The following is a 56673-nucleotide window of genomic DNA, read 5'->3' as shown; positions in this document are numbered from 1 at the left end:
CGAAATGGAACCTCCGAAATGAGAGACGACGATGTCGAAACGTAAAGCCCTCTCCGGGCTGATAGCGGCGCTGGTAGCGCTACTCGTAGTTGGTTGCGGGGTGACCCGCGGCGATGACGACCAAGGTTTGCATCGGCTCCGGATGATGGTGCCGAACAGTCCTGGCGGTGGTTACGACCTCACCGCCCGTACGGGCGTCAAGATCATGGAAGACCAGGACATCACCGGCCGCGTCGAGGTATTCAACGTGCTCGGCGCCGGTGGCACCGTCGCGATGGCCAGGTTGATGAACGAAGAAGGCAACGACGACCTCATGATGATGATGGGGCTCGGCGTCGTCGGCGCGGTCTACACGAACGGTTCGTCCGCGCGGGTCTCCGATGCGACCGCGCTCGCCAAGGTCGTCGAGGAGCAGGAAGGCATTCTCGTACCGGCAGATTCGCCGTTCGAGACGATCGACGACTTCATCGCTGCGTGGCGGGCGAACCCGGCTGACATCACGATCGGCGGCGGATCCTCCCCAGGTGGACCCGATCATCTCTTCCCGATGGAGACCGCACGCGCCGCCGGAGTCGATCCGAAGGCCGTCAACTACATCTCCTACGACGGCGGCGGCGACCTGCTGACCGCATTGCTCGGTAAGAAGATCGCCGCGGGCACATCGGGCCTCGGTGAATACGTCGACCAGATCGAGGCGGGAACCGTTCGCGTGCTCGCGGTGTCCGGTGACAAGCGTGTCGACGGGATCGACGCGCCGACGCTCACCGAGTCCGGTATCGACCTCGTCTTCACCAACTGGCGTGGAGTGCTCGCACCGCCGGGAATTTCCGACGACGCGCGCGACGCCATGGTCGAGGCGCTGCAGCAATTGCACGACACCCAGGAATGGCGGGACGCGCTGGTGAAGAACGGATGGACGGACGCATTCATGACGGGAGCCGACTTCGAGCAGTTCCTGAAAGACCAGGACGAACGTGTGTCCTCGACACTGACCGAATTGGGGCTGGTATGACTGCCACGACAGATCGACCGGACGGCGGTGACCTCGGCCCGGAAGACGCGACGCCGAAACAGTCGCCGCAGGCGGAGAAGAACGACTGGGCGCAGTTCATCGTGTGTGCGGTACTCGTCGTTGTCGGAGCCTTGCTCATCTTCGACGCACTCACCCTCGCAGGCGGTTTCGCGAAAGTGGACCCCGTCGGTCCCAAGCTGTTTCCGCTCGTCGTCGGTAGCGGGCTTCTCGTCTGCGCGGTGATTCTCGCGATCGCCATCACCCGTGGTTCGAAAGGCGAGGCCGACGAAGGTGAGGACATCGATCCCGAATCGCCGGGGGACTGGAAGACCGTCGGGATGCTGGTCGGACTCTTCGTCGCCACCATCGCACTCGTCGATTTTCTCGGCTGGGCAATCACCGGCGGCATGCTGTTCGCCGGTGCGGCAACGGTGTTGGGAAGCCGACACTACGTCCGCAACATCGTGATCGGCGCCGTGCTGTCGGTCGCCAGTTTCTACGCGTTCTACTCTGGGCTCGGAATCCCGCTGCCCGCAGGCATTTTGGACGGGATCCTCTGACATGAACAACTTCGACTGGCTCCTGCAGGGCTTCGAACAGGCGGCAACGCCGATGAACCTGCTCTATGCGGTGATCGGCGTGCTCCTCGGCACAGCGGTCGGCGTGCTGCCGGGCATCGGTCCGGCAATGACGGTGGCACTCCTGCTGCCGATCACCTACAACGTAAGTCCGAGTGCAGCTTTCATCATGTTCGCCGGCATCTACTACGGCGGCATGTACGGCGGCTCGACGACCTCGATATTGCTGAACACACCCGGCGAATCCTCCTCGGTGATCACGGCGATCGAGGGCAACAAGATGGCGAAAGCAGGGAGGGCCGCGCAAGCCCTTGCGACGGCGGCGATCGGGTCGTTCGTCGCGGGGACGATCGGTACCGTGCTGCTGGTTCTCTTCGCTCCGGTCGTTTCCAAGTTCGCGGTAACCCTCGGCGCACCTTCCTATCTCGCGATCATGCTGCTCGCCCTGGTTGCGGTCACCGCCGTCCTCGGTTCGTCGAAGCTGCGCGGTGCGATCTCGCTGTTCCTCGGTCTCGCGATCGGATTGGTCGGAATCGATTTCCTCACCGGTCAGCCTCGCGCGACGTTCGGCATCCCGCAGCTCTCCGACGGCATCGATATCGTCGTCGTCGCTGTGGCGGTCTTCGCGCTCGGTGAAGCACTGTGGGTCGCAGCGCATTTGCGTCGTCGTCCCGCGGATGTGATTCCGGTCGGTCGGCCGTGGATGGGCAAAGAGGACTGGAAGCGGTCGTGGAAGCCGTGGCTGCGGGGGACTGCGTACGGATTCCCGTTCGGCGCACTGCCTGCAGGCGGTGCCGAACTGCCGACCTTCCTGTCCTACATGACCGAGAAGAAGCTGTCCAAGCACAAGGACGAATTCGGAAAGGGCGCGATCGAAGGTGTCGCCGGTCCCGAAGCCGCGAACAACGCTTCGGCAGCAGGCACTCTGGTGCCGATGCTCTCGCTCGGTCTGCCGACCAACGCAACGGCGGCGGTCATGCTCACGGCGTTCGTCTCCTACGGCATCCAGCCCGGACCGACGCTGTTCGAAAAGGAGCCGCTGCTGATCTGGACGTTGATCGCGAGCTTGTTCATCGGCAACTTCCTGCTGCTCGTCCTCAACCTCCCGTTGGCGCCGCTGTGGGCGAAGTTGCTGCGCACGCCGCGGCCGTACCTCTACGCGGGCATTCTGTTCTTCGCGACGCTCGGTGCCTTCGCTGTGAACCTGCAGTGGCTCGACCTGGCGTTGCTGCTGCTCTTCGGACTGATGGGTCTGATGATGCGACGCTTCGGACTGCCCGTCCTGCCGCTGATCATCGGCGTCATTCTCGGACCGCGCATCGAACGTCAGCTACGCCAGAGTCTGCAGCTGGGCGGCGGCGAGTGGAGTGGCTTGTTCAACGAGCCGGTCGCGATCGGCGTCTACGTCCTCATCGCGATCATGTTGCTTGCACCGCTGATCATGCGTGCACTGCACAAGACCGAACCCGAGCTCGTCCATGTTCCCGACACCCGAAAGAAGGAAAACGCATGATCGTCATCGGATACTCGGCCGACGAATTCGGCGACGCAGCCCTCGAGCACGGAATAGCAGAGGCAAAGGTGCGCGGCGCGAACGTCCTCGTCATCAACTCGACGAAGGGTGACGCACTCGCCGACCCGGCGTTCGCGCCGACCGGGCAGGTGCGAGACCTCGAGGAATTGCTCGCATCGAGCGGCGTGCGCTACGAACTGACGCAGCTCGTCGGCGTCGATGTCGTAGATTCCCTGCTGGACGCTATGGAAAAGCCGGAGGCGGAGTTGCTGGTGATAGGGATCCGGCACCGTACCCCGGTCGGGAAACTGCTGCTGGGAAGCCATTCGCAGCAGCTGATTCTGCGGTGCCCGAAGCCGGTCCTGGCCGTCAAACCGTAGAGGCGGCTCCGCCGCTCGTGCGTCTTTTCGGAGGCCCCGCCCTCCGAAAAGACGCACGAGCAGCGTGCTGCCTTTGGTTCGTGCGGGGCCGTCTGGCACAATGGACAGCTGTTCGCCCGTCTCCGGTCACGTACCGCGCGGCGGTCACAACAAATCCCCAACGCAAGACCGGGCTCGCAAGCCGTGCGGGCCGCTGAATTGCGCCGTGACCACATCGAAAGGCTTTACCTATGGCTGTCAAAATCAAGCTCACGCGGCTCGGCAAGATCCGCAATCCCCAGTACCGCATCGTTGTCGCGGACTCTCGCACCCGTCGTGACGGGCGTTCGATCGAGACCATCGGCAAGTACCACCCGAAGGAAGAGCCTTCGCTCATCGAGATCGATTCCGAGCGCGCGCAGTACTGGCTCGGTGTCGGCGCACAGCCGACCGAGCCCGTCGCGGCCCTGCTCAAGATCACCGGTGACTGGCAGAAGTTCAAGGGCCTGCCGGGCACCGAAGGCACCCTGAGGGTCAAGGCGCCGAAGACGAGCAAGCTCGACCTGTTCAACGCGGCACTCGCCGCTGCCGACGGTGAGCCGTCCGCCGCTGCGACCACGCCGAAGAAGAAGGCTGCCAAGAAGGACGCAGCCGTCGACGCCACCCCTGAGGCCCCCGCCGCTGACGCTGCCGAGGCTGCTGACAAGTGAGTGCCGTTGTTGCCGATGCCGTCGAACACCTCGTTCGCGGCATCGTCTCCAATCCCGACGATGTGCGGGTCGAACTGATCACGGGTCGACGCGGTCGCACCGTCGAGGTGCACGTACATCCTGACGATCTCGGCAAGGTGATCGGTCGCGGCGGTCGTACCGCGACCGCGCTTCGCACACTGGTGTCGGGTATCGGCGGACGCGGTATCCGCGTCGACGTCGTCGACACCGATCAGTAGACGCGGCACAAGCTATGGAGCTTGTCGTCGGTCGAGTGGCGAAGTCCCACGGTGTCAAAGGTGAGGTCGTCGTCGACGTCCGCACCGACGACCCCGACCTCCGCTTTGCCGTAGGTGCCGTCCTGCACGGCCGCAAACCGCGCGACAAGCACCTGACGGACTACACGGTGGAAGCCGCCCGGGATCATTCCGGGCGGCTTCTGCTGCGTCTGGTCGGCGTCTCCGACCGCGAAGGTGCCGACGCTTTGCGTGGCACGTTGTTCCTCATCGACTCCGCCGATATCGAGCCGTCCGAGGACCCCGACGAGTTCTACGATCACGAACTCGAAGGCCTCGCTGTGCGGACTGTCGACGGAACCGCGGTCGGTACGGTTCGCGAGGTGTTGCATTCCGTTGGTGGCGAACTGCTTTCGGTCCGTGCGGCCGACGACCGCGAGATACTCGTGCCGTTCGTCGCGGCCATCGTGACGTCGGTGTCGATCGCCGACGGGGTGGTCGAGATCGACCCACCCGACGGCCTGCTCGACTTGGAATCGTTGTGACGGTCGCCGCGGAGCAGTTGCGCAGCCGATGAAACTCGACGTCGTCACCATCTTTCCCGAGTATCTGGAACCGCTGCGAACTGCGTTGCTCGGCAAGGCAATCGACAAGGGTCTGGTCGAGCTCGGCGTGCACGATCTGCGTGCGTGGACCAGCGACGTCCACAAATCGGTCGATGATTCGCCGTACGGCGGTGGTCCCGGGATGGTGATGAAGCCGAGCGTGTGGGGTGCCGCGCTCGACGACGTCTGTCCCGACGATGCTGTGCTCGTGGTGCCGACACCTGCGGGCGTTCCGTTCACCCAGGCGACAGCGCACCGCTGGGCTCGTGAGTCGCACCTCGTATTCGCTTGCGGCCGTTACGAAGGTATCGATCAGCGGGTGTTCGACGACGCAGCGAAACGCGTGCGGGTCGAGGAGGTCAGCATCGGTGACTACGTGCTGATCGGGGGCGAGGCCGCGGTCCTCGTCATGGCCGAAGCCGTCGTCCGGCTCCTGCCCGGTGTGCTCGGCAATCAGCAGTCGCATCAAGAGGATTCGTTCTCCGACGGCCTACTCGAAGGACCGTGTTACACACGACCGGTCAGCTGGCGTGGGCTCGATGTGCCGCAGGTGCTGCTGTCTGGCGATCATGCAAAGGTCGCGCAGTGGCGGCGCGAGGAATCGCTACGTCGCACTGCCGAACGCAGGCCCGACCTGCTCCCGCCGCCGGAGTGAACACGGGCGACGCGACAACGTCGCGCCGCCCGGTGGGGCCGGAAAGTTCGAGTCAGAACGCTTCTTCCGCAAGATCCATGATCTCGTTGTCGATGTTGGCGATGATTCCCCGTGTCGCCGTCAGCTCGGGCAGCATGTTGCGCGCGAAGAAGGCGGCCGCCGCAAGTTTGCCCTCGTAGAACGCCGTGTCCGCAGCCGATGTCTCGCCGTCGAGCGCATGCAGCGCAACCTCGGCTTGGCGCAGCAGCAGCCAGCCGATGATGAGGTCGCCGGTTGCCATCAGGAACCGGACGGAACCGAGGCCGACGTTGTACAGCTCCGTCGGACGCTGCTGGGCAGCCATGAGGTATCCGGTCAGCGATGCTGCCATTGCCTGCACGTCTTCGAGCGCCGTCTTCAGCAGTGCGCGTTCGGTTTTGAGGCGTCCGTTGCCCGCATCGCTCTCGATGAACGTGGCGATCTGTCCGGCGACATGCGCCAGAGCGACGCCACGATCGCGCGCGATCTTGCGGAAGAAGAAGTCCTGCGCCTGAATTGCGGTGGTGCCTTCGTAGAGGCTGTCGATCTTCGCGTCGCGGATGTACTGCTCGATCGGGTAGTCCTGCAGGAAGCCCGATCCGCCGAAGGTCTGCAGCGACTCGGTCAGCTTCTCGTAGGCGCGCTCGGAGCCGACACCCTTGACGATCGGGAGCAGCAGGTCGTTGACGCGGAACGCGACGTCGGCGTCGGCGCCCGAAACCGCCTTGGCGACAACCTCGTTCTGGTGGGCGGCCGTGTAGAGGTACAGCGCGCGTAGGCCTTCGGCGTAGGTCTTCTGAGTCATCAACGCGCGCCGCACATCCGGGTGATGCAGGATCGTCACGCGTGGCGCGTTCTTGTCCGTCATCTGCGTCAGGTCGGCGCCCTGGACTCGGGTTTTCGCGTATTCGAGTGCGTTGAGGTAGCCGGTCGACAGTGTTGCGATCGCCTTGGTGCCGACCATCATTCGGGCAAGCTCGATGACCTTGAACATCTGCGCGATGCCGTTGTGTACGTCGCCGACCAACCAGCCCTTGGCGGGAATGCCGTGGCCACCGAAGGTGAGCTCACATGTAGCGGAGGCCTTGAGGCCCATCTTGTGTTCGACGTTGGTGACGAAAGCGCCGTTGCGCTCGCCGGTTTCGCCGGTCTGGTGGTCGAACAGAAACTTGGGCACCAGGAACAGGCTGAGTCCCTTGGTGCCGGGGCCGGCACCTTCGGGGCGTGCGAGCACCTGGTGGAAAATGTTGGAGAAGAGGTCGTCGGAGTCGGCCGAGGTGATGAAGCGCTTGACGCCTTCGATGTGCCACGAGCCGTCGTCCTGCTTGATCGCCTTGGTGCGACCGGCGCCGACGTCGGAACCAGCGTCCGGTTCGGTGAGCACCATCGTTGCGCCCCAATTGCGTTCTATCGCAATCGAAGCCCAGTGCTTCTGCAGTTCGTTGCCGATGCCCCAGAGGATGTTGGCGAAGCCGGGACCGGTCAGGTACAGGTACGCGGCGGGCTGTGCGCCGAGGACGAATTCGTTGATAGCCCAGGTCACGACGGCGGGGGCGGGGACGCCGCCGACGTTCTCGTCCAGTCCGACGCGGAACCACTCGGCGTTCTGCCATGCGCGGAACGAATCCTTGAACGCCTTAGGGATTGCGACGCTGTGAGTCTCGGGGTCGAACGTCGGCGGGGTGCGGTCGGTCTCGGCGAACGATGCCGCTACGGGGCCTTCCGCAAGGCGGGCGGCCTCGCTGAGCATCGAGCGAACGGTGTCACCGTCGAGATCTCCGAATGCGCCGGACTCGAGAATTGCGTCGAGACCGAGAACCTCGAACAGGTTGAACTCGAGATCACGAACGTTGCTCTTGTAATGCCCCATATGTGCAACCCTCCACGTCGTTCTTCCAACTTCGGCGCGAGGCATGTCTGCTCGAACCCGCGGATCAGAATTGCCTATCGCGGGCTCGCTACGCAACCGTAAGTTAACGACGGCTAGGTTGCGGTGCTTGCCGCAACTCTGGCAACTACGGACTGAGAGCCGATTGGCCTGCGATGTTAGGCCCGGCTAGGTGCTCGGGGGCAGCGGTAGCAAACATGACGCGTTCGCCGATCGCGCCGATCGCATCGACGAGATCGGGCCTGGTGCGGATCCGATCGTTGCGGACAGCGTCGTTGACGATCGTCGTCATCGCTTGGATCTGCACGCGGGCAGCGTCGAGTTCGAGCTCGGGCCGAGCGACTTGAAGTAGGCGTGCCCAGCGGACGACGCCGTCGCGGTGGGCCTTGCGGAAGCGGGCGCCGTGGGTCTCGGGAAGGTGGATGACCTCGGTGACCGCGGTGCCGATCATGTCGGGCTGCTCGAGTGCAAATTGCGTGTAGGACTTCAGAATCAGGCTCAACGATTGCTCCGTCGTCGTGCCGACCATCAGCGCGCGCGAGGTGTAGAGCACGATCCACTGCTCGCTGCGTTCGACGATCTCGGTGAGCAGATCCGCCTTGCTTTCGAAGTGGTGGTAGATGCTCGGACCCGCGATGCCTGCCGCCGCGCCGATGTCCTCGATACCGACCGCTGCATAACCCCTCGTGTTGAAAAGCCGCGCCGCGGCCACGAGGAGACGCTCCGGCCTGATCGCACGTTCCAGCGCGTCGTCGGTGGTATCGGTGTTGTCGGTCAGCGCCGACGTCCGTGGATACGGTCGACGCGCATCGCCGCCGAACACGGCGTCGGACTCGACCACGGCGTCGATCATCGCGCCGAGTTGGGTGGCGAACTGCTCGGTCGGCAGCTGGACGTTGTGGTGTGACGGACTCACCGCGATCGACAGCACACACCACGCGAGCAGTTCGACGTCCTCTGCGGCCAGGTCGGGTCGGCGCATCGCAACCGCATGGCGCAGTTGCACATTCAGGCGCAGCACCCGCATCAGGACCCCGCGTCGCACATCCGGCGACAGGTTCCGAACCTCCCGCTGCCACAGCCGCGGAAGGCCACGGAATTCGAGCGACATGGCAACCAGTTCGTCCAGGATCGCGACGCCGTTCTCGTCGGTCCGCCGAGCCCGCTGCAGGCGCTCGAGCGTTGTGTCGAGGCCACCGATCAACGTCTGTGCGAGCAGGTCTTCCTTGTTCTTGAAATGCCGGTACAGCGCTGTAGAGGTGATGTCGAGCGAGCGGGCGATATCGGCCATCGACGTGCGGTGGTAGCCGTTCTTCGCGAACGCGGTTTCGGCGGCACGCAGAATCGACAGCTTGCGATCTCGCGGGCGGGTGCGCCGCGTCGCTGCCGTCGAGGGTTGCGGACCTGTGCTCATCGCGACCAGTGTGGCGCATCGCGGTACCACTTGGCGCCCCCGGTCACTGGAAATGTGGTCGTGATCTCGCGGACGGGGTGTCGAGGCGGAAGGGTTGCGGTCGGTGTCGGATCGCGCCGGTAGTGTCGGGCGCCGTGACGATATTGCTGACTGTGAACCAACGCATCGCCGACGAACTGGGTGTGCGCGTAGAGCAAGTGCAGGCGGCGGTCGACCTGTTGGACGCCGGATCGACGGTGCCCTTCATCGCTCGCTACCGCAAAGAGGTCACCGGCGGCCTGGACGACGCGCAGTTGCGGTTGCTGGAGGAGCGGCTCAACTACCTGCGCGAACTGGACGAACGCAGGACCGCGATTCTCGAGTCGATCCGTGCTCAGGACAAGCTCGACGCGGCGCTCGAACAACGGATCATGGCTGCCGAAACCAAGGCGCGCCTCGAGGACATCTACCTGCCCTTCAAGCCGAAGCGCCGCACGAAGGCGCAGATCGCCCGCGAAGCCGGCCACGAACCTGTCGCCGACGCGTTGATCAACGACCCGACCAACGATCCGGCGGACTACACCGCCGAGCAACTCGACGGCGCCCGGTCCATCCTGGTCGAGCGTTTCGGCGAGGACGCCGATCTGGTCGGCGACCTGCGCGAGCTGATGTGGAAGCGCGGCCAGGTGAAGTCGTCGGTGCGCAAAGGCAAGGAAGAAGAGGGCGCGAAATTCAAGGACTACTTCGAGTTCTCCGAGCCTTTCGAGAAGCTGCCGTCCCATCGCATTCTGGCTTTGCTGCGTGGTGAGAAGGAAGACATTCTCTCGCTCGGGCTCGAGCCCGAAACCGAGGAGATCGCGCCGGGGGAGCGCACGGTCTACGAAGGCCGCATCGCGACCAAGTTCGGGATCGCGGATCGAGGTCGTCCTGCCGACCCCTGGTTGCTCGACACGGTTCGGTGGGCCTGGCGCACCAAGCTGCTCGTCACCCTCGGCATCGACACGCGGATGCGGCTTCGCCAGTCCGCAGAGCGTGATGCCGCTGACGTGTTCGCCGCCAACCTGCGTGATCTGCTCCTCGCCGCACCCGCAGGCACCCGCGCGACGATGGGTCTCGATCCCGGTTTCCGCACGGGCGTCAAGGTCGCCGTCGTCGACGGAACCGGCAAGGTCGTTGCCACCGAAGTGATCTATCCGCACAAGCCGCAGGGCAAATCGGAAGCGGCTATCGCTGTACTGGGCGCCCTGGTCGCTCGGTTCGGCGTCGAACTCATCGCCATCGGCAACGGAACTGCGTCGCGGGAGACGGACGCATTGGCGGCCGAGCTCATCTCGCGCATTCCCGACCGCAAGCCGACCAAGGTCGTCGTGTCCGAAGCGGGCGCATCGGTCTACTCCGCGTCGGCGTACGCATCCGCGGAACTGCCCGACATGGACGTCTCGCTTCGCGGCGCTGTGTCCATCGCGCGCCGCCTGCAGGATCCACTCGCCGAGCTTGTGAAGATCGACCCCAAGTCGATCGGCGTCGGGCAGTACCAACACGACATCTCGGAAGCGATACTCGCCCGCTCCCTCGGCGCAGTCGTCGAAGACGCCGTGAACGCGGTCGGTGTCGACGTCAACACCGCTTCGGTTCCGTTGCTGTCCCGGGTATCGGGAATCACCGGGACTCTCGCGGAAAGCATTGTCGCCCATCGTGACAAGACCGGCCGCTTCAAGACTCGGGCCGGCCTCAAGGAGGTCCCACGGCTCGGGCCCAAGGCGTTCGAACAATGCGCGGGGTTCCTGCGTATCGGTGGTGGCGACGACCCGCTCGATGCGTCGGCCGTGCACCCGGAGGCATACCCGATCGTGCGCCGCATCATCGACCGGACCGGCCAGGGTGTGCACGAGTTGATCGGCAATACGACGGTGTTGCGTTCGCTGCGTCCGGCCGAGTTCGTCGACGACCGCTTCGGTCTGCCGACGGTCACCGACATCATCGGCGAGTTGGAGAAGCCGGGTCGCGACCCGCGCCCGGAATTCAAGACCGCGACGTTCGCCGCAGGCATCGAGAAGGTCGGTGACCTGAACCCGGGGATGACGCTGGAAGGCGTCGTCACCAATGTCGCTGCGTTCGGAGCGTTCGTCGACGTCGGCGTGCACCAGGACGGACTCGTTCACGTATCGGCCATGTCGCACAACTTCGTCAAAGACCCGCACGACGTCGTGAAATCCGGAGATGTCGTTCGGGTGAAGGTGCTCGAGGTCGACGTCGCGCGGCAGCGCATCGCGTTGACCCTGCGCCTCGACGACGAGATCGGTGCCGCAGGTGCTCAGGTCGCCACGCCGGACCGTGGTCGTCCCGCTCGCTCCGGCGCGCAGCAGAAACGGCCTTCGCAACCCCAGCGCGGTGGCGGGGCCCCGCGCGATCGCGACCGGAACGCGAAGTCGTCCCCGCCTGCAAGCGGTTCCATGGCGGACGCACTGCGAAAAGCTGGATTCGGTCAGTAGTCGCGCGACGATTCAGGACACAATGGGCACATGCGTAGATGGCTGGACGAGGAGATCGTCGCTCACGGTCGGCTGCCGCTGCTCGCGTTTCTGATCGGATTCATCGTGGGGTTCCTGCTCATCCGCCTGAGCGTGCGGATGATCAGGGCGAACGTGAAGTGGTGGCCGGGCAATGTGACGCCGAACGGCCACCACGTCCATCACGTCGTGTTCGGCGTCGTGACCATGATCGTGTCGGGCATCGCGATCATCACGATCTACGACGACGGCACCCAGACCAGCGGCGCCTGGCTTGCTGCGCTGTTCGGTGCGGGTGCCGCGTTGGTGCTCGACGAGTTCGCCCTGATCTTCTACCTGAAAGACGTGTATTGGGAGGAAGAAGGGCGAAGTTCGGTCGATGCTGTCTTCGTCGCGATCGCCGTGACGGGACTGCTCCTGCTCGGCCTGCGTCCGCTCGAACTGATCAACGTCACAAGCTTCCGACACGATCCGAACACGTGGGTGCGAGTCGGCATCGTGGTTTCGTCGGTCGCGAACCTGGCGCTTGCGGCGATCGTGCTGCTCAAAGGCAAGATCTGGACGGGGCTGGTCGGGCTGTTCGTCGTTCCGCTGCTGGTGATCGGCGCGATTCGATTGAGCAGGCCGGGAGCCCCGTGGGCACGGTGGCGCTACACCTCTCGGCCGAAGCGGATGGAACGCGCGGTCAATCGTGAGCGGAAGTTACGCCGACCTGCGATCAGGGCCAAGATCTACATCCAGGACTTGATCGCAGGTAAACCGAGCATCGAGCACGCCCTGTCAGGTGCGGAGGAAGAACTGGCTCGGACGGTGCACGCGGCGCCGCCACCGCCTACGGCGACCGACGGGAAGGTTCACCAACCTGTCGCCTCGTAGCGGACCGAAGCGGCCGATTTCACTGGTCGGGGGCCTATCTGGCACAATCGAACGGTTGCCTGTGCCAGTGCACCCATGGTGTACCGACTTACAGCGCAGGACAACTCTGACCTGACCTGGGTACGAACCAGTCGAGCACATGCCGCTCGGTTCCTCTGCTCTCGCAACCGCAAGGATGAAACAAACATGAATACCCTGGATTTCCTGGACAAGAAGTCACTCCGTGACGACGTTCCCGAGTTCCGCCCCGGCGACACGCTCAATGTCCACGTGAAGGTTATCGAAGGCTCGAAGGAGCGCATCCAGATTTTCAAGGGTGTCGTCATCCGTCGTCAGGGCGGTGGCGTCCGCGAGACTTTCACCGTTCGTAAGGTCTCCTTCGGTGTCGGTGTCGAGCGCACGTTCCCCGTGCACAGCCCGACCATCGACCACATCGAGGTCGTGACCCGTGGCGACGTCCGCCGCGCGAAGCTGTACTACCTCCGCGATCTGCGTGGCAAGGCCGCGAAGATCAAGGAAAAGCGCTGAGCGACAACGACGCTCTAGCTCCTGCACTTCGGCGCAGCCGCCTTCGGTAGCTGCTCCCAGACGGCCCGGCTCGCAAGAGCCGGGCTAACCTGTCTCCGTGGCAGATGACGAGGCGCGCGTGACCGACCCGAACGCAGCCGACAGCACCAATGTGAACCCCTCCGAATCCGGCAAGCGGAGGTTCGGACGGCGCGATCGGTCCGAACGCAACGAGCCTGCGGGCAAGCCGCGCTCGTTCTGGCGTGAACTACCTGTCCTGCTGCTTGTGGCATTGCTGCTGAGCTTCCTGCTGCAGACCTTCATCGCGCGGGTGTACCTGATTCCGTCGGAATCGATGGAACCGACGTTGCACGGCTGCGCAGGGTGCACCGGCGATCGAATCGTCGTCGAGAAGATCGGCTACCGCTTCGGCGATCCGTCCGCCGGCGATGTGATCGTTTTCCTCGGCCCGGATTCCTGGAGCGAGAACTACAAATCCATCAGATCCGACAACGCCGTTCTTCGGGGGCTCCAGAACATCGGGTCCGTCTTCGGAGTCGTCCCGCCCGACGAAAACGATCTCGTCAAACGTGTGATCGCCACCGGCGGCCAGACAGTCGAATGTTGTGACGATCAAGGCAGGATCCTCGTGGACGGTAAACCCCTGGACGAGCCGTACGTTGTCAACGACTTCCCGTTCGTTCCCGGTTCGCTCACCTGCCAGACCGACGTGAAGTCGGGCCGTTGTTTCCCTGCTGTGAAGGTGCCGGACGGCAACCTGTGGATGATGGGCGACAACCGCAACAACTCGGCGGACTCGCGATTCCACAGGGGTGACGAGTACCAGGGCACTGTGCCGGTCGAGAACGTACGTGGCAAGGCGGTCTTCATCGTGCTGCCACCGGGCCGGATGGGAAAGATCAGCTCACCGGACATTCAGAGCAACTGAGCACCTGCACATGGGTTCCTGGCCACCACGGACGGTCATCCGCAAATCTTCGGGTCTGCGGACGTTGGAGTCTGCGCTGATCCGTAGTGGCCTCGGTCCCGTTGCCGGTGTCGACGAAGCCGGTCGGGGGTGCTGCGCGGGTCCGCTCGTCGTCGCGGCGTGCGTTCTCGCCCCCAAACCGCAGGCCTCGCTTGGCGGGCTGGACGATTCCAAGAGACTCACCGAGCGGGCACGCGAGCAACTTTTTCCGGTGATCAAGCGGTTGGCGCTCGCGTGGAACGTCGTGTCGATCCCGGCGTGGGAGATCGACGCCATCGGCATTCACGTTGCCAACATCGAAGGCATGCGACGCGCGGTCGCTGGGCTGCGTGTGCAACCGGGCTACGTTCTCACCGATGGTTTCAAGGTGCCGGGTATACCTGTACCGTCGCTGCCGGTGATCGGCGGCGACGCCAACGCGGCCTGCATCGCGGCGGCCAGCATCCTTGCCAAGGTCACCCGCGACCGCTTTATGGTGCAACTGGATGCGAAGTTGCCCGGCTACGAGTTCGCGGCGCACAAGGGCTACAACACGCCAGTGCACATGGCTGCGCTGTCGCGGCTCGGTGCCAGCGCCGAACATCGGCGTTCGTGGCGAAACGTGTCACTCGGCCGAGACGTCGATACCGAGGGTGACGTGATGGATCTGGGCCACATAAGCGTCGAGACAACGAGTGCGACATGATGACTGTTCACGACAGACCAGGAGGATCTTCACACCGATGAGCGCCGAGGATCTCGAGAAGTACGAAACCGAGATGGAACTTTCCCTGTACCGCGAGTACAAGGACATCGTCGGTCAGTTCTCGTACGTCGTGGAGACCGAGCGACGCTTCTACCTCGCCAACACGGTCGAACTGCTGCCGCAGAACGCCGACGGCGAGGTCTACTTCGAGGTCCGGATGTCCGATGCCTGGGTATGGGACATGTACCGACCCGCTCGCTTCGTCAAACACGTCCGCGTGATCACGTTCAAGGACGTGAACATAGAAGAGCTTGACAAGCCTGACCTGCGCCTTCCCGAGTAGACACGCCGACAGCGCGGCGAGTTGTCCACAGCGCGCGGTTTATCCACAGGGCAATCTGTTTTCCCAGTTCACGGGAGTGAGCGTGGTGTCGGCTCGGTCATCGTTGCGGTATGGGAAACAACGTCGCGCTCGGCGCGCAGGGTGAGGATCTAGCAGCGGAGTTCTTGACCGCAGCTGGCATGACGATCGTCGATCGCAACTGGCGGACCCGCTACGGCGAAATCGACCTGATCGTCCGGAGCAACGACGTGTTGGTCTTCGTCGAGGTCAAAACCCGCACCGGCCGCCGAATGGGAGTGCCTGCCGAAGCGGTCACGTTGACCAAGCAGCGGCGAATCCGACGACTGGCCGCCGTCTGGCTGGCAGAACAATCCGGGCCGTGGACACCGGTTCGTTTCGATGTTGTGAGTGTGCTGATCGAATCGGGTACCGAGCCGGTGATCGAGCATCTCGAAGCGGTGTTCTGATGGCGCTCGGACGTGCACATTCGGTCGCGGTGTCCGGTGTTCACGGCCAGATCGTGGAGATAGAGGCCGACATCGGCCGTGGTTTGCCCGGTGTGCACATCGTCGGTCTGCCCGACACGGCCCTGCAGGAATCTCGTGACCGGGTGCGCGCAGCGGTCACGAATTCCGGTGAGAAGTGGCCGGATTCGCGAGTGATTCTTGCGTTGTCGCCTGCGACGCTGCCGAAGATCGGAAGTGTGTACGACTTGGCTCTTGCCTTGAGCGTGCTCGACGCTGCGGAGGACGTGCCGCGGGCCAAGCTCGAAAAGACAGTGCTGCTCGGTGAATTGGCGTTGGACGGTCGGTTGCGGTCGGTGCGGGGTGTGCTGCCGGCCGTGCTTGCCGCGAAGAACGCGGGATGGCAGCGGGTCGTCGTGCCGGATTCGACGCTGGCGGAGGCGGGGCTCGTCGATGGCATCGACATCTTCGGTGCGGGTTCGTTGCGTGACGTGCTCGCGTGGTTGCGGGGTGAGGTCGTGTTGTTGGGACCGGGCCGGCGTTCCAGAAACGTAGTGGTAGCAGGTGGTGATCTGAGCGACGTGGTCGGCCAGGACGAGGCGCGCTGGGGACTGGAGGTCGCTGCTGCCGGCGCCCACCACCTGATGCTCACGGGTCCGCCCGGCATCGGGAAAACCATGCTTGCACAGAGACTTCCGGGTCTGCTGCCACCTCTCACCGAACAGGAGTCGATAGAAGTGACGGCCATCCACTCCCTCGCCGGGCTGCTGAGCGACGACAACCCGCTGATCATGACGCCGCCGTTTGTTGCGCCGCACCACACGTCGACGGTCAGCGCGATGGTCGGTGGCGGGTCGGGGATGGCGCGACCGGGGTCGGTCAGTCGTGCGCACCGCGGTGTGCTGTTTCTCGACGAATATGCCGAGATCGGTACGAAGGTGCTGGAATCGCTGCGCACACCGCTCGAGGACGGGGAGGTGCGCATCGCGCGGCGCGATGGTGTGGCGATCTATCCCGCACGGTTTCAACTCATTCTCGCGGCGAATCCGTGCCCGTGTGCGCCGCCGCGAGAGGCCGACTGTGTCTGCGCACCGGCGGTGCGGCGGCGCTACCTGGGCAAGTTGTCGGGTCCGCTGGTGGATCGCGTCGACGTACGAATCAAGATGCGGCCCATCGGAAGTGGCGGCTTTCATGCCGACGAGCCGGAGTGCAGTGCCGACGTGCGCGCTCGGGTCGCGGCGGCGCGGTCTGCCGCCGCGCAGCGGTGGCGTGAGTTCGGGTTCCGTACCAACGGTGACGTGACAGGGCCGTTGTTGCGCAGGGAGTTTCGCCTGCCCTACAAGACCGTGGCGCCGCTCGACGACGCAATCCGGCGCGGGCAGCTCACTGCTCGTGGCGCAGACAGGGCGCTGCGTGTCGCGTGGACCGTGGCCGATCTGAGGGGTGCGGAAGCACCCGATGCCGGTGATGTCGGTCGTGCGCTCGGCTTCCGAGACGAGATCCGGCGTTGAGCGCCAGCGATTCTCGCCGCTTGGCATGGGCGTACCTGTCGTCGGTTGTGGTCGGTGCGTGCGCGCCGCTGAACGACCTGATCGCGTCGGTCGGTGTCGAGGAAGCAGCGCGAGCAGTGCGGGAGTGGGATCTGCCGCCCGCGCTGGTGAAGCGAACCGAGGCGCGTCGTCACATCGATACCGCCGAGCGGGATCTGGAAGCGGTCGCTCGGATCGGTGGGCGTCTCGTGACGCCGGACGACGACGAGTGGCCGGCATGGCGGATGGTTGGCTTCACCGGCATCGACACCCGACGCCAGCCGGAAGGTGCTGCACCGCTTGCCTTGTGGGTGCGTGGATCGGGGTCGATCGTCGAAGCGACCGAGCGGGCCGTTGCGGTCGTCGGGACGAGGGCGCCGAGTGACTACGGTGACTACGTCGCGACGGAACTGGTCAGCGAGCTTGCGGCACAGGGCTGGACGATCGTCTCCGGCGGCGCCTTCGGCATCGACGCTGCGTCCCATCGCGCGGCGTTGGCGATCGAGGGGTCGACGATCGCCGTACTGGCCTGCGGGATCGAACAGCACTATCCGAAAGCGCACGAGCGGTTGCTCGAGGAGATCGCAGCACGAGGTTTGGTTGTCTCGGAGTATCCGCCGGGCACGACGCCTGCGAAACATCGGTTTCTGGCCCGCAATCGGTTGATCGCGGCACTGTCGGATGCCGTCGTGGTCGTCGAGGCGGGTTGGCGTAGCGGTGCGCGCAATACCGCCAAATGGGCTCGGGGACTTGGCCGTCCGGCGTTAGCGGTGCCAGGGTCGGTGCTGACCGCGACCTCGACAGGGTGTCATCAGATGGTGCGAGACGGGGAGGCAACCTTGGTCACCTCGGCGCGGGAGATCATCGACGAGGCCGGACCGCTGCGGTTGCCGGTGCGGGGGAGTGACGACGCTGCCGCGCGCGACACGGACGGGTTGGCCGGCGATCAGTTGCTGGTCTACGAGGCGTTGCCCGCGGTCGGTTCGCGTGAGCCTCGTGAGTTGTCGGAGGTCTCGGGCGTCGGGATCGATGGGGTGCGAGGTGTGCTGCCGCTGCTGGAGTTGGCGGGGTTCGTCGGTTCCGACGACACGGGCTGGTATCGGAGGAAGCGAGCGTGATCCGCCTCCGAAGTCGCGTCGCTGGGCCGATACTTGACGTCGAACACGCCTCGTTTCATGCTCACCCCCGGAGGGCATCGATGTCGCAATCTGTTGTCGAAGATACGTCCGTGGCGGACTACCGACGTCTGCGCGCCGCCCACCTGAACGAAGTGACGGCAGCGCTAGACGATCACGTCGGACGCCTGGACTGGTCACGCGAGCAGATCGACCGACACCGAACCGCGCGGCTGCGCGCGTTGCTCGGCTACGCACGCGAGCGGTCGCCGTTCCACGCCGAACGACTGCGCGGCCTCGATCCAGCCACTGCAACCGTCGCCGACCTCGCAGCGCTCCCCATGATGACGAAGCAGGACGCGCAGGAGAACTGGGACGCCATCGTCACCACTCGCGATCTCGATCGTGTTCGAGCAGAACGGATTCTGGCCGAGCAGACGTGGTTCTCCTACACCCCCGGCGGCGAGCAGATCTTCAGCTCCGGCGGGTCGAGTGGTGTGCGAGGTGTCTACGTGTGGGACTGGCAGTTCTTCGTCTCGGCGGTATGCCTCGCATGGCGAACGCAAGCGCGTGAAGAACAGCGTCAGCCTTCGACGGGAGTGTCTCGCCTCGCGGTTCTTTCGGCCGGGGAACCGCCCCACGCGAGCACTCCGTTGTTCGACGTGCCGACCGCGCCGGGCATGGAGACCGTCGTGATACCGGTCGGGGCACCGTTCGACGACGTGCTTGCCGCTGTTGCCGCGGCAAAGCCGACTCATCTCGTCGCCTACGCATCGGTGATCGGCAGGCTTGCGCGTGCGGCTTCGAGGGGCGAGCTATCCATCTCGCCGGTACGGGTCAGCACGAACTCGGAGCCACTTCTCGACGAGGACAGGCAGGCCATTCGCGAAGCCTGGGCAGCACCGGTGCACAACCTGTGGGGTTCGACGGAGATCGGCGTGCAGGCAGTCGGCTGCGCCCGAGGCGAGGGTTTGCACATTGCCGAAGACGAGGTTGTGCTCGAACGCGTCGACGAGAACGGCGTGCCGGTCGCACCGGACGAGCCCGCGGTGCGCACGCTTGCGACTGGTCTGGCGAACCGGACCTTTCCGTTCATCCGGTACGACCTCGGCGATCAGGTCACGCTGCTGCCCGACCCGTGCCCCTGCGGCAGCGCGTTCGCGCGAGTCGCCGACATCGGCGGCAGGCGCGACGACGACTTCCGCTACGGGTCGATTACAGTGCCCGCCAGCGCCTTTCGTTATGTCCTCGGTACCGATCCCCGCATCTCCGAGTATCAGGTCACCCAAACCGCAGGCGGAGCGAACATTCTCGCGGTCGGCGACCCCGATGTCGGCCACGTGTCGGCGGCGGTGGTTGCGGCGCTACGGGTCCAGGGCTTGGCGGACGCGGCGATTCGGATCCAGGTGGTCGATCGGCTGCAGCGGCTGTCCGGGAGTGGCAAGTTGCGTCGGTTCGTTCCGCTGCGCTAGGCCGAGCCGGGCCAATCGGGATCAGTTGCCGAGGAGTGCTCGTAACGCCTCTCGGTGCCGAGTGAAGGCAGCCTTTCCGGTCTTGGTCATGGAATAGGTGGTGGTGCTGCCGCGGCCGTGGCCGGATTTTGCGGCGACGACATAGCCGGCGGCCTCGAGAGCGGACATCTGCTTCGAGAGGTCGGAGTCGGTCAGCGCCAGGTGCTCGCGAAGAAACGAAAAGCTTGCGGTCGGAGCGTTGGCCAGCACTGCCATCGCGGCCAACCGCTTCGGTGCGTGGATCAGCGGATCCAACCCGTCGATCACGCCCATCGAGCGCGCACCGTCCGTGCAGCGAGGGCGTAGCTGCGCTCGTAGAGCGTCAGTCCCGCTGTGACGAGAACGAACGCAGCGACCATCGCCGCAACGAGTCCACCCAGCCACCAGATCAGGCCAACCGCAGCAACGACGACGATCAGTCCGACGAAGAAGGATTGGTACGCCCGGGTGATCTCCGGTGGCGGCGTCCCGTGCCCGAGTCGGGGGAGTGCGCCGTGCCGTTTGCTGATCCACCGCACGAACGCCACCTCGATGGCGACCAGAAGCACAAGTGCGCCGACGAACAGCACCGCGTTCTCGCGCCACCACCAGAACGTTCCGATCATGGCGGCGACCCACAGTCCGACGGCGGTCGGGTACCAGGCAGGCGTCGGTGGATAGTCGATGTACGGAGCCGCCGCGGCTCGTTCGATCAGTTCGAGTTCGTTGGCGGGATCAAAGCTTTCCATAGTTGACAGTATTGCGAATACTTTCCACCTGTGCAACCTAACGAAAGCCGTGCGGTCTACGCGGGTATGTCCGTTGACGTCGCGGCATCGTGCTCGGGAAGTGCTATCAGCGTGAACTTCTCGACATCCAACACACGGACGGCATCGGCATATTCGCGCATGTAACCGGGCCAGTTGGTGATGTTGCGTCCGGTGGCGTCGTCGCGGTACCAGGAGTCACACCGCAGCCAGGCCGTACCGCCGAAGCGTGCTTGCGTTGCGACGTCGAAGTCGGCCTCGATCTCGGGGCGGACCGCGAGCGCGGCAACGTTGCGGTCTCTGACGAGTTCGAGCGCCTGCCGGATGTAGGCGGCCTGTGCTTCGAGGTAGAAGATGATCGAACCGCCGGAGGTGTTGGTGTTCGGTCCGTACATGACGAACAGCGACGGGAAATCGGGCACGGTCATGCCGAGGTAGGCGTGCGGACCGTCTGCCCACGCATCGCGCAACGACCGACCGTCGACGCCGGTGATCTCCATCGGAAACATAAAGTCGGTCGTCTTGAAGCCCGTACCCCAGATGATGGTGTCGACATCGTGCTCGACACCATCCGCGGTGAGCAGCCCTGTCGGCGTTATTCGGGTGATCGCGTCGTCGACGAGGGTGACGTTGTCGCGTTGCAGCGCCTTCAGAAACCACGAACTGAACAGCACTCGTTTGCAGCCGAAGGTGTAGTCCGGCCAGACCTTTCGGCGAACCTCGGGGTCGCGCAACTGTATTCGCATAAATATTGCGGACTTTGCCTTGCCGACCCGACCCCAGGTGCGGGGATGGCGAATCATCAGGGTGAGAAACTCGGCGTACCAGTAGACGAACGAACGCCGGAAGGTCTCGACGCCGGGAACAGTTCGGAACAGAGTCTTCAGCCAGCCTGGATACGCGTGGTTCTTGCGTGGCAGGAACCAGTTGCCGGTCCGCTGGAACACGGTGAGCTGACCGACCTCCGGCGCGATGGCTGGAACGAACTGCACAGCGCTCGCGCCGGTTCCGACGACCGCGACCCGTCGTCCCGCGAGCTTGTGGTCGTGATCCCACTGCGCCGAATGAAAGCTGTGCCCAGCGAAGTCGTCGATGCCGTCGATGCGGGGGTAGGCGGGTTGGTGCAGCTGTCCTGTCGCGACGATAAGCGCGTCGGACTCCCAGCTACGGCCATCGCGACTTTCCACCGTCCAACGCCGCGTCGTGTCGTCCCAGCGACAGGCTGTGACGTCCGTACCAGTCCTGACCGAGCCTGTGATGTCGAAATCGTCGGCGACACCTTGGAGGTAGTCGAGAATTTCCTGCTGCGGTGAGCAGAGGCGAGACCAATGTTTGCGTTGGGCAAACGAATACGAGTACAGGTGGCTCGGCACGTCGCATGCGCAACCCGGATAGGTGTTGTGCCACCAGGTGCCACCGAGGTGGGTCGCACGCTCGAGAATCGTGACATCGGTGATGCCGTGCTTACGCAGTTCGATCGCCGCGCCGATCCCGCCGAACCCGGCGCCGACGATCGTCACCGACAACTCTGTTCTACCAACCATCACGCCAACCTACTGCGCCTGCGCAGTCCGAATGCGGCGGTAGTCGAAAACCTTCCCCACGACGACGCCGAGGCCGCACAATAGTTGCGATCCTCGCCAGGACCGTCGATGATCTCGCCCGAATCGACAATCATCAGGGGCACCGCGACAACCGAACGGAAGACCAATGCCGAGCCAGCTTCGCCGACGCCACTTCTCGTCGATGGTCACAGTGCTAGCAGTCGTTGCGCTCGCAGCGGCCGGGTGCGGTGACTCCGACGACGACGCGGACGGATCGACGTCGACGTCGAGTTCGAACGCAATGGAGGTCGGAAACGAGCAGTTCACGCCGATCGTCGGCTCGGTCGAGTTCGCGCCCGTACCGTTCGAAGGTTCCGACGGAAAAGTGCATCTCGTGTACGAGTTGTCGGTCACCAACTTCACCAGCGGGCCGACGAAGATCGAGGGATTGAAGATCGTCGACGAGGACTCCGACAAAGTCGTCGGTGAATTGACCGGCGACGCGCTGAATTCGCGTGTCCAGCCTGCGGGGAGCCGCGACGGCACCGACGTCCTCGACGCCGGCCAAGCCGCGACGATCTTCCTGCACGTCACGTTGGACAAGGACGCCACGGTGCCGGACAAGCTTGTCCACGAGGTCGCTGTGAACGCCGAGGCGGCTCCGCCCGGGCAGAATCGGATCACCGAGCGACTCGGCGAGGTGAGCGTTGACGACCGCACGTTGCCGGTCCTGTCGGCACCGCTGCGTGGCGAGCGGTACATCGCGGCGGACGGCTGCTGCGATGCAGTAAGGCACACGCGCGCAATCCTTCCGGTCGACGGGCAGACCTATGTCGCGCAGCGTTACGCCATCGACTACGAGCAGGCGGACGAAGAGTTCAAGATCTTCACCGGCGACCCGAAAGATCCGAAGAACTACGAGATCTTCGGCAAGGAGGTCTACGCGGTCGCCGACGGCACCGTCGTCGGGACGAAGAACGACCTGCCCGAGCAGGAACCGGGAACCTTCCCGTCGGGCATCTCGCTGCAGGACGCGGACGGCAACTACGTCGTCCTCGACATCGGCAACGGCTTCTACGTCAACTACGCGCACATGCAGCCCGGAAGTGTGAAGCCGAAGGTCGGCGACAAGGTCACCAAGGGCGACGTCATCGGTTTGGTCGGCAATACCGGCAATTCGGTTGCGCCACATCTGCATCTGCACGTCATGAACGGCCCGTCGCCGCTCGCGTCACAGGGGCTACCTGCCGTTTACGAGAAGTTCGCCGTCACCGCCCAGGTTGCAAGCACGGCTGATTTCGACGCATCGGAGGGGACCGGTATTCCGTTGAAGTTGGTACCGGGTCTCACGCCGTCGGACCACGAGGACGAGATGATCCTGGATCAGAACCTGGTGACGTTCACCGAGTGATCCGACGGTGATCCGGGCTACTTCAGGTCGGGGTTTTCCTTGTAGATCTCGTCGATGATCGAGAGGTCGAAAAGCTGGTCGGCGGTGACGTCGAGCTTCGCCTTCGCAAGCGCGGCGATGTTCTGTTCGACCAGCTTCGGCGTCATGGTGAACAGGCCGTTGGTCTTGGTGTCTTCGGACACGACCAGACCGATCTGCGCGGTCGCCTCCTTCGTTTGCTCGGCGACGTCGAGGTTCTGATCTTTGCCGTAGACCTCGGCTGCGAGTCGTGCGGATTCCGCGGGATCGGCGATGGCGTCCTTCCAGCCTTTGATTTCTGCGATGAGGAAGGCTTTGAGCTTGTCGCGCTCGTTGTCGATCGTGTCCTGTAGAACTGTGAAGGTTTCCGCGACGAGCGGCAGATTGTAGTCGGCGAACAGCATCGCGTGGTTGGGGAAGCCCTTGGCTGCCAACGTGATCGGTTCGTTGGTCACGTAACTGACCCAACCGTCGACCTCGCCGTTCGCGAGCGGTGTCGGGTCGAACTGTGCAGGAACGACGGTGATCGAGGCTGGATCGATACCGTTCGCGTCGAGGAGTGCACCGAAGACGAGTTGGTTGGAATCCTGCACGCCGATCTTCTTGCCGACCATGTCTTGCGGCGTGAGGATCGGCTTGGCAGCAGAACTGACGATTGCGAACGGGTTCTTCTGATAGGTGGCACCGACGATCTTGGCGGGTAGACCGTTCAGAACCGCAGGAGCCGTGAGCTGTGGAGCCGAAAGGCCGATCCAGATCTTGCCTGTGTCGAGCCCTGCTTCGATGCCGGTTCCTGCGGCGCCACCGGCAATGAGATTCACGTTGCCGAACCCGGCGTCCTTGTAGTAGCCCTTCTCCAGCGCGAAGTACTCGCCTGCGAATTCGATGTTCTTGATCCAGGACAACTGCACTGCGACGGTTCCGTACTTCGAACCGTCGTCGGTGGTGCCGCCCGACGAATCGGACGAGTCGCTGCCGCACGCAGCGAGCAGTGCGGTGCCGCCGACAGCGACGCCCGCGAACGCGGAGTATCGGAAGAAGGTGCGGCGATCGATAGGTCGGGGCGAGCGGGGAAGGCCTGGCTGCGACGACGTCATGGCCGAACACTATGGCTGCCGAGTTTCGGGAACTTTGCCTCTCCGGTGGAGAATGTTTAGCCGATGTAAACAACGGCGAGATTGCGTTCAGGCACTCTTGCCCGCATCGGGACCGAACCGGGCGAGCACGATGTTTTCGAGCACTCCGACGATGGCGTAGAGCAGGATCGACACGATGGTGACGATGGCAATCGAGGCCCACAGCTCGTTGTACTGGTAGCGCGGTATCGCTTTGATCAGGCTGGAACCGAGACCGCTGCCGCTACCGAGCCATTCGCCGATGAGTGCGCCGATCAGCGCACCGGGGACCGAGATGCGTGCGGCTGCGAACACCGACGGTAGCGCGGCAGGTATCGCGACAAGTCGCAGTGCCGTCCATCTGCTGCCGCCGTACGCCTCGACAAGTTCCTGGGATTGGCGAGGTGCGGCACGCAGCCCGACCATGATCATCACCAGCGCGGGAAAGAATACGACGATGCCGGCGAGGACCGCGACGCCGACGACGCCGCGACCGAAGATCAGCACGACGATCGGGGTCAGCGCGACGAGTGGCACGGACCGCAGGAGCATCGCCACGGGAAGGAACGTCTGCTCGATCGACCTGAATACGACGAACACTGCGGCAACGGCGAGAGCGGCGAGCATGCCCGCCGCGAATCCGACTCCCGCATCGCGCAGCGTGATCTGCAGATTGTCGAGCAGGTTCGATCGAGCTGTTCCCGAGGCAGGACCGGTGAACAGGTAGTTCCACACATCCTGCGGTGATTTACCGACGCGTGGTCCCACCTGCGGAAACACTGCGAGAAAGAGATACCAGATCGCCAGCATCAGAACCATCGAGATGGCCAACGGCAGCAGGAAGCTCCCGATCCGGCGCAGCGCAGGCGTCATCGGAGCGCTCCCTGCGCCGACGTCCATGGCGTGACGAGCCTGGCGATGGCGGCGACGATCGCATAGCCGAGACCGGCTAGTGCCGCCGCTGCGATCGCCATACCCCAGGTGCGCGGAACGTTGTACGACGTCTGTGCCGCGGTGAGGGCAACGCCGATGCCGCTGTCGACACCGCCGAGGTATTCACCGAGGATCGCGCCGAGCACCGCGCTCGGGGCGGCAATCTTCAACGCCGCGAACGTGCTCGGCGCTGCAGCGACGAGTTGCACCTTCGTGAACTTCTGCCACGCTCCGCCGCCGTAGGCTTCGACGAGGTCCAGGCTCGCCGGGTCGGCCGAGCGAAGTCCGGCAACAGTGCCGACCATCGTCGTGAAGAAGCAGTACATCGCCGCGAGGAAGATCGTCGGGGTCCGGCCGCCGAAGACGACGAGGATGATCGGACCGAGTGCGAGTAGCGGAGTGCAGTAGCTGAGGATCGCGAGTTGTGTTGCCAACGATTCGATCGGTGGCACGAGGATGATCGCGACGCCGAGCGCGATGGCCAGCGCATTGCCCCAGAGGAAGCCTTTCAGCGCGCCGGACGCGGTGATCCCGAAGTTCGGACCGTAGAGCGACCACCCGTCCGAATACATCGTCGACACAACGGTTCCCGGCGAAGGGATCGTGCCGCCCGCGACATCGAACGCCGCGAGCAGCCACCACACGGCGATCAGACCGACGATGCCGATCGCACCGCCGAGCCAGGTCGGTCGCGCCTTCACGCAATTCCTTCGGCAACCGCGGAGCGACCGAACAACAGCTCCGACAACTGATCGTGGATCTTGTGAAACTCGGGTGTTCGCATCATGTCCGGCGTACGTGGTCGGGGGAGGTCGATGCGGACGATCTCGAGCACACGCCCCGGACGCGGACTCATCACCGCGACGAGGTCGGAGAGAAACACCGCCTCGGCAATACCGTGCGTGACCATCAGGGTGGTGGCGGGCTTCTCCGTCCAGATGCGGAGCAATTCGAGGTTGAGTCGTTGGCGGGTCATGTCGTCGAGCGCGCCGAACGGTTCGTCGAGCAGCAGCACCGTCGGCTTCACGACGAGAGCACGCGCGATCGAGACACGTTGACGCATGCCGCCGGACAGTTGTGCAGGCTTGGCCTTCTCGAAACCTTCGAGTCCGACGAGCGCGACGAGGTCGGCGATCAGCTTCGGGTCGGGGGCGATCCCGGCAACCTGAAGCGGCAGTTTGATGTTGGACACAACCGTGCGCCACGGCAGCAACGCCGAATCCTGAAACGCAATCCCGAGTTCGTGCCTGCCGCGCAACTCCGCCGGCGTATAGCCGTTGATGAGCGCGGTGCCCGTTGTCGGCGTTTCGAGTCCCGCGAGGATCCGCAGCACCGTCGACTTACCGCAACCCGACGGCCCGAGCAGCGTCAGAAAGGCGCCTGCCTCGGTGTGCAGGTCTACCGATTGCAGTGCTTCCACCGATCGGCGACCGAGCTTGAACGTCTTGGTCAGGCCGGTGATGTCGATGCCGGTGCCCGGCGAATCACTCGTCATCATTCGCACAGTAGGAGTCCGTGGTTGCGTCGAGGTTGCGCGTCGGACCGTCAGAGTTGCGGGGACGTTACGCGGGCAGGGTCTGTACCGGTTCTTTGTCGACCGGCGAGCCAGCTTGCATGCGCGGGCACGGGCAGCGACTGTTGGGCCATGACTGCGGAACTGCCGGATTCGATGCGGGCGGACGTCGATGCGTTCGCCGAACATCTTCGGCTGCAGCGTGGTCGGTCGGCGCATACGGTCCGGGCGTACGTCGCCGATGTGACTGCGCTGCTCACCCATCTGGTGGCCCAGATGCCGGAAGCGCAGCTGACGGATATCGATCTGCGGTTGCTCAGGTCGTGGCTTGCAGCGCAGTCGAAGAGCGGCGCGGCCCGAACGACGATGGCTCGACGGACCTCGTCTGCCCGTACGTTCACTGCGTGGCTTACCCGCACCGGCCGAATTTCGGCCGACCCGGGTACGCGTCTCGCCTCGGCAAAGGCGTTGCGGCCGTTGCCTGCCGTGCTTCGGCAGCAACAGGCGGCAGACGCGATGGACGCCGCGGAACTGGGCGCAGCCCAACACGATCCGCTCGCCGTGCGGGACCGGCTGATCGTGGAGATGCTGTACTCGACCGGCATTCGGGTAGGGGAGCTGTGTGGCCTCGACATCGACGACGTCGACCGTGACCGTCAGCTGGTCAGGGTGATCGGCAAGGGCAACAAGGAGCGGTCGGTGCCGTTCGGTCGCCCGGCCGCCGAAGCGGTCGAGACCTGGTTGCGGTTCGGGCGACCCGAGCTGGCGACCCCCGAGTCGGATCGCGCGCTGCTGCTCGGCAAACGAGGCAAACGTATCGACCAGCGCCAAGCGAGGACCGTTGTGCACGAGACCGTCTCGGCGATTCCCGGTGCGCCCGACATCGGTCCGCACGGGTTGAGGCATTCCGCGGCAACACATTTGCTCGAAGGTGGTGCGGACCTGAGGATCGTGCAGGAGTTGCTCGGCCATGCCAGCCTCGCGACGACACAGCTCTACACCCACGTCTCGGTTGCCCGGTTGCGCAAGGTCCACGATCAGGCGCACCCGCGCGCGTAGCGGTGTCTCTGCTAGCCAATGGGTTTCAACCTGATCGGCAGGGTGTGCAGCAATCCGAGCGGGTCGAGGTACTCCCTGTCGCGGCGCAGACCCCAGTGCAGGCAGGCCGACGCCGGACAGCCGGGATGGCCTCCTTCCAGCGTTCCGATGGGCTGTCCGCGACCGACCCGTCGACCGACGGACACCGACGCGTCGACCGGCTCGTAGGTGGTGCGCAAGCCGCCGACGTGGTCGATCGAGACGACCGGCTTACCTGCGACCGTGCCCGCGAACACGACGATGCCGTCGCCCGCGGCCACAACGGATTGACCGGGTGCGCCGGCGAGGTCGACGCCGCGGTGACCGGGGAGCCAGTCACGTTCGGGGTTGTCGAATGGGGTCACCACCTGCGGTCGCGGGCGTAGCGGCCAGTCGTACTCGCCACGCGGGGCGGCGCCGGCCGGCGAACTGCAGACGACCGCGAGAGCCAGCCAAGTCGCCACGAGGTGTTTCCGCATCCGTTCAGCGTTGTGCTGCGGCCATGGGTGCGACAGTGCCGATCACCGAATGTGGATAACTATCTGCTCATCCACAGGCGCATCACGCTCGGACCGCCGTAGCATCCGAACGATGTGCCTCGGCTGTATGGCGGCAATGACCGCACCGACCGCGGGAGCTCCCGCCGACATCTTTCCGACCGACGGCCCAGCGCCGGGTTGGCTCCGCGACGAGCCGATCGGCGCAACGATCACATGGACGGGATGTGCAGGCATCGTGCTCGCCTACGAGGGCACGCGAATCTGCTTCGATCCGTTCGTCAGCAATCCTGGATTCGTCGACACCTTCTTCCGGTCGGCGCGTTCCGACGGTGAGCGGGTCCGGCGGTCGTTCGCCGACATGTCCGCGATATTCGTCGGGCACACCCATTGGGATCATGCGATGGATGTCGCCGAAGTCGCGACGATCAGTCCGAGCGCTGTGGTCTACGGCAGCGAGACGACGACGGAAATCGTTCGGCGGCAAGGCATCGGTGAATCGCAGCTGCATACGGTCGTCGACGGTGAGCAGCTGACTGTCGGTCCTTTTCGGGTCGAAGCAGTGGCGTCGCGGCACGGCATCGTGCCGGTGGCAAGCAAGATCGATGTGATCGAACTCCGCGGCACAGGCATGCCGCGCAGCCCGTTTCGCTGGCCGCGCGGTCAGGTCTTCTCCTACCGGGTGACCTTCGCGGACACATCGTTTTATCTGCACACCAGCGCAGGCTTCGAACCCGAACCTTTCGCTCGTCAGCAGCCCGTCGATGTCGTGATCGCCTGCCTTGCCGCGCGTCAGGGCACACCCGACTACTTCGCCAGAATCGGAGCGCAACTGCGTCCGAAGGTGTTCATCCCGTGCCACCACGACAATTTCCTGGAATCACAGGACAGGCCGCCGAAGCCGGTGCCGCGGCTGGAGTGGCCGCAGTTTCTCGACGACGTCGCCGGCCTTGGACGTGACTACGGCACCCGCCTCGTACAACTGCCACGTGGAGAAGCGATTTCCTTCTAGGCGGCTACGCCGCTCGTGAGTCCTTTCGGAGGTCGGGCCCTCCGAAAGGACTCACGAGGCGCGAAGCGCCCTACGTTCTGCGACGATGGAGCCGTGCCACCGAATCCCGACGCATCCGCACCGCGAGAACGTATCGACCGAATCGGTGCCGTCCTGCGTGCCGTCGACGCCGACCTCGCCCTGCACTATCGGCACGACCGGCCCGAGGTACAGCCGCTGCACACCGTGTATGTCAGCGCCGCCGACGCAACACCCGAAACACCGTCGGAATGGGGTCGTGGCGCCGGCGAACTCATCGCCGACCACCCCGAGCTCTTCACTGCATTGGACATATCGGGCGCGCTGCCGAGAGTCCGGGACATGCTGGCCCGCAACCCGATCCAGGATCTACGTATCGACTTCGAGGACGGCTACGGTCGACGTCCGGATGCCGTGGAAGATCACGATGCCCGGCGTGCCGGCGCGACGTTCCAAGCATTGCGTGAGGTCGCAGGCGGACCGCCGTGGTGCGGCATCAGGATCCGCGGACTGACGACCGACGAGTTCGCGCGGTCGCTGCGCACCCTCGAGTTGGTGCTCGACGGCGCAGGCGGTGTACCCGCCGGTTTCGTCTTCACGATTCCCAAGCTTCGTGTCGCCGAACAGGTGACCGCGGCCGTCCTGCTGTGCGAAGAAGTGGAGGACGTGCACGGATTGCCATCGCACACACTGCGATTCGAGCTGCAGATCGAAAGTCCGCAGGCGATACTCGGCCGCGACGGTGCTGCGACCGTTGCGAAGGCGATCCACCTCGCCGACGGTCGGTGCACCGCGTTGCATTACGGCACTTACGATTACAGTGCCGCGCTCGGCATCGCATCGATTCAGCAGTCACTCGAGCATCCCGTCGCAGACCATGCCAAGGCCGTAATGCTTGCTGCGGCAGCGCAAACCGGGGTGTGGGTGTGCGACGGCTCGACGCAGGTCAATCCCACCGGCTCGGCCACCGCTGTCGCCGACGCGATCGGACGCCACTATCGGCTCGTCACTCGATCGCTGGAGCGCGGCTACTACCAGGGTTGGGATATGCACCCAGGGCACTTGGCGACCCGCTGGCTGGCAACGTTCGCCTTTTACCGCACGGCGCTGAACGCTGCGGCTCCGCGACTGCAGGCGTACCTCGACAAGCAGGGCGGTGACGTTGTCGACGAGCCGGCAACCGCGCAGGCGCTCGCGAAGGTTGTGCTGCGAGGAATCGATGCTCGGGCGTTCGATGAGCAAGACTTACTCGACCTCGCGCCGAGTGCTCGGCACGATGTACTCGACGAGTTGGTTGGAAGGACACGATGACCGCGGACCGAAGTTCCGTTCGGATGCCCGATTTCACAATGCTTCCCGACCTCGCACTGCGACCACTCGGTGGAGCGGTGATCTGGGCGAACGACGAACTGTTCGCCGAGAAGGAGAACCTGATCCGCCCGGGTCCGTCGGTGTATCAACCTGCGACGTTCGGCCACAAGGGTCAGATCTACGACGGCTGGGAGACGCGCCGCCGACGTGAGGACGGGGTCGACGAAGCAGTTGTGCGACTCGGAGTTGCTGGTGTCATCCACGGCGTCGTCGTCGACACAGCGTGGTTCAAGGGCAACTTCCCGCCGGAGGTGTCTGTCGAAGGCATCGTCGTCGACGGCTATCCGGATCCTGCCGACATCGCCGCGCGGACCGACTGGACGACACTGGTTCCCCGCAGCAAGGTGTACGGCGACACTCGCAACCCGTTCGACGTGGCATCGGATAAGCGTTGGACGCACGTGAAACTCACGATGTACCCGGACGGGGGAGTTGCGAGGTTCCGCGTGCACGGCGAGGGTCGTCCCGATCCGCGTCTACTCGGTGCCGGACCGCTCGACCTCGCCGCACTCGAAAACGGCGCGATGGTCACCGATTGCTCGAATCGGTTCTACAGCTCCCCGCAGAACCTGTTGTTTCCCGGTGTGGCGAAGGTGATGGGCGACGGCTGGGAGACCGCTCGGCGTCGCGACGGAGCCAACGATTGGGTCCAGGTGAAGCTTGCCGGTGCCGGAACGATCAGGCTCGCCGAGATCGACACGTCCTACTTCGTCGGCAACAGCCCCGGCGCCGCTGCGCTGCGTGGCAAGACCGAAGCCGGTGAGTGGATCGACCTGTTGGATCGCACGACATTGCGAGCCGACACCAGGCACCGTTTCCTCGTCGACGACGCAGTGCCCGTGACGGACGTCCGGCTCGACATCTACCCGGATGGCGGTCTGGCACGGTTGCGATTGTTCGGCACGCTGACCGACGCCGCTTTCGCTGAGATCGAACGCCGTTGGCGGTAGCGTCGTAGCGTGACCGAGTATCAGCGTGACTACCCGCGTGACATGGTCGGCTACGGACCGCATCCGCCGGATCCGCAGTGGCCGGACGGTGCACGTATCGCCGTGCAGTTCGTCCTGAACTACGAGGAGGGCGGCGAGAACAACGTTCTCGACGGTGCCGAGGCTTCGGAGACCTTCCTATCGGAAATCACTCCGGCGCAGGCCTTTCCGAATCGGCACATGAGCATGGAGTCGCTCTACGAGTACGGGTCGAGGGCGGGACTGTGGCGTGTGCTCAGGGTCTTCGAACGACGCAAGCTGCCACTCACCATCTTCGCGGTCGCGCGTGCGATGCAGCGCAATCCCGAAGCGGTTGCGGCGTTCGCCGAACTCGGTCACGAGATCGCCTGCCACGGCCTGCGGTGGGCGTCGTATCAACTGACCGATCGTGACGAGGAACGGGCCGACCTGCACGAGGCCGTCTCTATCCTTCGCGAGCTGACCGGTGCTGCACCGCTCGGTTGGTACACGGGACGCGATTCACCGCAGACCCGCGATCTCGTCGTCGAGCACGGAGGCTTCGTCTACGACTCCGATTCCTACGCCGACGACCTGCCGTACTGGGTCGAGGTGCAGGGCACCGACCATCTCGTCGTTCCCTACACGCTCGACACCAACGACATGCGATTCGCTTCTGCCGCAGGCTTTCCCAGCGGCGATCAGTTCTTCGCCCACCTCCGCGACGCCTTCGACGTGCTGTACGCGGAGGGTGTTGCGGGAACGCCGAAGATGCTGTCGATCGGCTTGCACTGCCGGATAGTCGGTCGACCAGCGCGGACCGCAGCTCTGGAACGCTTCCTCGATCACGTCCAGTCGCACGAGCGGGTCTGGATCGCGAAGCGGATCGACATCGCCGAGCATTGGCGCACCACTCATCCAGCGGCGGAACCGAATTCGCGCAGCAGTCCGATGTAGGCCTTGGGTGGAGGTGTCGCGAACTCACCCCTGCCCGACTTGCGAAGGCCCAGCCTCACAAGCGATTCCACCAACGTCGTGCCAGCGGCAACGCCGTCGATGACGGGTACGCCGATCTCGGCCGATATCTCACGGCACAGATCGGCCATACCCGCGCAGCCGAGCAGGATCGCATCCGAGTTGTCGGTCTCGATCGCCCGCAAAGCAGATTCGGTGATGATCTTTCGTGCCTCCGGATCGGTTTCCAAGTCGAGGACAGGGATGTCGCTGGCGTGGACACCGCGGCAGAACCGTTGCATGCCATACCGTTCCGCGAGATCCCACGTCCGGCCCGCCGAACGTTCCAACGTCGTGACGACGCTGAAGCCACGGCCGAGGAAGCTGCCCATGTGCATGGCCGCTTCGGCCATTCCGATGACCGGCCCGCGTGCGATTTCGCGAGCAGCGTCGAGTCCTGGATCGCCGAAGCATGCGACGACGTAGCCGTCGACACCTGCTGCCTCACCTTTCGCGATTTCGGTCAGTAGGCCGGGAACGGCGAGAGCTTCGTCGTAATGACTCTCGATCGATGCCGGACCCATGTCCGGATTGACCGCATCGACGAGCGTGCCAGGACCGGCGACGGCCCTGGCACACTCCTCGATCTTCGCGGTCATCGTCGCCGTCGTGTTCGGATTGACGAGCCGAATATGCATGCCTGAGAGCCTATGCCGCCGGGATCGGCGCGATATTGGTCGGCGCTGTGTTGGTCACTGCCAGGCGGGACCTGGTTGCGAGCAGGTAGTAGATCGCGAAGCCGAGGCCGCAGCCGATGAACCAGCTGTACTGCGCGGCCGTGTGCATGCCGTACACGTCACCGGCCGTGAGCACCGGGAACATCGCGACGACTGCACCGATCGCCGTCGCGATCACCGCGGCAGGGTTGTAGCCCTTCGTGTACCAGTACGTGCCTTCCTTCGACATGGTGAACAGATCGTCGATCACGATGTGCTGCTTGCGGACCAGGTAGTAGTCGGCAATCAGGACACCGAACAGCGGTCCGATGAACGCACCCAGAGTTTCGAGCGTGTAGTGGATGACATCGGGATTGTTGTAGAGGTTCCACGGTGTGATCAGCACGGAACCGACGGCGGCGATCATGCCGCCCGCGCGCCAGCTGATCTTCTGCGGGCTGACGTTCGAGAAGTCGAATGCGGGGGAGATGAAGTTGGCGACGATGTTGATGCCGATCGTCGCGATGGTGAAGGTCAGCGCGCCGAGAACGATCGCGAATGTGCTGTCGATCCGCGCGACCGTCGCGACCGGATCGGTCAGCAGCTCACCGAAAACGGGGAGGGTGAGCGACGCGGTGACGACGACGAGGATCGAGAAGACGAGGAAGTTCACCGGTAGTCCGAGGAAGTTGCCCTTCTTCACTGCTTCGAACGACTTGCCGTAGCGCGAGAAGTCACCGAAGTTGAGCATCGGCCCCGAGAAGTAGGAGACGACGAGCGCGATGGCACCGAGAATGACCGGGATGGCGTCAAGGCCGGAGTACTTCACTTCGCCGAGGTTGAGGTCGATCGCACTCCAGCCGGCCTTCCAGATGAGGTAGCCGCAAAGCATGAACATCACGACATAGACTGCGGGACCGCAGAAGTCGATGAACTTGCGGATCGACTCCATTCCTCGCCAGAACACGCAGGCCTGCAGTATCCAGAGCAATATGAAGCTGCCCCAGCCGAGCAGTGGCAGTCCGAGGAAGCCGTAATCGTCGACCACCGCATAGGGCGCGAGCGACGGGAACAGTTTGATCAGGACGACGTCGAGTGCCGCTGATGCGAGGAACGTCTGAATTCCGTACCAGGCCACAGCGATAAGGCCGCGGATGATTGCTGGAATGTTGGCGCCCATGACGCCGAACACGCTGCGGCAGATGACGGGGTAGGGCACCCCTGTTGCCTGGCTCGGGCGGGCGACGAGGTTGCAGAAGAAGTAGACGATCATGATGCCGACCACAAGGGCGATGAGTACCTGCCAGCTCGCCAGTCCGAGGGCGAAGAGGCTGCCCGCGGTGACGTAGCCGCCGACGGAGTGCACGTCGGACATCCAGAACGCGAAGATGTTGTAGGACCCCCAGGTCTGCTTACGCAGTGGCGCAAGGTCCTCGTTGGTCAGTTGGGGGTCGTATCCGGGCTTGATGAGGCCGCCGCCGACGGGGTGGCCTGCGGCCTCGACGATGTCGTTTGCACCGAGCAGCGAGCCTGCGGGCAGGCTTGAGGATTGCTGCGATGGAAGAGTTTCGGTCATGGCTACTCCCGATCTGGAGTGTCGTGCGAGCTGGCGAAACTCAAGTTATCCAGCGGAAGTTGCGTGCCTATTTCCGCAGAGATATATCTTCCGCAGCCAGTAGACCGGTGTCAGTCGGCAATGTTGCGATGACCGTGTTGAGCCGTTTGTGGTGGTGCTCGCTCGCCGCGAGCAGGCGCGCGACGTCGTTTGCGAGAAAAGCGTCGAGCATCGCCTGATGATCGGAATGCAACGTTGCGCGATCTCCACGTGCGACGTGAACCATCGGCTGCACGGGTTCGGTCATGTTCCACGCCGATTCGAGCATGTGCAGCAGCCGGTACATACGCGACGGCCTCGTCAGCGCAAGGTGGAATTCGCGACTGAGTCGGTGATAGGCAACGGGATCGTCGTCACGGATCGCGTCTTCCATCCGGGCGTGGATACCCGCGATCTCGGCGCGGTCCTCGGCGGTCGCCTGCTCCGCCGCTGCGGAAAGGGCGGCCGTCTCCAAAGTCTCACGCACGATGTAGATTTCGCGCAGTTCGGCCGAAGTAAGTTGTGCGACTGTATATCCCAAGTTGGCGCGATGATCGACCAAGCCTTCGCCGATCAACGTCTTCAACGATTCTCGGACCGGGATGTGACTGACACCGAACAGTTCGGCAACCTCGCCGAGCGGAATGGCTGTGCCGGGAGGTACGGCACCGTCGAGGATCACACGGCGCAACTCGTCGAGGATCTCGCGTTGCGGGCTGCCTTGGTTCTCGATCACCAGTTTCGACAGCAGCACCGATCGTCGTCGCGGCGGCATCGCCACAGGGTAGCGACCTGATGTTGCGTCGATGTTGATTCGCGCAATTGCGCCGGCAGCGTCTTCGGCAACCTCGTGGGCAACCTATGTGTACCTTTGTTAGGTAAGCCTAATTTTTTTGGAGGGTATCGATGGCACGACGAAAGACGACACTGACGGTGCTCCGGTCCGAGCGCATCAGTCCGCACCTCGTTCGGGTGGTGCTCGGCGGAGCGGGATTCGACGACTTCGCCCCGAGTGAGTTCACCGACTCCTACGTGAAGTTGCTGTTCCAAGCAGACGGTGCCGAGATCACGCGGACCTATACGGTGCGATCGGTGGACCCGACCGCTCGTGAGATCGCGATCGACTTCGTCGTTCACGGTGACGACGGTATTGCTGGGCCGTGGGCAGAGCGGGTGCAGCCGGGGGAGACGATCTCGATGTTCGGCCCCGGTGGCGCGTATGCGCCGCGCACCGACGCCGACTGGCATCTGTTGGCAGGCGACGAGTCGGCGATCCCGGCGATCGCGGTCGCGCTGGCAGCGCTGCCGGCCGGTACGAAAGCAAAGGTGTTCGTCGAGGTGGGTTCGGTGCTCGACGAGATCGCATTCGAGACCGCCGCGGACATCGAGCTGACGTGGGTGCATCGCGAGGACGCACCAGAATCGCTGCTCGGTGACACGGTCCGTAGTGCCGAGTGGCTGCCGGGGGTTGCCCAGGTTTTCATCCACGGCGAAGCCCGGGTCGTAATGTCTGAACTGCGTAAATACGTGCGAAACGAGCGCGGCGTCGCGGCGGAATGGGCGTCGATTTCCGGGTACTGGCGACGCGGCCACACCGAGGAGGGTTTCCGAGTCTGGAAATCGGAGCAGAGGGAGCTCCGCGCGTCGTGAGTCTCTTCGGTGGTCCTGCCCTCCGAAAGTGCGCACGAGCAGCGGAGCTGCATTAGGAGGTGTGCTGGCTAGCCCGTATGCTGTTACCGCGGTCTGTGCACGTGCAGACCGACTTCGCGCGCCCGCAACAAATGCGCCGACGGCTGGTCCTGTTCGATTCCGAGCTTTCGCTCGATTTCTTGCATGTCCGTCGGGTAGCGGGTGCCAGGGCAGGAGTCCACCGACATCCTGCGACAACCGGCAACAGGAAAGAGATACACAGCCATGGCTGTCGTAACCATGAAGCAGCTGCTTGACAGCGGCGCTCACTTCGGGCATCAGACCCGTCGTTGGAATCCGAAGATGAAGCGATTCATCTTCACCGATCGCAACGGCATCTACATCATCGACTTGCAGCAGACGCTGACGTACATCGACAAGGCGTACGAATTCGTCAAGGAGACCGTTGCCCACGGCGGCACCGTCCTCTTCGTCGGTACCAAGAAGCAGGCCCAGGAGTCCATCGCGGCCGAGGCGACCCGTGTCGGGATGCCCTACGTGAACCAGCGCTGGCTCGGCGGCATGCTCACCAACTTCTCCACCGTGCACAAGCGCCTACAGCGCCTCAAGGAACTCGAGGCGATGGAGCAGACCGGTGGCTTCGAGGGACGCACCAAGAAGGAAATCCTCATGCTCACGCGTGAGATGACCAAGCTCGACCGCACCCTCGGCGGTATCCGTGACATGGCCAAGGTGCCGTCGGCGATCTGGGTCGTCGACACCAACAAGGAGCACATCGCCGTCGGCGAAGCTCGCAAGTTGAACATCCCGGTCATCGCGATCCTCGACACCAACTGCGATCCCGACCTCGTCGACTACCCGATCCCGGGCAACGACGACGCGATCCGCTCGGCCGCTCTGCTCACCAAGGTTGTCGCATCTGCGGTCGCCGAGGGCGTGCAGGCTCGTGCCGGACTCAACACCGCGGACGACGCCAAGCCTGAGGTCGGAGCGGGCGAGCCCCTCGCCGAGTGGGAGCTGGAGCAGTTGGCCGGCGCAACCCCCGCGGTAGCAGAAGCGCCTGCAGCGGAAGCGGTTGCGGCCGCGGCCGATGCACCGGCAGCCGATGCACCCGCAGCCGAAGCGCCTGCAGAAGCAGCCGCAGAAGCCTGATCGACACCGGCCTGCTCGGCCTGGTCCGATCTGACGAGCAGTCCGCAACGTTCACCTTGCCGACCATTCCACGCGGGAATGGTCGGCAAAGGTGGGTCCAGGACTTCTCGTAAATCAAGTACCTAGAAGCAAGTTACCTAGAAGCTAGTACTGAAGAACAAGTACAAGGAGGCTCGCCACAGATGGCGAATTACACCGCCGCTGACGTCAAGCGGCTCCGCGAGCTCACCGGCGCAGGAATGCTGGCCTGCAAGAACGCACTCGCCGACAACGACGGCGACTTCGACAAGGCCGTCGAGGAACTGCGCATCAAGGGTGCGAAGGACGTCGGCAAGCGCGCCGAGCGTACGACCGCCGAAGGCCTCGTCACCGCAAAGGGTGGCGTGCTTCTCGAGATCAACAGTGAGACCGACTTCGTAGCGAAGAACGCCGAGTTCCAGGAATTCGCCGACGCCGTCGTCGCGACGGCAGCCGAAGGCAAGCCTGCCGACCTCGACGCCCTCAAGGCACTCGATCTCGGTGGCAAGACCGTCGACACCGCCGTGCAGGAACTGTCGGCGAAGATCGGCGAGAAGCTCGAGCTTCGTCGCGTCGTCTCCTTCGACGGACCCGTTGCCACCTACCTGCACAAGCGCAGTGCCGATCTGCCGCCCGCAGTCGGCGTGCTCGTCGAGTACACCGGCGAAGGCGAAGCAGCGGCGGAGGCCGCTCGTGGTGCCGCGATGCAGATCGCAGCGCTCAAGGCGAAATACGTCACCCGTGACGAGGTCCCCGCGGACGTCGTCGAGAACGAGCGTCGTATCGCCGAGCAGACCGCCCGCGAAGAAGGCAAGCCCGAGCAGGCGCTTCCCAAGATCGTCGAAGGTCGCGTCAACGGCTACTACAAGGACGTCGTGTTGCTCGATCAGTCCTCGGTCCAGGACTCGAAGAAGAGCGTCAAGGCACTGCTCGAAGAAGCAGGCGTGACGATCACTCGTTTCGCTCGTTTCGAGGTCGGCCAGAGCTGATCCGGCTCGACGACCCACGATCGAGTTCACGAACCCCGCGCCACGATTTCTGTGGCGCGGGGTTCGTGCTTTTCCAGCCCTGCTGCCGGTTTGTCGGCCGCGTGAGGCAAGATGTTGGGTGCCGTCCACGGGATTTGCCCTCGGGTCGGCCCTTTTGTGAAACGGCACTTTTATCGACACGGCAGTTGTTCGGCACGGCACTGTGACGATGCAGCGACTGTGCGCCCACGGAGATCGAGGAGACGATGACCCTAACGGCTGACGGGACAGCGCCGAACGACGACAGAGCAGGCTTCCGTCGCGTTGTCCTCAAGCTCGGCGGCGAGATGTTCGGCGGTGGCCAGGTCGGGCTCGATCCCGACGTTGTCCAAAAGGTTGCCGAGCAGATCGCGGCGGTCGTTCGCTCCGGCGTTCAGGTCGCGGTCGTGATCGGTGGCGGAAACTTCTTTCGGGGCGCCGAACTCGAAGAGCGCGGCATGGTCCGCGCGCGCTCCGATTACATGGGCATGCTCGGAACCGTGATGAACTGCCTGGCACTGCAGGACTTCCTGGAGAAGCAGGGCGTGCAGACCCGAGTTCAGACCGCGATCACGATGGGTCAGGTCGCCGAACCGTACCTGCCGTTGCGCGCTCGCAGGCACCTCGAGAAGGGGCGCGTCGTCATCTTCGGGGCCGGCATGGGTATGCCGTACTTCTCGACGGATACGACGGCGGCGCAGCGTGCTCTCGAGATCGGTGCCGAGGTCGTACTGATGGCCAAAGGTGTCGACGGCGTGTATTCGGCCGACCCACGAGTCGACCCCGACGCGACGCTTTATACCGAGATCACACACCGTGAGGTCATCGAAAAGGGCTTGAAGGTTGCCGATGCGACCGCGTTCAGCCTGTGTATGGACAACCAGATGCCGATGCTTGTGTTCAATCTGCTCACCGACGGGAATATCGCACGAGCGGTGTCCGGTGAGAAGATCGGAACACTGGTCAGATCTTGATCCGCGACCGTAGCGGTTCCGAACAGGACCCTCGGCGCACGATATTGGAGGAACTGCCGTGATAGACGAAGCGCTCTTCGACGCCGAGGAAAAGATGGAGAAGGCCGTCTCCGTGGTGAAGGACGAGCTCGGCTCCATCAGAACCGGTCGAGCGAACGCCGGAATGTTCACGCGCATCGTCATCGACTACTACGGCAGCATGACGCCCATCACCCAGCTCTCCAGCATCAACGTGCCCGAGCCGAGAATGGTCGTCATCAAGCCCTACGAGCAGTCGCAGCTCGGGCCGATCGAAACCGCGATCCGAAACTCCGATCTGGGTGTGAATCCGACCAACAACGGCGACATCATCCGCATCTCGGTCCCGCAGCTGACGGAAGAACGTCGACGCGACCTCGTCAAACAGGCAAAGTCGAAAGGCGAAGACAGTAAGATTTCGCTACGCAACGTCCGCCGGAAAGCAATGGACGAGCTCTCGCGCATCCAGAAAGACGGCGAAGCCGGCGAAGACGACGTGAGTCGTGCGGAGAAAGAACTCGACAAGACAACCGCGCGTTACGTCGCAATGGTCGACGACCTGGTCAAGCACAAGGAAACCGAGCTGCTCGAAGTGTAAGGCGCAGGGTTGCGATCGAAACGACGGGTAAAGCGACGGGGTATATGACGGTGACGACTGACGACGGCAAGGCGAGCAGCGGCGCTCCCGGCGAAGTGACATTCGCCGAGCCGAGTTCGGTCGATGCGGCGACGCACGACACCCCCACGAACACCGCAACACAATCCGCCCCCATCGCGGGCCCTGAGCCTGGCGTGGACCCAGGCAAAACCGCCGCAGCGCAGGATGCAGCGAAGTCCAAGGCCGGGCGCAACCTGCCCGCGGCTGTGGCTGTCGGTGGCAGCCTCGGTATCTCCCTCGTTCTGATCCTCGTGTTCGTGCCGAAGGTGCTCGTCGGCGTTATCGCCGTTGCGTTGGCCATCGCGACGTGGGAGGTCGCGCGTCGACTGCGCGAAGCCGATGTGCTCGTCCCACGAATTCCGCTGATTCTCGGTGGGCAAGCCATCATGTGGTTCGCTTGGCCGCACGGTGCGGTCGGTGTGCTTGCCGCGTTCGCAGGCACGGTGCTTGTGTGCATGGTCTGGCGGTTGTTCGATCACGGACTTCGGGTCGCGCCCCAGAACTTCCTCCGCGATACGTCCATCACGGTGTTCGTGGCGGCCTGGCTGCCGTTGCTCGCCGCATTCGCGATCCTGCTCGTGTTGCAGGAAGACGGCGCGGGCAAGGTGTTGTGCTTCATGATCGGCGTCGTCTGCTCCGACGTCGGTGGCTACGCGGCAGGTGTGTTGTTCGGCAAACATCCGATGGTTCCCGCCATCAGCCCCAAGAAGTCGTGGGAGGGCTTCGTCGGATCACTCGTGTTCTCCGTCATCGGTGGTCTGCTGACCGTCACCTTGATCCTGGATGCGAACTCGTTGATCGGCGTCCTGCTCGGTGTCTCCCTTGTTGTGGTCGCGACCCTCGGCGATCTGATCGAGTCGCAGGTCAAGCGCGAACTCGGCATCAAGGACATGGGCACGATGTTGCCCGGCCACGGCGGCATCATGGACCGACTCGATTCGATGCTTCCGTCGGCGTTCGTTTCGTGGGCAGTGCTGACCGCCTTCGTCTGAGGGCTCCGTGAAGCCGACGCGTTCCGTCATACCCAGCCCGAACATCTGGCATTGGCCGCAGGTCTACGAACTGGAAAACAACTGCCAGGACGTCGACGGTGCGGTCTTCGCCTCGCTACGACACCACGCGGACTGGACGGGTCGCGACGTGCTGGACATCGGTTGCGGTTCGGGTTTTCACCTGCCAGTGTTCGCGGCCGATGCCGCGTCGGTGATCGGAGTCGAACCACACAGGCAGTTGGTGGCAGCTGCAGCGCAACGCGTACGGCACCTTGCCGATGTGCAGGTCCGCCGGGGGAGTGCGGAAGCGTTGCCGCTGTCCGACGCCTGTGTCGACATCGCCCACGCCCGCACCGCTTACTTCTTCGGGCCCAAGTCGGCTCCCGGGATAGCCGAGGCGTTCCGGGTGCTGCGTCCGGGCGGGGTGCTGATGATTGTCGACCTCGACGCAACCGCCCATCCGTACGGCAGGTGGATGCGCAGGGACCTGCCCGACTACGACCCCGACGCCGTCGAAACCTTTTTCGGCCGAGCAGGTTTCGACACTGCGCGGGTCGACACGAGATGGGAGTTTCCCGATCGTGAGTCGCTGCGCGCTGTGCTCGACATCGAGTTCACCGCTGCAACAGCAGCATTCGCCTACGCGAGCACACCCGGACTTGCACTCGACGTGCGCTATCGCATTCACACCAGAACGAAATCGAGCGGGTTGCTGCTCGGCTAGGACGAACACCGCCTTGGACAAACGCCGCCTAGGACAAGCCGAGCGCCGCAGCGAAGGCGGTCACCTTCAGTGCTTTCGCGAGCCGTGGTCGGTCGCTGCCGTCCTTGACGTTTTCCCCGTTTTCACCCAGCTCGGCGAGGACCTCGCGGGCCCACACGATGTCGGCCGGGCTCGGACTCAGGGCGCGGTTGACGGGTATCGCCTGCGACGCGTGTAGGCAGAGGCGGCCTGACATACCCATCGAGAACGAGATCGCAGAATCGCGCTCCAGGATGCTCTCGTTGGCGGACACGGTCGGGCCGTCGATCGGCCCTGGCAATTTGGCTGCGCGGCTGGTGATCACGAGCCGCGCCCTCGGGAAGGCCATGGCCATGGGGTCGTCGCTCATGCCGGTGTCGCGGCGGAAGTCGCCGCTGCCGAAGGCGAGCCGGAACGTGCTGTCGGATCTGGCGATCTCCGGCGCGGCTTCCAGCCCCATGGCAGATTCGATGAGGGCGACGATCGGGGTGCCGTCGGGCAGGCGGTCTTCGGTTGCGTCGACCTGGAAGCCGCTCTCGGTCTTGGCGAGCATGATTCCGGAGACGCCGGGAACCGACGACAGTGCAGCAAGATCGTCGGCCCAGTACTCGGTTGTCGCGTCGTTGATACGGACCCAGGCGTTGCCGCCGTTCGCGAACCATTCCACGACCCGTTCGCGTGCCGCCTTCTTGCCGCTTGCCGCGACGGCGTCCTCCAGATCGATGATCACCGCATCGATCTCGGCCGCGGGATCGGGTGTGAACGCGTCCGGCGCGGTTGCCGGAACGAGGAGCCACGACCGAGCAAGCTTCGGTGGGACGACCGCGACGCCCGCCGTCGCGGCAGCCCTGGTGCTGTGGACTTCTTGACTCGGCTGGGTAGTGGTCACATCAAGCTCCTCGTCTTCTCAGGCCAGGTAGATCCGGCGCGTGTCCCGCTTGTTCGAATCCGGCCTGTTCGAATCGGGCCTATTCAATCAGGCCTCTGCAAATCATTGCGCCGCTTGTGACGTCTCGAGTGCGCTTGGTGCAATCCGACTACATCCGTTTGGCCTGTTTCCTGATCTGGAAGATCCGCGCCCCGCCGACCATCGCCATGATGAGGGCGCCGAGGATCGATGCGAGGAGGACTGCGATTCCGATGGGCAGGTTCATCTGCCAGAACAGGATGTCGATCTGCGCAGCATCGAGGTTCTGCAGAATGAAGATGAGCAACACGATGCCGACGAGGGCGCTGACCACCAGGCCGACCCACGTGTAACCGACCCTGGTCTGCTGGATCTTTCGCGAGGATTTCGTTGGCAGGTCCGACGCGGGAGGAGTCGTGAGCAGCGGGTCCTGCTCGTGTGGGGGGAGTGGCTCGTATGGCGTCGACATTGTTCGATCATGACCGAGCAGAAGGTCGAATGCACGCGCTTCGCGGTGGGTCGGATTGTCTCGATTCGGATTACACGTGCTTGCGGTGGGACAATGGTTGTCACTATGGCTGTTTCGCTCCCTCTCGTCTTCGATGCACCCCGCCGCGGCATGCCGCCGCGACACCTGGCCGACCTCGATTCCACCGAGATGCGCGCAGCTGTTCAAGAGTTGGGGCTGCCCGGTTTCCGGGCGGATCAGCTTGCGCGGCAGTACTACGGGCGGCTCGAAGCCGATCCGGAGAAGATGACGGATCTGCCTGCTTCGGTGCGCGAAAAGGTTGGTGCCGCACTGTTTCCACCGTTGCTGACCCCGGTAAAGCACGTTGCGTGCGATGGCGGCGAGACGCGAAAGACCTTGTGGAAGGCGGGTGACGGCACGCTCCTCGAGAGTGTGCTGATGCGCTATCCCGACCGGGCGACGCTGTGCATCTCCAGCCAGGCCGGGTGCGGCATGGCCTGTCCGTTCTGCGCGACCGGCCAGGCTGGGCTGACGCGCAACCTGTCGACGGCCGAGATCGTCGATCAGGTACGTGCCGCTGCGGCTGCGTTGCGCGACGGCGATATCGCAGGTGGTCCTGGTCGCCTGTCGAACGTCGTCTTCATGGGTATGGGCGAGCCGCTCGCCAATTACAAGCGGGTGCTTGCAGCGGTCCGTCGCATCACCTCGCCCGCTCCGGACGGTCTCGGGATCTCGCAGCGGTCGGTCACGGTGTCGACCGTCGGTCTGGCGCCTGCGATCCGCAAGCTTGCCGACGAGGGTTTGTCGGTCACGTTGGCGGTCTCGCTGCACACGCCCGACGACGAACTCCGCGACACCCTCGTGCCGGTGAACAATCGGTGGTCGGTGAAGGAGGTGCTCGATGCTGCGAAGTACTACGCAGACCAGACCGGGCGACGTGTGTCGATCGAGTACGCCCTCATCAAGGAAATCAACGACCAGCCGTGGCGTGCCGACATGCTCGGGATGAAACTGCGCAAGGCACTCGGCTCACGTGTGCACGTGAATCTGATTCCGTTGAATCCGACTCCGGGAAGCAAATGGGACGCCAGTCCGAAGCCGGTGGAACGCGAGTTCGTCCGCCGGGTGCTTGCCCAGGGTGTGTCGTGCACGGTTCGTGACACCCGCGGCCAGGAAATTGCAGCAGCCTGCGGACAGTTGGCCGCGGAGAACTAGTTGTGCGCGCGTTGTTCGCTGTCGTACCCGGAACGCGTCCTGCCGCGGTCGACGGCCTGATCAACGGTGTCGCGGTTGCTGCTCCCCTGGTCGTCGGCCTCCTCGTCGGAGAACCAGGTTCGGGTGCGCTCGCGTGCCTCGGTGCCTACGTCGCCGCCTTCACGAACAAGGGTGGACCACGCCGGACCCGCACGCTCGGTCTCTGCACTGCCGCGGCGGCGAATGCTGCCGCATTCCTGTTGGGTGCCTTCACTTTTCACATCGTTGCTGCGGCAGTCGTGCTCGTATCGGCGCTGGTTTTCGTCGCTGCAATGGGATCGGCCGTCAACGCAACTGCCGCGCGGTTGGGAACCATGCCCGCCACGGCATTTCTTGCCAGTTCGATCGTTGCAGGCAAAGGCTCCGACGAGATCCTCCTCGGCGCTGGCCTCGTCCTCGGTGGCGGACTGTTCTACGCCCTGGCGACGTGGGTCTGCACACCTGTACGTCGCGTCGACGAGGTTCTGCTTGCCGTCGCCGAACCGTTCACACTGCTCGGTCGCAGCCTCACCGCGCGTGCCGGTGACGGCGTCGGTGACGGTGACAAATCTGCCGATCACGGTCGGTTGGTTGCTGCCGTTCGCAGTGCCGAGGCGGCGGTCGAGGGGGTTGCGACGCCGAGCGGCGACGAGCAACTCGCCGGACAGCTGACGCGGGTCGTCGGCACCGCCGCTGAGCTTGTCGATCTGGTGGCTGCACTCGACGACCTCGGTCCCCCCGACGTGGCGGTCGCTGCTGCATGCCGTCGTGCTGTCGCCGAGATCGGTGCCGAGGTTGCAGCTGTCGGTGCACTGCTCTCGCGTCGTAGAAATGTGCGCACGGGCGCCGGCGCTGGGCTCGCTGAGGTGACGGCAGCCTGTGACACGTTGCGGTCCGCAGTGGTCGACGGTGTCGAGCCGTACAGCCGACTTGTTGCCGCTGGACGGTACCGCAGGCTGCTGGAATCGCTCGCGCGCACAACTGCACTTGCCACGGCAGCGGTCGAGACCATCGACACGCGAGGCACGCTCGCACCGGTCGACGAATCGCGGCGACCTTTCGTCGACATCGCTCGGCTTCGTGCGGCGATGACATTGGATTCAGCGGAGTATCGACACGCGCTGCGGATCACTGCGATAACCGCCGGCTTCGTCACCGTCGTGGCAGTCCTCGAGCTGCCGCACGGTGAGTGGGGCATCCTCGCCGTGCTCAGGGTGCTGCGCCCGCAATACGGCGCAACGATCGAGCGTGCGGGTCAACGGGTCGTCGGCAACGTGGTCGGTGGATCGTGTGCCGCTGTTCTCATTGCCACCGTGAGTCAGCCCGCGGCGCTTGCGATCATCCTGTTCGTCGTCATCACGATCGGGTTCGCCCTACGTCCGGTCAACTACGCCTTCTGGGTGGTGTTCGGGACGCCACTCGTGCTGCTCATCGGCGATATCGCCGATCCGGGCGACTGGGGTGCGGCGATCGCCCGGATCGTGATGACGCTGGCGGGTAGTGCAGTGGCGCTCGTCGGGGGTTACCTGCTGTGGCCGAGTTGGCAACGCGACCGCGTAGCCGACGTGGTGCGCGCTGCGGATGCCGCAACCGCGGAGTTTCTCGCGGTCAGCCTGCGCAGGGTGCTCGACCCCGATCAGGACCGATTCGAGCAGACGCGCCGCACAGCGGAGGGCATGCTTGCCGAGGCTCGGGCGGTGACGAAGCAGGCGCGGCAGGAACCAGGCGCCGCCGCCAGTGCAGCGACGGCCGGTACCCGACTCGACGCGCTTGCCCGACTGCAGCAGCACCTCGCAGCCCTCGACGCGCTCCCGAAATCGTCGGCGACAAAAATTCCGGCGTTGGACGACTACATCGCGATCACCTCGACGAGCCTCACCGACCGTGGGTCAGCAGCCGCTGCGAGCGCGCAGGCGCGAGCGTTGGAAACGATGTTCGCCTATCTCGACGACGCGCATCGACGACGAGTCGACGAGTTGCCTACGAGCGGCACGAAGGACACTCCGACCCGTACCGAAGTTCGCGAGAACGAGCCGCTCGTCGCGTTGTTCGCAGCTATTGCAAGCGAGATTGCAACGGTGATCGAGCTGGACCAGAACTAGCGGTCTTGGCGGCTGATGATCGCGTGGCGGATGAGAATTCCGAAGATCGCAACGGCGAATCCGACGAGGAAGAGGTCTTCGATCCTGCCGGTGTGGTTGCCGATGGTCATGGCGAGCAGCATCAGTGCGACGACGAATCCGGCGATCTGGGATGCACGCGGCGCTTCGCCACTCCAACCCCATGCGGCGGACGGAACTTCGGCGGTATCGACGTGACTTGCGACTACTGGATCGTTCTCGGCTGGATCCAACTCCGTACCGGCCACGGTCGCTCCTTAGTCTTTGCGTACCAACTGTGCTGACGAATTCTCGCTCGCCATATCGTGACATACGACCGATCGTCGTAGCTAGTAGGGCTCACCGTTCCGGATAGTGAACAATGGTCCTGTGTCCGACACTGTTCGCGTACTTCTCCTCGGCAGCACCGGTTCGATCGGAACGCAGGCCCTCGATGTCATCGCTGCCAACCCCGACAAGTTCGAGGTGGTCGGTCTCGCCGCGGGCGGTGGCAAGCTCGATCTGCTCGCCGAGCAGATGAAGCAGACGGGCGTAGCGAACGTCGCGGTGGCCGATGCCGATGCAGGCGCTCGGATCGATGCGACGTACTCCGGACTCGGTGCCGTCACCGAGTTGGTGCGCAGTACCGAAGCAGACGTCGTCCTCAACGCACTTGTCGGTTCGCTCGGTCTCGAACCGACCCTCGCCGCCCTGGAATCCGGTGCCACGCTTGCCCTTGCCAACAAGGAGTCGCTCGTCGCGGGTGGCTCGCTCGTCACCCGTGCGGCGGCGCCGGGCCAGATCGTTCCTGTCGACTCGGAGCATTCCGCCTTGGCACAATGCCTGCGTGGCGGCACTGCCGACGAGGTCGCGCGCTTGGTGCTGACCGCGTCGGGCGGACCGTTCCGCGGGTGGACCGCCGAGATGCTCGAAGACGTGAATCCCGAAGAGGCGAAGGCTCATCCGACCTGGTCGATGGGTCCGATGAACACGCTGAACTCGGCGACACTCGTCAACAAGGGCCTCGAACTGATCGAGACGCACCTGCTGTTCGGAATTCCGTACGACCGCATCGATGTGACTGTTCATCCGCAGTCGATCGTGCACTCGATGGTGACGTTCACCGACGGCTCGACGCTTGCGCAGGCGAGTCCACCCGACATGAAGTTGCCGATCGGTTTGGCACTCGGCTGGCCGAACCGCGTCGCGGGCGTTGCGTCGGCGTGCGATTTCACGAAGGCAGCGACCTGGGAGTTCGAACCGCTGGACAGTACTGTGTTTCCAGCGGTCGAACTCGCGCGAGCAGCAGGGGAGCGCGGTGGTTGCCTCACAGCGGTATACAACGCCGCGAACGAGGTCGCCGCGCAGGCCTTCCTCGATGGCGTCATTCGGTTCCCGGCGATCGTACGAACCGTGCAGCGTGTGCTCGGCGATGCGGACGAGTGGTCGGCCGAACCCGCTACCTTGGACGATGTGCTCGCCGCGGACAGTTGGGCGCGTGAACGTGCGCGTGAGCGCGTGAAACAGGAGGGCTAGAGCCGGATGGTGTTCGTTTTGGGGGTTGTGCTCTTCGCCCTCGGTATCGCAGCGTCGGTGGCGCTGCACGAGTGCGGCCACATGTGGGCGGCTCAACGCCTCGGCATGAAGGTGCGGCGGTACTTCGTCGGCTTCGGTCCGAAAGTGTTCTCGGTGCAGCGTGGCGAGACCGAGTACGGGCTCAAGGCGCTGCCGTTCGGTGGCTTCTGCGATATCGCAGGGATGACCGCGCTCGACGAGATCCAACCCGAAGAACTCGATCGCGCGATGTACCGGCAGAAGACGTGGAAACGCCTCGTCGTCATGTCGTCCGGTATCGCGATGAACTTCGTCCTCGGCTTCATACTCATCATGGTTCTTGCGGTCGGCTGGGGATTGCCCAATCTCAACGGTGATCCGACGGTCTCCGTTACCAGCGCCAGCTGTGTCGCTCCGACCCAGGCCGAGGACGGCACGCTCGCCGAATGTTCCGGCACCGGTCCAGGCGAACGGGCCGGGCTGCTTCCTTCGGACGTCATCGTCAAGGTCAACGACGTCACGACTCATACCTCGACGGACGTCGTGAAGGAAACGCAATCGGCGACCGGCATCGTGCAGTTCACCGTCGAACGTGGCGACGAGACGCTGACCATCCCCGTGCAGGTCGAGCGCGTACAGCGCTGGGTGATCGACAACGAGACCAAGGAGAAGCGGTCCGAGACGGTCGGCGCGATCGGAGTCGGTCTGAGTACAGCGGGGCCGGCGCCGACGCAGTACAACCCACTGTCCGCGATTCCCGCCTCGGTCGCCTTCACCGGCGACATGTTCGTCAAGACTCTGCACGGCCTTGCGCAGATGCCGAGCAAGGTCGTCGATCTGTGGCACGCAGTCACCGGTGGTGAGCGTGATCCCGAGACGCCGATCAGCGTGGTCGGCGCGAGCGCGATCGGCGGGCAAGCGGCCGAACGTGGGTACTGGGACACCTTCATCATCCTGCTCGCGAGCCTCAACTTCTTCCTCGGCGCGTTCAACCTGTTGCCGCTGCTGCCGCTCGACGGTGGCCACATGGCGGTGACGATCTACGAGAAGATTCGCAACAGCTTGCGGTCGCGACGGGGTCTGCCCGCGGGGCCGCCTGTCGACTACCTCAAATTGCTTCCTGCGACCTATGTGGTGATCGTCATAGGCGGTGCATACATGCTGCTCACATTGACGGCAGACATCGTGAACCCGATTCAGCTCTTTCCCTGACGGATAGAATCGGGGAGTAGCTCGGCCCATCAGCTTCGAAAGTAGGCACATAGTGACCAGCCCTGTTGGATTGGGCATGCCGACCGGACCCGCAGCGGTCCTCGCTCCGCGCCGCAAGACCCGGCAGTTGCAGGTCGGCTCGGTAAGTGTCGGTAGCGAGAGTCCGATCTCGGTTCAGTCGATGACGACGACCAAGACTCACGACATCAATGCGACGCTGCAGCAGATCGCCGAACTGACCGCGTCCGGCTGCGACATCGTCCGGGTCGCGTGTCCGCGGCAGGAAGATGCCGACGCGCTGGCGACGATCGCGAAGAAGAGCCAGATCCCGGTCATCGCGGACATCCACTTCCAGCCGCGCTACATCTTCGCGGCCATCGATGCCGGTTGCGCCGCGGTGCGCGTCAACCCGGGAAACATCAAGGAATTCGACGGCCGCGTCGAAGAAGTGGCCAAGGCTGCGCTGGCCGCGGGCACTCCGATTCGGATCGGCGTCAACGCCGGGTCGTTGGATCCACGTTTGATGCTGAAGTACGGCAAGGCGACGCCGGAGGCGCTCGTCGAGTCGGCGTTGTGGGAAGCAAGTCTGTTCGAGCAGTACGGGTTCGGCGACATCAAGATCTCGGTCAAACACAACGACCCTGTGATCATGGTCGAGGCCTACCGGCAGTTGGCCGCTCAGTGCGACTACCCGTTGCATCTCGGGGTCACGGAGGCGGGTCCGGCGTTTCAGGGGACCATCAAGTCCGCTGTCGCGTTCGGTGCGCTGCTGTCGGAAGGAATCGGCGACACCATCCGTGTCTCGCTTTCTGCACCGCCTGTCGAAGAGGTGAAGGTCGGCGCGCAGATCCTGCAGTCGCTGAATCTGCGTCCACGCAAACTGGAGATCGTGTCCTGCCCGTCGTGTGGTCGTGCGCAGGTCGACGTCTACACCCTCGCCAACGAAGTGTCCGCAGGCTTGGAGGGCATGGAGATCCCGTTGCGGGTCGCGGTGATGGGGTGCGTCGTGAACGGTCCCGGCGAAGCTCGTGAGGCCGATCTCGGCGTCGCTTCCGGCAACGGCAAGGGTCAGATTTTCGTCAAGGGGCAGGTCATCAAGACCGTGCCGGAGGCGTTGATCGTCGAGACGCTGATCGAAGAGGCGATGCGGATCGCGGAGGAGTACGGCGAGAACGGCGAGCTCACCGAATCCGGCGCGCCGGTAGTCAGCGTCACCTGATCGTTCCCAATACGGCTGGTTCGTGGCACGCTGGACATGTGTCCGATCCGTGCCGGGGATGCCCGCCGTGTTGAAAGTGCTCGGTGCGCGGCAACTGGGCAGTCGCGATGTCGCTCATGTCCTGCGGGTGCTCGACAGTGATCCCGTCGCGTCCTGCATGGTTGCCGCTCGCATCCAGGAGTTCGGGCTCAACCCTGGAGCATTTCCGGGTGAGCTGTGGAGTCGCGGCGGACCCGCCGAATCGCTGTGCTACACCGGTGCCAATCTTGTTCCACTGCTGGGCAATTCGGAAGACCTTCGGGCATTTGCCGACCGTGCCAGCCGTAGCCCGCGGATGTGTTCCTCGATCGTCGGACGCCGCGAACTCGCGCTTCCGCTGTGGGACATGCTCGTCGGAGAGTGGGGCCCAGCCAGGGAACTGCGTCCCGACCAACCTCTGCTCGCCATCGCGCAACCCGCGGTGATCGACGCCGATCCGCACGTACGAGCAGCGACCCTCGGTGAACTCGACCGCTACCTGACGGCCGCGATCGACATGTTCATCGAAGAGGTCGGCGTCGATCCGCGATCCACCGACGGCGGCACGAGTTATCGGCGTCGCGTCGCAAATCTGATCGCGACGGGCCGCGCATGGGCACGGTTCGAGGACGGCGAAGTCGTTTTCAAGGCAGAGGTCGGGGCGCTGTCCCGCTCGGTCGGACAGATCCAGGGAGTGTGGGTGCATCCCGCGCGCCGCGGCCGTGGACTCGGCGCGGCCGGTACCGCAGCTGTCGCCAACATGATCGTTGCGTCGGGCAGAACGGCGAGCCTCTACGTCAACGACTACAACCGGCCCGCCCGCCGCGCCTACGAACGTATCGGCTTCACACAGGTCGGCACCTTTTCGACCGTACTGCTCGACTGATCGACGGCCAGCCTCCCCGGCTGTGGCCTACGAGCGAATTACGATGTGTCCGATGACTATCCGCCGGTTTCGTACGTCGCTCGTCGCGCGCGTTGTCGTGACTGTCGCGGTGTCCGCACTGGCTGTCGGGGTCGCCTCGTGCACCCCGAAGCCGGCCGGTCCCTCACCCGCTGCGGACAGCTTCGTCGACGCATTCGCCGAGCGCGACGTAGCGGCAGCTGCCGGCGCCACCGACCAGCCACAGAAGGCATTCGAGGTGCTCACGGCAACGTGGAACGACCTGCAGGCCGAGTCCATGACCGCGACGACCGGGTCGGCTCGGATCAACGGCGACACGGCGACCGTCGACTACACCTACGAGTGGCACCTGCCGAAGAATCGGGTCTGGACCTACTCGGGGCAGTTGCAGATGGGCAGGCGCGACGGCGAGTGGGCGGTGCGGTGGAGTTCGACCGACGTCCATCCCGAGCTAGGGGACACCCAGCGGATGGCTTTGCGCTCGACGGCGGCACCGCGGGCGCGGGTCAACGAGCATTCCGGATCCGACGTGCTTGTGCCCGGCGTCGTTCATCGCATCAGGTTGAATGCGGCGAAGTCGGGGAACGTCGTTGCGGTCGCCAATTCGCTCGCGGCGGCACTCGGCCGCTTCGATTCGACCATCACCGCTCAGTCGATCGTCGAATCCGCAACGGCGGTGAAGGGCGACTATCAGGTCGCGACGCTCAAGCAGGACGACTTCGATCAAGTCTCGATGGTCCTTTCCACCATGCCAGGCGTGACGACGAGCGACGAAGCGGATCTGGTTGCGACCGAACGCGATTTTGCGCCCGACCTCATCAGCCAGGTCAAGAAGACGATCATCGACGACGTCGACGGCAAGGCCGGGTGGAGTGTCGTCACGATCAACGCGAACGGCGTGGACACCGACGTGCTGACCGAAACGGCGCCGCAGCCGGTCGGGTCGTTTTCGATCAGCCTCGATCGCCCGATCCAGCGGGCAGCCCAGGAGGCTGTCGATCGGCGCGTCGAGCAGACGATGATGGTCGTGGTGCAGCCGTCGACGGGTGCCCTGCTCGCGGTCGCGCAGAACAAGGCTGCGGACCGAGATGGCCCTGTTGCGACGACCGGCCTGTATCCGCCGGGTTCGACGTTCAAGATCATCACTGCCGGCGCCGCGATCGACGGTGGTCTCGCGACGCCGGACACCTCGGTGCCGTGTCCAGGACGCATCGTGATCGGCGAACGCAGCATCCCCAACTACAACGAATTCGCCTTGGGCTCGGTCCCGATGGCGACGGCGTTCGCGCGCTCGTGCAACACCTCCTTCGCCAAACTGGCCAGCGAGATGCAGCCTGACGCTCTGAATGTGGCTGCAGCGGAACTCGGCATCGGCCCGACCTACGACGTCGAGGGTCTGCCGACCGATTCCGGGTCGGTGCCACCCGCGGACGACCTCGTGCAGCGAACCGAAGACGGGTTCGGTCAGGGCAAGGTTGTCGTCAGCCCGTTCGGGATGGCGTTGGCGGCTGCAACGGTCGCGCGCGGTTCGACGCCGGTTCCGCAGCTCATCTCGGGCTTCGACACGAAGGTCGAAGGGAACCCTCCGGTCATCACCCCTGCGATGGTGGACGGGCTGCGCGGAATGATGCGTCTGGTCGTCACGAGCGGCACCGCGACCCGGATCGCCGACCAGGGAGAGGTGTACGGCAAGACCGGAGAAGCCGAGGTCGAAGGCGGATCGCATGCCTGGTTCGTCGGTTACCGAGGTGACATCGCGTTCGCGACGCTGGTTGTGAAGGGCGGTAGCTCCGACAATGCCGTTGCGGTCACCCGCGACATGTTCTCGGTGCTGCCCGAGGAGTACTGAGCCGCAGCGGCTTCGGTCGAACGATCAGGCAGCGAACGATTTCGATTCCAGCAATGCCGCAATTCGGGCGGCGGACAGCGTCATGGCCTCGGCTGGATGCTGGGGGTCGTAACCGGTGAGTTCGCCGATTCTGAGTAAGCGGTAGGTGACGGTGTTCCGGTGGACGCACAGGATCCGTGCTGCTGCGTTCTGGTTGCAATCGTTGGTGAAGAACGCGTCGAGAGTCTGTGCGAGAACGGGTTGGTCGGCGAGTGGTTGCAGCACCGAGGCCAGTTCGTGGCGGGCCGAGCTGTCCACGGCGACTGCGTACTCGAAGCGCAGGTCTTGCCGACGGCACACGATTTCTTCACGCGCGAGACAGCGACCCAGTTCCGCGACCACCCTTGCTTCGGCGAAGGATGCGGGCACGGCGGTGTGCGTCGATGCGTGCGAGACCCCGACCCACAGAGACGGCGGCGTGCCATCCGCTGCTCGCGGTCCTAGCCGCGCGGCGAGTTCCGCTGTCGCCGCGGCACTGTCGGCAGCGGGCTCGACAGGGATCAATGCTGTCCAGCCGCCGACATCGCGACGAAGGAGCGAGCCGGGTAGGTCGTGAATCCGGTGGCGCAATTCGGTGAGTGTGCCCGGGCTGGGTTCGCCTAGTCGTACGACGGCGACGAGAAAGGATTCCCCAACCTCGGCGGGCTCGCCGTTGGTCCACGCAGCGGGATCGCGGCCCGCGAGCAGCGCGTCGAGGATGCCGCGTCGACGCTCCAGCTCGTCCCACGGCCGGGTGCGGGCTTCCTCCACACATGCACTTGCGATGCGGGCCATCACGAGGGAGAGGTATTTGGTCAACGGCAGACCCACTTCGCTCAGCAGCGGTTGTTCCGCTTGTGAGGCGCTGCTTGCCAGCTGGGACCACAGAAAGAAGACGCCGACCCGATAGTTCTCGAGTACATCGTGCAGGGGCATGCCGTCGCGCATAAGCGAGACCGCACGGTCGACCAGTGGGCGGGTGTCGACGTCGGACGGCTCGCACCCCTCTAGCCAGCTCCGGAAAAATAGCGTCACGTTCAGATGGGCCGCTGGGACGAAGTCGGCGTCGAGCAGTGCGCGTGGCACGCGGTCGAACGGCGCGGCTTCGGTTGTGAATTCTTCGACCAGCGCGCGTGCTCGGGCCGCCAGACCGACCACCGCCGAATGTCGATCTAGCAGTTCGGCAGTGCCACCTGCGCTGACCCCTGAGCTGCGACTTGTTCCCGTCACGAGACCTTCCAACACCGTTGTCGAATACGTCTCCGGCGGGCATGAATGCAGTACCGCCGGTACCGTGAACCTAGCAGGCGTTGTGTGGGCTGACCACCCTCGCTCGACTCCAGATACGTGTCACTGGCGCGCTACTTTCCTGGCAATGCGCCGTCCATGCCGCCGACGTCGGTGATCTTCCAGTCGTTGTTCCTGTCGACGGTCACGTTGTAGGTGACCGTAGTTTGCGCGCCACTCGGAGTTTGTGCGCTTGTGGAGGTGACGTTGAGGAAGACGTTCACGACATAGATGCCGCCGGTCTCGGAGGCGATGGCGGCCTCGATGGGGGCTGCACTGGAGGTCCACTGCAGCGGTATCAACAGTTCTTGCAGTTTTGGTCCGGTGGCGTCGAATTTGTTCGCCAGTTCCGGCGTTGTACCTGCCTTGAGCCTGAGGAGCCACGCGTCGGCATCCTTGTAGTCGATGTTGGATGCCCCGATGGCGTAGTCGGTAGCCACTTGTTCGGCGTGCTGGTCGTCGGAGGATTTGGCATCGCGGTTGCGTAGGTCGCTTTTGGCCGACCACAGCATGCCACCGGCAACAGCGAGTGCAACAACGAGGGCGACGATGACGGCGCTGAGGGCAGCAGTGGATCTGCGAATCGACAGTGTCGCTGGTTTCCGTGATTCCTTTGTAGCGGAGGGGCTTTCGTCGCCTTCGTTGGTCATCTGATCCTCGGTCTTCTCTGGGGCTGCCGTTGCCATGTCTACTCCAACTGAAGTCGTCTCGAGTGTCTGTCGGGTCTATTTGACGTTGATTTGCAGATGGATCGCGCCGTCGTCGGCGGTCGTGCTGAGTGCCTGCGCGATCAGGCTGCTGAGATCGATGGCCGGTATCGAGGCGGTGGCGGTCGCAGCGAGCGGCTGGATGACTGGTACCAACACTTCGAGATCGGGTCCGACCTCTTCGAAATATGCGGTCAGTTTGGGCAGGAATGGGACGATGCCGTTGCCCGTGATGTAGCTGTCCGGCACGCCTGGCAGCCGGACGAACTTGGCGAGGGATTCGACCACCATCTCCACCTTGACGCCGAAGTCCGCCCACAACGGCCCGGCCGACGCCATCGAAGGACCTGTCCACTCCATGTCGGAGCCGATCGCCTGCAAGTCGGTCAGCAAACCGCGCACCTCGGGTGTGCGGCTCAGGATCGTCGCTGCCAACAACGAGGTCGACCGTGCCAGATCGGGAACGACGTTTTCGAGACCGGCCAGGGCCTGGCTGAACGTGTCGACGATGGAGCTGATGGCTTCTGGGTCGAGTTGATTCATCAGGTTGGTCACGGTGCTGGCGACATCGGGGATGGACAGCGGCATCTGGATCGTGCGGGTGTCGATCTGTTGGCCGCTCTGCAGGTATGGCCCGTCGCCTGTGGTCGGCGTGAACTGGACGTATGGTTCACCGAGGGCGGACAGATTTTCGATGAGAACCGTACTTGCGATCGGTATGTCGAACTTGTCCTCGACGCGGAACTCCACTCGGACCCCATCGGCAACATTGTCGATCGACGTCACGTCGCCGACCTCGACGCCGGAAAGCAACACGGGGGAGTCCGGACCCAGGCTGCCCGAATTGGTCAATACCATGGTCGCGGTCGTGTAGTCCTTGAACCATTCCACGCGCACGACGCCGAACGTGAGATAGCCGAGCCCGACGATCAATACGGTGGCTAGTGCGGTCAGTGAAATGATCGAACCGAGTTTGGTTGTCATCGGACCGCTCCGATCATGCGCAGTGTGGCAATTATGCGAGC

The 56673-nt window shown here is 64.2% G+C and carries 59 protein-coding genes (1 of these 59 cut by a window edge); 38 read left to right on the top strand and 21 right to left on the bottom strand.

Going from position 1 to position 56673, the window contains the following annotated elements; all coding sequences use genetic code 11:
* Window positions 1-31 precede the first annotated feature (31 nt).
* From JGU71_RS25180 to trmD, 8 genes are all read left to right on the top strand, one after another.
* On the top strand, window positions 32-1012 hold the full coding sequence (locus tag JGU71_RS25180; protein ID WP_199707547.1) for a Bug family tripartite tricarboxylate transporter substrate binding protein: 981 nt from the start codon (window positions 32-34) through the stop codon (window positions 1010-1012).
* The gene (locus tag JGU71_RS25175; RefSeq protein ID WP_199707546.1) at window positions 1009-1572 is read left to right on the top strand and encodes a tripartite tricarboxylate transporter TctB family protein; all 564 of its coding nucleotides are present in this window, start codon (window positions 1009-1011) and stop codon (window positions 1570-1572) included. The genes JGU71_RS25180 and JGU71_RS25175 overlap by 4 nt, the downstream gene beginning before the upstream one ends.
* A gap of 1 nt (window position 1573) precedes the next feature.
* Window positions 1574-3103, top strand: a complete 1530-nt coding sequence (locus JGU71_RS25170; RefSeq protein ID WP_199707544.1) for a tripartite tricarboxylate transporter permease — start codon at window positions 1574-1576, stop codon at window positions 3101-3103.
* Complete coding sequence (locus JGU71_RS25165; protein ID WP_199707542.1) at window positions 3100-3483, top strand: universal stress protein; 384 nt, start codon at window positions 3100-3102, stop codon at window positions 3481-3483. Before JGU71_RS25170 ends, JGU71_RS25165 begins: the two co-directional genes overlap by 4 nt.
* A gap of 230 nt (window positions 3484-3713) precedes the next feature.
* Window positions 3714-4172: a 30S ribosomal protein S16 gene (gene rpsP, locus JGU71_RS25160; RefSeq protein WP_199707541.1), complete on the top strand. Its 459-nt coding sequence runs from the start codon at window positions 3714-3716 to the stop codon at window positions 4170-4172.
* On the top strand, window positions 4169-4411 hold the full coding sequence (locus JGU71_RS25155) for an RNA-binding protein (protein ID WP_199707540.1): 243 nt from the start codon (window positions 4169-4171) through the stop codon (window positions 4409-4411). The genes rpsP and JGU71_RS25155 overlap by 4 nt, the downstream gene beginning before the upstream one ends.
* A 14-nt stretch (window positions 4412-4425) precedes the next feature.
* Window positions 4426-4953, top strand: a complete 528-nt coding sequence (gene rimM, locus JGU71_RS25150; RefSeq protein ID WP_199707539.1) for a ribosome maturation factor RimM — start codon at window positions 4426-4428, stop codon at window positions 4951-4953.
* A 28-nt stretch (window positions 4954-4981) separates the two neighbouring features.
* Window positions 4982-5668, top strand: a complete 687-nt coding sequence (gene trmD, locus JGU71_RS25145; RefSeq protein WP_199707538.1) for a tRNA (guanosine(37)-N1)-methyltransferase TrmD — start codon at window positions 4982-4984, stop codon at window positions 5666-5668.
* Between the two features lie 52 nt (window positions 5669-5720).
* On the opposite strand, the gene JGU71_RS25140 is transcribed toward trmD, so the two are convergent.
* Entirely contained in the window at window positions 5721-7556 is a 1836-nt protein-coding gene (locus JGU71_RS25140) for an acyl-CoA dehydrogenase (RefSeq protein ID WP_199707537.1), read from the bottom strand.
* A 145-nt stretch (window positions 7557-7701) separates the two neighbouring features.
* A complete protein-coding gene (locus tag JGU71_RS25135; protein ID WP_199707536.1) occupies window positions 7702-8988 on the bottom strand; it encodes a TetR/AcrR family transcriptional regulator in 1287 nt (428 codons plus the stop codon).
* Window positions 8989-9122: 134 nt separating this feature from the next.
* On the opposite strand from JGU71_RS25135, the gene JGU71_RS25130 reads away from it, so the two are divergent.
* The 10 genes from JGU71_RS25130 (at window position 9123) to JGU71_RS25085 (ending at window position 19456) form a co-directional block, all read left to right on the top strand.
* Entirely contained in the window at window positions 9123-11459 is a 2337-nt protein-coding gene (locus JGU71_RS25130; protein WP_307829860.1) for a Tex family protein, read from the top strand.
* A gap of 30 nt (window positions 11460-11489) precedes the next feature.
* On the top strand, window positions 11490-12353 hold the full coding sequence (locus JGU71_RS25125) for a hypothetical protein (RefSeq protein ID WP_199707535.1): 864 nt from the start codon (window positions 11490-11492) through the stop codon (window positions 12351-12353).
* Window positions 12354-12539: 186 nt separating this feature from the next.
* Entirely contained in the window at window positions 12540-12881 is a 342-nt protein-coding gene (gene rplS / locus JGU71_RS25120; RefSeq protein ID WP_199707534.1) for a 50S ribosomal protein L19, read from the top strand.
* Between the two features lie 151 nt (window positions 12882-13032).
* Window positions 13033-13809 carry a signal peptidase I gene (gene lepB / locus JGU71_RS25115; RefSeq protein WP_199707672.1) on the top strand — a complete coding sequence of 259 codons (777 nt, stop codon included), beginning with the start codon at window positions 13033-13035 and terminating at the stop codon, window positions 13807-13809.
* A 10-nt stretch (window positions 13810-13819) separates the two neighbouring features.
* Window positions 13820-14533: a ribonuclease HII gene (locus JGU71_RS25110; protein WP_199707533.1), complete on the top strand. Its 714-nt coding sequence runs from the start codon at window positions 13820-13822 to the stop codon at window positions 14531-14533.
* A gap of 37 nt (window positions 14534-14570) precedes the next feature.
* Window positions 14571-14876, top strand: a complete 306-nt coding sequence (locus tag JGU71_RS25105; protein WP_199707532.1) for a DUF2469 domain-containing protein — start codon at window positions 14571-14573, stop codon at window positions 14874-14876.
* Window positions 14877-14986: 110 nt separating this feature from the next.
* Complete coding sequence (locus tag JGU71_RS25100; protein ID WP_199707531.1) at window positions 14987-15343, top strand: YraN family protein; 357 nt, start codon at window positions 14987-14989, stop codon at window positions 15341-15343.
* Window positions 15343-16851, top strand: a complete 1509-nt coding sequence (locus tag JGU71_RS25095; RefSeq protein WP_199707530.1) for a YifB family Mg chelatase-like AAA ATPase — start codon at window positions 15343-15345, stop codon at window positions 16849-16851. The genes JGU71_RS25100 and JGU71_RS25095 overlap by 1 nt, the downstream gene beginning before the upstream one ends.
* Complete coding sequence (dprA, locus tag JGU71_RS25090; protein WP_199707529.1) at window positions 16848-17987, top strand: DNA-processing protein DprA; 1140 nt, start codon at window positions 16848-16850, stop codon at window positions 17985-17987. The genes JGU71_RS25095 and dprA overlap by 4 nt, the downstream gene beginning before the upstream one ends.
* Window positions 17988-18067: 80 nt before the next feature.
* Window positions 18068-19456, top strand: a complete 1389-nt coding sequence (locus JGU71_RS25085) for a phenylacetate--CoA ligase family protein (RefSeq protein WP_199707528.1) — start codon at window positions 18068-18070, stop codon at window positions 19454-19456.
* A gap of 21 nt (window positions 19457-19477) precedes the next feature.
* On the opposite strand, the gene JGU71_RS25080 is transcribed toward JGU71_RS25085, so the two are convergent.
* Genes JGU71_RS25080 through JGU71_RS30260 form a run of 4 tightly spaced genes read right to left on the bottom strand, consistent with a single transcriptional unit; the run spans window position 19478 to window position 21919 of the window.
* Entirely contained in the window at window positions 19478-19768 is a 291-nt protein-coding gene (locus tag JGU71_RS25080) for a transcriptional regulator (protein ID WP_233530071.1), read from the bottom strand.
* Window positions 19759-20223 (bottom strand): hypothetical protein, encoded by a 465-nt coding sequence (locus JGU71_RS25075; protein WP_199707527.1) that lies wholly within the window; start codon window positions 20221-20223, stop codon window positions 19759-19761. Before JGU71_RS25075 ends, JGU71_RS25080 begins: the two co-directional genes overlap by 10 nt.
* Window positions 20224-20279: 56 nt before the next feature.
* Window positions 20280-21785: a flavin-containing monooxygenase gene (locus JGU71_RS25070; protein WP_199707525.1), complete on the bottom strand. Its 1506-nt coding sequence runs from the start codon at window positions 21783-21785 to the stop codon at window positions 20280-20282.
* Window positions 21785-21919: a hypothetical protein gene (locus tag JGU71_RS30260; protein WP_267908472.1), complete on the bottom strand. Its 135-nt coding sequence runs from the start codon at window positions 21917-21919 to the stop codon at window positions 21785-21787. The genes JGU71_RS25070 and JGU71_RS30260 overlap by 1 nt, the downstream gene beginning before the upstream one ends.
* Before the next feature lie 32 nt (window positions 21920-21951).
* Here JGU71_RS30260 and JGU71_RS25065 point away from each other — a divergent pair, with 32 nt between their 5' ends.
* Complete coding sequence (locus JGU71_RS25065) at window positions 21952-23196, top strand: M23 family metallopeptidase (protein WP_233530070.1); 1245 nt, start codon at window positions 21952-21954, stop codon at window positions 23194-23196.
* Between the two features lie 17 nt (window positions 23197-23213).
* Here the strand turns inward: JGU71_RS25065 and JGU71_RS25060 are convergent, their stop codons facing one another.
* The 4 genes from JGU71_RS25060 to JGU71_RS25045 form a co-directional block, all read right to left on the bottom strand.
* Window positions 23214-24311, bottom strand: a complete 1098-nt coding sequence (locus JGU71_RS25060; RefSeq protein ID WP_199707523.1) for an ABC transporter substrate-binding protein — start codon at window positions 24309-24311, stop codon at window positions 23214-23216.
* Between the two features lie 87 nt (window positions 24312-24398).
* The gene (locus tag JGU71_RS25055; RefSeq protein WP_199707521.1) at window positions 24399-25202 is read right to left on the bottom strand and encodes an ABC transporter permease; all 804 of its coding nucleotides are present in this window, start codon (window positions 25200-25202) and stop codon (window positions 24399-24401) included.
* Window positions 25199-25963 carry an ABC transporter permease gene (locus JGU71_RS25050; RefSeq protein WP_199707519.1) on the bottom strand — a complete coding sequence of 255 codons (765 nt, stop codon included), beginning with the start codon at window positions 25961-25963 and terminating at the stop codon, window positions 25199-25201. Before JGU71_RS25050 ends, JGU71_RS25055 begins: the two co-directional genes overlap by 4 nt.
* Complete coding sequence (locus JGU71_RS25045) at window positions 25960-26757, bottom strand: ABC transporter ATP-binding protein (RefSeq protein ID WP_372433226.1); 798 nt, start codon at window positions 26755-26757, stop codon at window positions 25960-25962. The genes JGU71_RS25050 and JGU71_RS25045 overlap by 4 nt, the downstream gene beginning before the upstream one ends.
* A gap of 150 nt (window positions 26758-26907) precedes the next feature.
* Here JGU71_RS25045 and JGU71_RS25040 point away from each other — a divergent pair, with 150 nt between their 5' ends.
* Entirely contained in the window at window positions 26908-27834 is a 927-nt protein-coding gene (locus JGU71_RS25040) for a tyrosine recombinase XerC (RefSeq protein ID WP_199707515.1), read from the top strand.
* A gap of 11 nt (window positions 27835-27845) precedes the next feature.
* Here the strand turns inward: JGU71_RS25040 and JGU71_RS25035 are convergent, their stop codons facing one another.
* Window positions 27846-28316: a M23 family metallopeptidase gene (locus JGU71_RS25035; RefSeq protein ID WP_372433225.1), complete on the bottom strand. Its 471-nt coding sequence runs from the start codon at window positions 28314-28316 to the stop codon at window positions 27846-27848.
* 151 nt (window positions 28317-28467) lie between these two features.
* On the opposite strand from JGU71_RS25035, the gene JGU71_RS25030 reads away from it, so the two are divergent.
* From JGU71_RS25030 to puuE, 4 genes are all read left to right on the top strand, one after another.
* Window positions 28468-29361 (top strand): MBL fold metallo-hydrolase, encoded by an 894-nt coding sequence (locus JGU71_RS25030; protein WP_199707511.1) that lies wholly within the window; start codon window positions 28468-28470, stop codon window positions 29359-29361.
* Window positions 29362-29454: 93 nt separating this feature from the next.
* The gene (locus JGU71_RS25025; RefSeq protein WP_199707509.1) at window positions 29455-30690 is read left to right on the top strand and encodes a DUF6986 family protein; all 1236 of its coding nucleotides are present in this window, start codon (window positions 29455-29457) and stop codon (window positions 30688-30690) included.
* Window positions 30687-31700 carry an allantoicase gene (gene alc, locus JGU71_RS25020; protein WP_233530069.1) on the top strand — a complete coding sequence of 338 codons (1014 nt, stop codon included), beginning with the start codon at window positions 30687-30689 and terminating at the stop codon, window positions 31698-31700. Before JGU71_RS25025 ends, alc begins: the two co-directional genes overlap by 4 nt.
* Before the next feature lie 42 nt (window positions 31701-31742).
* Entirely contained in the window at window positions 31743-32654 is a 912-nt protein-coding gene (gene puuE / locus JGU71_RS25015; RefSeq protein WP_199707664.1) for an allantoinase PuuE, read from the top strand.
* Here the strand turns inward: puuE and JGU71_RS25010 are convergent.
* From JGU71_RS25010 to JGU71_RS25000, 3 genes are all read right to left on the bottom strand, one after another.
* A complete protein-coding gene (locus JGU71_RS25010; RefSeq protein WP_199707507.1) occupies window positions 32612-33349 on the bottom strand; it encodes an aspartate/glutamate racemase family protein in 738 nt (245 codons plus the stop codon). The two genes, puuE and JGU71_RS25010, sit on opposite strands and share 43 nt — an antisense overlap.
* A gap of 10 nt (window positions 33350-33359) precedes the next feature.
* Window positions 33360-34943 (bottom strand): NCS1 family nucleobase:cation symporter-1, encoded by a 1584-nt coding sequence (locus JGU71_RS25005; RefSeq protein WP_199707505.1) that lies wholly within the window; start codon window positions 34941-34943, stop codon window positions 33360-33362.
* A gap of 67 nt (window positions 34944-35010) precedes the next feature.
* On the bottom strand, window positions 35011-35736 hold the full coding sequence (locus JGU71_RS25000) for a GntR family transcriptional regulator (protein WP_199707504.1): 726 nt from the start codon (window positions 35734-35736) through the stop codon (window positions 35011-35013).
* Between the two features lie 131 nt (window positions 35737-35867).
* Here JGU71_RS25000 and JGU71_RS24995 point away from each other — a divergent pair, with 131 nt between their 5' ends.
* The 7 genes from JGU71_RS24995 to JGU71_RS24965 all read left to right on the top strand — a co-directional run bounded on the left by JGU71_RS24995 (window position 35868) and on the right by JGU71_RS24965 (window position 42154).
* Window positions 35868-36611 (top strand): siderophore-interacting protein, encoded by a 744-nt coding sequence (locus JGU71_RS24995; protein WP_199707502.1) that lies wholly within the window; start codon window positions 35868-35870, stop codon window positions 36609-36611.
* A 264-nt stretch (window positions 36612-36875) separates the two neighbouring features.
* Window positions 36876-37763, top strand: coding sequence for a 30S ribosomal protein S2 (gene rpsB, locus JGU71_RS24990; protein ID WP_199707500.1), 888 nt, complete (start codon window positions 36876-36878; stop codon window positions 37761-37763).
* A 182-nt stretch (window positions 37764-37945) separates the two neighbouring features.
* Window positions 37946-38770, top strand: a complete 825-nt coding sequence (gene tsf / locus JGU71_RS24985; RefSeq protein ID WP_199707498.1) for a translation elongation factor Ts — start codon at window positions 37946-37948, stop codon at window positions 38768-38770.
* 245 nt (window positions 38771-39015) lie between these two features.
* A complete protein-coding gene (gene pyrH / locus JGU71_RS24980) occupies window positions 39016-39762 on the top strand; it encodes a UMP kinase (RefSeq protein ID WP_199707496.1) in 747 nt (248 codons plus the stop codon).
* A 58-nt stretch (window positions 39763-39820) separates the two neighbouring features.
* Window positions 39821-40378, top strand: coding sequence for a ribosome recycling factor (frr, locus tag JGU71_RS24975; RefSeq protein ID WP_199707494.1), 558 nt, complete (start codon window positions 39821-39823; stop codon window positions 40376-40378).
* A 173-nt stretch (window positions 40379-40551) separates the two neighbouring features.
* Complete coding sequence (locus tag JGU71_RS24970; RefSeq protein ID WP_372433228.1) at window positions 40552-41430, top strand: phosphatidate cytidylyltransferase; 879 nt, start codon at window positions 40552-40554, stop codon at window positions 41428-41430.
* A 7-nt stretch (window positions 41431-41437) separates the two neighbouring features.
* On the top strand, window positions 41438-42154 hold the full coding sequence (locus JGU71_RS24965) for a class I SAM-dependent methyltransferase (RefSeq protein ID WP_199707490.1): 717 nt from the start codon (window positions 41438-41440) through the stop codon (window positions 42152-42154).
* A 28-nt stretch (window positions 42155-42182) separates the two neighbouring features.
* Here the strand turns inward: JGU71_RS24965 and JGU71_RS24960 are convergent, their stop codons facing one another.
* Window positions 42183-43061 (bottom strand): HpcH/HpaI aldolase/citrate lyase family protein, encoded by an 879-nt coding sequence (locus tag JGU71_RS24960; RefSeq protein ID WP_199707488.1) that lies wholly within the window; start codon window positions 43059-43061, stop codon window positions 42183-42185.
* Between the two features lie 148 nt (window positions 43062-43209).
* The gene (locus JGU71_RS24955; protein ID WP_199707486.1) at window positions 43210-43548 is read right to left on the bottom strand and encodes a LapA family protein; all 339 of its coding nucleotides are present in this window, start codon (window positions 43546-43548) and stop codon (window positions 43210-43212) included.
* A 105-nt stretch (window positions 43549-43653) separates the two neighbouring features.
* Between JGU71_RS24955 and rlmN the strand changes: the two genes are divergently transcribed.
* Both rlmN and JGU71_RS24945 read left to right on the top strand, forming a co-directional pair.
* Window positions 43654-44763: a dual-specificity RNA methyltransferase RlmN gene (rlmN, locus tag JGU71_RS24950; RefSeq protein WP_199707484.1), complete on the top strand. Its 1110-nt coding sequence runs from the start codon at window positions 43654-43656 to the stop codon at window positions 44761-44763.
* 2 nt (window positions 44764-44765) lie between these two features.
* The gene (locus tag JGU71_RS24945) at window positions 44766-46883 is read left to right on the top strand and encodes an FUSC family protein (protein WP_199707482.1); all 2118 of its coding nucleotides are present in this window, start codon (window positions 44766-44768) and stop codon (window positions 46881-46883) included.
* On the opposite strand, the gene JGU71_RS24940 is transcribed toward JGU71_RS24945, so the two are convergent.
* Window positions 46880-47149, bottom strand: coding sequence for a DUF2631 domain-containing protein (locus tag JGU71_RS24940; RefSeq protein WP_199707480.1), 270 nt, complete (start codon window positions 47147-47149; stop codon window positions 46880-46882). The two genes, JGU71_RS24945 and JGU71_RS24940, sit on opposite strands and share 4 nt — an antisense overlap.
* 121 nt (window positions 47150-47270) lie before the next feature.
* Between JGU71_RS24940 and dxr the strand changes: the two genes are divergently transcribed.
* The 5 genes from dxr (at window position 47271) to JGU71_RS24915 (ending at window position 53636) form a co-directional block, all read left to right on the top strand.
* A complete protein-coding gene (gene dxr / locus JGU71_RS24935) occupies window positions 47271-48416 on the top strand; it encodes a 1-deoxy-D-xylulose-5-phosphate reductoisomerase (protein ID WP_199707478.1) in 1146 nt (381 codons plus the stop codon).
* A gap of 6 nt (window positions 48417-48422) precedes the next feature.
* Window positions 48423-49646 (top strand): M50 family metallopeptidase, encoded by a 1224-nt coding sequence (locus JGU71_RS24930; protein WP_199707476.1) that lies wholly within the window; start codon window positions 48423-48425, stop codon window positions 49644-49646.
* A 52-nt stretch (window positions 49647-49698) separates the two neighbouring features.
* On the top strand, window positions 49699-50865 hold the full coding sequence (gene ispG, locus JGU71_RS24925) for a flavodoxin-dependent (E)-4-hydroxy-3-methylbut-2-enyl-diphosphate synthase (protein WP_199707474.1): 1167 nt from the start codon (window positions 49699-49701) through the stop codon (window positions 50863-50865).
* A 67-nt stretch (window positions 50866-50932) separates the two neighbouring features.
* Window positions 50933-51769 carry a GNAT family N-acetyltransferase gene (locus tag JGU71_RS24920; protein WP_199707663.1) on the top strand — a complete coding sequence of 279 codons (837 nt, stop codon included), beginning with the start codon at window positions 50933-50935 and terminating at the stop codon, window positions 51767-51769.
* A 52-nt stretch (window positions 51770-51821) separates the two neighbouring features.
* Window positions 51822-53636 (top strand): penicillin-binding transpeptidase domain-containing protein, encoded by a 1815-nt coding sequence (locus JGU71_RS24915; protein ID WP_199707472.1) that lies wholly within the window; start codon window positions 51822-51824, stop codon window positions 53634-53636.
* Window positions 53637-53660: 24 nt separating this feature from the next.
* Here the strand turns inward: JGU71_RS24915 and JGU71_RS30470 are convergent, their stop codons facing one another.
* The 4 genes from JGU71_RS30470 to JGU71_RS24895 form a co-directional block, all read right to left on the bottom strand.
* Complete coding sequence (locus JGU71_RS30470) at window positions 53661-54884, bottom strand: PucR family transcriptional regulator (RefSeq protein ID WP_199707470.1); 1224 nt, start codon at window positions 54882-54884, stop codon at window positions 53661-53663.
* Between the two features lie 131 nt (window positions 54885-55015).
* Window positions 55016-55627 (bottom strand): hypothetical protein, encoded by a 612-nt coding sequence (locus JGU71_RS24905; protein WP_233530067.1) that lies wholly within the window; start codon window positions 55625-55627, stop codon window positions 55016-55018.
* A 39-nt stretch (window positions 55628-55666) separates the two neighbouring features.
* The gene (locus JGU71_RS24900; RefSeq protein WP_199707468.1) at window positions 55667-56632 is read right to left on the bottom strand and encodes an MlaD family protein; all 966 of its coding nucleotides are present in this window, start codon (window positions 56630-56632) and stop codon (window positions 55667-55669) included.
* Window positions 56629-56673, bottom strand: partial view of an MlaD family protein gene (locus JGU71_RS24895; protein ID WP_307829855.1) — the final stretch only. Its footprint extends 999 nt past the window's final position; only the last 45 of its 1044 coding nucleotides appear in the window; its start codon lies beyond the right edge, outside the window — the gene reads right to left on this strand; it ends in the stop codon at window positions 56629-56631. Before JGU71_RS24895 ends, JGU71_RS24900 begins: the two co-directional genes overlap by 4 nt.

It is taken from the genome of Antrihabitans stalagmiti, assembly GCF_016482825.1.
Lineage (GTDB): Bacteria > Actinomycetota > Actinomycetes > Mycobacteriales > Mycobacteriaceae > Antrihabitans > Antrihabitans stalagmiti.
The sequence above is the reverse complement of the archived record's forward strand: the minus strand, read 5'-3'. Positions and strand labels throughout refer to the sequence as shown.

Coding starts and splice junctions, on each gene's coding strand:
- rplS (WP_199707534.1), top strand. CDS start 12,540: ATGAATACCCTGGATTTCCTGGACAAGAAGTCACTCCGTGACGACGTT.
- alc (WP_233530069.1), top strand. CDS start 30,687: ATGACCGCGGACCGAAGTTCCGTTCGGATGCCCGATTTCACAATGCTT.
- JGU71_RS25180 (WP_199707547.1), top strand. CDS start 32: ATGTCGAAACGTAAAGCCCTCTCCGGGCTGATAGCGGCGCTGGTAGCG.
- JGU71_RS24995 (WP_199707502.1), top strand. CDS start 35,868: ATGGCACGACGAAAGACGACACTGACGGTGCTCCGGTCCGAGCGCATC.
- JGU71_RS25140 (WP_199707537.1), bottom strand. CDS start 7,556: ATGGGGCATTACAAGAGCAACGTTCGTGATCTCGAGTTCAACCTGTTC.
- rpsP (WP_199707541.1), top strand. CDS start 3,714: ATGGCTGTCAAAATCAAGCTCACGCGGCTCGGCAAGATCCGCAATCCC.
- rlmN (WP_199707484.1), top strand. CDS start 43,654: ATGGCTGTTTCGCTCCCTCTCGTCTTCGATGCACCCCGCCGCGGCATG.
- JGU71_RS25100 (WP_199707531.1), top strand. CDS start 14,987: ATGGGAAACAACGTCGCGCTCGGCGCGCAGGGTGAGGATCTAGCAGCG.
- JGU71_RS25175 (WP_199707546.1), top strand. CDS start 1,009: ATGACTGCCACGACAGATCGACCGGACGGCGGTGACCTCGGCCCGGAA.
- JGU71_RS25000 (WP_199707504.1), bottom strand. CDS start 35,736: ATGCCGCCGCGACGACGATCGGTGCTGCTGTCGAAACTGGTGATCGAG.
- puuE (WP_199707664.1), top strand. CDS start 31,743: ATGGTCGGCTACGGACCGCATCCGCCGGATCCGCAGTGGCCGGACGGT.
- JGU71_RS25060 (WP_199707523.1), bottom strand. CDS start 24,311: ATGACGTCGTCGCAGCCAGGCCTTCCCCGCTCGCCCCGACCTATCGAT.
- JGU71_RS25005 (WP_199707505.1), bottom strand. CDS start 34,943: ATGACCGAAACTCTTCCATCGCAGCAATCCTCAAGCCTGCCCGCAGGC.
- JGU71_RS25080 (WP_233530071.1), bottom strand. CDS start 19,768: ATGGGCGTGATCGACGGGTTGGATCCGCTGATCCACGCACCGAAGCGG.
- JGU71_RS25165 (WP_199707542.1), top strand. CDS start 3,100: ATGATCGTCATCGGATACTCGGCCGACGAATTCGGCGACGCAGCCCTC.
- rimM (WP_199707539.1), top strand. CDS start 4,426: ATGGAGCTTGTCGTCGGTCGAGTGGCGAAGTCCCACGGTGTCAAAGGT.
- JGU71_RS24900 (WP_199707468.1), bottom strand. CDS start 56,632: ATGACAACCAAACTCGGTTCGATCATTTCACTGACCGCACTAGCCACC.
- JGU71_RS25045 (WP_372433226.1), bottom strand. CDS start 26,757: ATGACGAGTGATTCGCCGGGCACCGGCATCGACATCACCGGCCTGACC.
- JGU71_RS24905 (WP_233530067.1), bottom strand. CDS start 55,627: ATGGCAACGGCAGCCCCAGAGAAGACCGAGGATCAGATGACCAACGAA.
- JGU71_RS25075 (WP_199707527.1), bottom strand. CDS start 20,223: ATGGAAAGCTTTGATCCCGCCAACGAACTCGAACTGATCGAACGAGCC.
- JGU71_RS24955 (WP_199707486.1), bottom strand. CDS start 43,548: ATGTCGACGCCATACGAGCCACTCCCCCCACACGAGCAGGACCCGCTG.
- JGU71_RS24915 (WP_199707472.1), top strand. CDS start 51,822: ATGACTATCCGCCGGTTTCGTACGTCGCTCGTCGCGCGCGTTGTCGTG.
- JGU71_RS25105 (WP_199707532.1), top strand. CDS start 14,571: ATGAGCGCCGAGGATCTCGAGAAGTACGAAACCGAGATGGAACTTTCC.
- JGU71_RS24930 (WP_199707476.1), top strand. CDS start 48,423: ATGGTGTTCGTTTTGGGGGTTGTGCTCTTCGCCCTCGGTATCGCAGCG.
- JGU71_RS25135 (WP_199707536.1), bottom strand. CDS start 8,988: ATGAGCACAGGTCCGCAACCCTCGACGGCAGCGACGCGGCGCACCCGC.
- JGU71_RS25065 (WP_233530070.1), top strand. CDS start 21,952: ATGCCGAGCCAGCTTCGCCGACGCCACTTCTCGTCGATGGTCACAGTG.
- JGU71_RS25110 (WP_199707533.1), top strand. CDS start 13,820: ATGGGTTCCTGGCCACCACGGACGGTCATCCGCAAATCTTCGGGTCTG.
- JGU71_RS25085 (WP_199707528.1), top strand. CDS start 18,068: ATGTCGCAATCTGTTGTCGAAGATACGTCCGTGGCGGACTACCGACGT.
- tsf (WP_199707498.1), top strand. CDS start 37,946: ATGGCGAATTACACCGCCGCTGACGTCAAGCGGCTCCGCGAGCTCACC.
- JGU71_RS25055 (WP_199707521.1), bottom strand. CDS start 25,202: ATGACGCCTGCGCTGCGCCGGATCGGGAGCTTCCTGCTGCCGTTGGCC.
- trmD (WP_199707538.1), top strand. CDS start 4,982: ATGAAACTCGACGTCGTCACCATCTTTCCCGAGTATCTGGAACCGCTG.
- rpsB (WP_199707500.1), top strand. CDS start 36,876: ATGGCTGTCGTAACCATGAAGCAGCTGCTTGACAGCGGCGCTCACTTC.
- JGU71_RS25095 (WP_199707530.1), top strand. CDS start 15,343: ATGGCGCTCGGACGTGCACATTCGGTCGCGGTGTCCGGTGTTCACGGC.
- JGU71_RS25040 (WP_199707515.1), top strand. CDS start 26,908: ATGACTGCGGAACTGCCGGATTCGATGCGGGCGGACGTCGATGCGTTC.
- pyrH (WP_199707496.1), top strand. CDS start 39,016: ATGACCCTAACGGCTGACGGGACAGCGCCGAACGACGACAGAGCAGGC.
- JGU71_RS25010 (WP_199707507.1), bottom strand. CDS start 33,349: ATGCATATTCGGCTCGTCAATCCGAACACGACGGCGACGATGACCGCG.
- JGU71_RS25170 (WP_199707544.1), top strand. CDS start 1,574: ATGAACAACTTCGACTGGCTCCTGCAGGGCTTCGAACAGGCGGCAACG.
- JGU71_RS25030 (WP_199707511.1), top strand. CDS start 28,468: ATGACCGCACCGACCGCGGGAGCTCCCGCCGACATCTTTCCGACCGAC.
- JGU71_RS30260 (WP_267908472.1), bottom strand. CDS start 21,919: ATGATTGTCGATTCGGGCGAGATCATCGACGGTCCTGGCGAGGATCGC.
- JGU71_RS25125 (WP_199707535.1), top strand. CDS start 11,490: ATGCGTAGATGGCTGGACGAGGAGATCGTCGCTCACGGTCGGCTGCCG.
- JGU71_RS25070 (WP_199707525.1), bottom strand. CDS start 21,785: ATGGTTGGTAGAACAGAGTTGTCGGTGACGATCGTCGGCGCCGGGTTC.